50 protein-coding genes and 1 pseudogene (2 of these 51 cut by a window edge) are annotated in these 57,671 nt (G+C 70.5%); 16 read left to right on the top strand and 35 right to left on the bottom strand.

Going from position 1 to position 57,671, the window contains the following annotated elements; genetic code table 11:
- Positions 1–372, bottom strand: the 5' end (the start) of a protein-coding gene (locus EV562_RS16440) for a hypothetical protein (RefSeq protein ID WP_133887569.1). The gene continues 513 nt to the left of window position 1, outside the view; only the first 372 of its 885 coding nucleotides appear in the window; the start codon lies at positions 370–372; its stop codon lies beyond the left edge, outside the window.
- A gap of 18 nt (positions 373–390) precedes the next feature.
- Positions 391–1,110 carry a hypothetical protein gene (locus EV562_RS16435; RefSeq protein WP_133887568.1) on the bottom strand — a complete coding sequence of 240 codons (720 nt, stop codon included), beginning with the start codon at positions 1,108–1,110 and terminating at the stop codon, positions 391–393.
- A 500-nt stretch (positions 1,111–1,610) separates the two neighbouring features.
- Here EV562_RS16435 and EV562_RS16430 point away from each other — a divergent pair, with 500 nt between their 5' ends.
- Both EV562_RS16430 and EV562_RS16425 read left to right on the top strand, forming a co-directional pair.
- A complete protein-coding gene (locus tag EV562_RS16430) occupies positions 1,611–2,495 on the top strand; it encodes a hypothetical protein (protein ID WP_133887567.1) in 885 nt (294 codons plus the stop codon).
- A gap of 41 nt (positions 2,496–2,536) precedes the next feature.
- On the top strand, positions 2,537–3,280 hold the full coding sequence (locus tag EV562_RS16425) for a hypothetical protein (RefSeq protein WP_133887566.1): 744 nt from the start codon (positions 2,537–2,539) through the stop codon (positions 3,278–3,280).
- A 117-nt stretch (positions 3,281–3,397) separates the two neighbouring features.
- On the opposite strand, the pseudogene EV562_RS16420 reads toward EV562_RS16425, so the two are convergent.
- Positions 3,398–3,820: pseudogene (locus tag EV562_RS16420) on the bottom strand (M15 family metallopeptidase); the annotation flags it as partial.
- Positions 3,821–4,468: a hypothetical protein gene (locus EV562_RS16415; RefSeq protein WP_133887564.1), complete on the bottom strand. Its 648-nt coding sequence runs from the start codon at positions 4,466–4,468 to the stop codon at positions 3,821–3,823.
- 373 nt (positions 4,469–4,841) lie between these two features.
- Between EV562_RS16415 and EV562_RS16410 the strand changes: the two genes are divergently transcribed.
- Positions 4,842–5,510, top strand: a complete 669-nt coding sequence (locus EV562_RS16410; protein ID WP_166661829.1) for a hypothetical protein — start codon at positions 4,842–4,844, stop codon at positions 5,508–5,510.
- Positions 5,501–6,586: a hypothetical protein gene (locus EV562_RS16405; RefSeq protein ID WP_133887563.1), complete on the top strand. Its 1,086-nt coding sequence runs from the start codon at positions 5,501–5,503 to the stop codon at positions 6,584–6,586. Before EV562_RS16410 ends, EV562_RS16405 begins: the two co-directional genes overlap by 10 nt.
- An 89-nt stretch (positions 6,587–6,675) precedes the next feature.
- On the opposite strand, the gene EV562_RS16400 is transcribed toward EV562_RS16405, so the two are convergent.
- The 5 genes from EV562_RS16400 to EV562_RS16380 all read right to left on the bottom strand — a co-directional run bounded on the left by EV562_RS16400 (position 6,676) and on the right by EV562_RS16380 (position 10,450).
- Complete coding sequence (locus tag EV562_RS16400; RefSeq protein ID WP_243860070.1) at positions 6,676–7,245, bottom strand: hypothetical protein; 570 nt, start codon at positions 7,243–7,245, stop codon at positions 6,676–6,678.
- 193 nt (positions 7,246–7,438) lie between these two features.
- The gene (locus tag EV562_RS16395) at positions 7,439–8,353 is read right to left on the bottom strand and encodes a hypothetical protein (protein WP_133887561.1); all 915 of its coding nucleotides are present in this window, start codon (positions 8,351–8,353) and stop codon (positions 7,439–7,441) included.
- Positions 8,354–8,407: 54 nt separating this feature from the next.
- Positions 8,408–9,658: an enoyl-CoA hydratase/isomerase family protein gene (locus EV562_RS16390; RefSeq protein ID WP_133887856.1), complete on the bottom strand. Its 1,251-nt coding sequence runs from the start codon at positions 9,656–9,658 to the stop codon at positions 8,408–8,410.
- 2 nt (positions 9,659–9,660) lie between these two features.
- Entirely contained in the window at positions 9,661–9,960 is a 300-nt protein-coding gene (locus EV562_RS16385) for a hypothetical protein (RefSeq protein WP_133887560.1), read from the bottom strand.
- A gap of 187 nt (positions 9,961–10,147) precedes the next feature.
- Positions 10,148–10,450 (bottom strand): WXG100 family type VII secretion target, encoded by a 303-nt coding sequence (locus EV562_RS16380; RefSeq protein ID WP_208298364.1) that lies wholly within the window; start codon positions 10,448–10,450, stop codon positions 10,148–10,150.
- 286 nt (positions 10,451–10,736) lie between these two features.
- Here EV562_RS16380 and EV562_RS16375 point away from each other — a divergent pair, with 286 nt between their 5' ends.
- Positions 10,737–15,314: an FtsK/SpoIIIE domain-containing protein gene (locus EV562_RS16375; protein WP_133887558.1), complete on the top strand. Its 4,578-nt coding sequence runs from the start codon at positions 10,737–10,739 to the stop codon at positions 15,312–15,314.
- Positions 15,315–15,459: 145 nt separating this feature from the next.
- Entirely contained in the window at positions 15,460–15,639 is a 180-nt protein-coding gene (locus tag EV562_RS16370; RefSeq protein ID WP_133887557.1) for a hypothetical protein, read from the top strand.
- Positions 15,640–15,670: 31 nt separating this feature from the next.
- Here EV562_RS16370 and EV562_RS16365 read toward each other — a convergent pair whose 3' ends face one another.
- On the bottom strand, positions 15,671–17,533 hold the full coding sequence (locus EV562_RS16365; protein ID WP_133887556.1) for a serine/threonine-protein kinase: 1,863 nt from the start codon (positions 17,531–17,533) through the stop codon (positions 15,671–15,673).
- Positions 17,534–17,609: 76 nt separating this feature from the next.
- Positions 17,610–18,458 carry a menaquinone biosynthesis protein gene (locus tag EV562_RS16360; protein ID WP_133887555.1) on the bottom strand — a complete coding sequence of 283 codons (849 nt, stop codon included), beginning with the start codon at positions 18,456–18,458 and terminating at the stop codon, positions 17,610–17,612.
- 292 nt (positions 18,459–18,750) lie between these two features.
- Here EV562_RS16360 and EV562_RS16355 point away from each other — a divergent pair, with 292 nt between their 5' ends.
- Positions 18,751–18,954 carry a cold-shock protein gene (locus EV562_RS16355; protein WP_003974443.1) on the top strand — a complete coding sequence of 68 codons (204 nt, stop codon included), beginning with the start codon at positions 18,751–18,753 and terminating at the stop codon, positions 18,952–18,954.
- A 122-nt stretch (positions 18,955–19,076) separates the two neighbouring features.
- Entirely contained in the window at positions 19,077–19,721 is a 645-nt protein-coding gene (locus EV562_RS16350; protein WP_133887554.1) for a class I SAM-dependent methyltransferase, read from the top strand.
- On the opposite strand, the gene EV562_RS16345 is transcribed toward EV562_RS16350, so the two are convergent.
- Positions 19,705–21,663, bottom strand: coding sequence for an AMP-dependent synthetase/ligase (locus EV562_RS16345; RefSeq protein ID WP_133887553.1), 1,959 nt, complete (start codon positions 21,661–21,663; stop codon positions 19,705–19,707). The genes EV562_RS16350 and EV562_RS16345 overlap by 17 nt on opposite strands.
- Before the next feature lie 223 nt (positions 21,664–21,886).
- Positions 21,887–23,173, bottom strand: a complete 1,287-nt coding sequence (locus tag EV562_RS16340; protein ID WP_133887552.1) for an acetyl-CoA C-acetyltransferase — start codon at positions 23,171–23,173, stop codon at positions 21,887–21,889.
- Positions 23,174–23,286: 113 nt separating this feature from the next.
- On the opposite strand from EV562_RS16340, the gene EV562_RS16335 reads away from it, so the two are divergent.
- Positions 23,287–24,579: a 3-oxoacyl-ACP reductase gene (locus EV562_RS16335; protein WP_133887551.1), complete on the top strand. Its 1,293-nt coding sequence runs from the start codon at positions 23,287–23,289 to the stop codon at positions 24,577–24,579.
- Positions 24,579–25,499: a MaoC/PaaZ C-terminal domain-containing protein gene (locus tag EV562_RS16330; protein WP_133887550.1), complete on the top strand. Its 921-nt coding sequence runs from the start codon at positions 24,579–24,581 to the stop codon at positions 25,497–25,499. Before EV562_RS16335 ends, EV562_RS16330 begins: the two co-directional genes overlap by 1 nt.
- On the opposite strand, the gene EV562_RS16325 is transcribed toward EV562_RS16330, so the two are convergent.
- From EV562_RS16325 to EV562_RS16280, 11 genes are all read right to left on the bottom strand, one after another.
- Positions 25,487–26,176: a TetR/AcrR family transcriptional regulator gene (locus EV562_RS16325; RefSeq protein WP_133887549.1), complete on the bottom strand. Its 690-nt coding sequence runs from the start codon at positions 26,174–26,176 to the stop codon at positions 25,487–25,489. The genes EV562_RS16330 and EV562_RS16325 overlap by 13 nt on opposite strands.
- Positions 26,177–26,236: 60 nt before the next feature.
- On the bottom strand, positions 26,237–27,592 hold the full coding sequence (locus EV562_RS16320) for a dicarboxylate/amino acid:cation symporter (RefSeq protein ID WP_133887548.1): 1,356 nt from the start codon (positions 27,590–27,592) through the stop codon (positions 26,237–26,239).
- A gap of 71 nt (positions 27,593–27,663) precedes the next feature.
- Complete coding sequence (locus EV562_RS36010) at positions 27,664–27,765, bottom strand: putative leader peptide (RefSeq protein WP_309546884.1); 102 nt, start codon at positions 27,763–27,765, stop codon at positions 27,664–27,666.
- 140 nt (positions 27,766–27,905) lie between these two features.
- Positions 27,906–28,205, bottom strand: a complete 300-nt coding sequence (locus EV562_RS16315; RefSeq protein ID WP_133887547.1) for a DUF4229 domain-containing protein — start codon at positions 28,203–28,205, stop codon at positions 27,906–27,908.
- A 97-nt stretch (positions 28,206–28,302) separates the two neighbouring features.
- On the bottom strand, positions 28,303–28,827 hold the full coding sequence (locus EV562_RS16310) for a GNAT family N-acetyltransferase (protein WP_133887546.1): 525 nt from the start codon (positions 28,825–28,827) through the stop codon (positions 28,303–28,305).
- 16 nt (positions 28,828–28,843) lie between these two features.
- Entirely contained in the window at positions 28,844–29,482 is a 639-nt protein-coding gene (locus EV562_RS16305) for a UdgX family uracil-DNA binding protein (RefSeq protein WP_133887545.1), read from the bottom strand.
- 196 nt (positions 29,483–29,678) lie between these two features.
- Entirely contained in the window at positions 29,679–30,842 is a 1,164-nt protein-coding gene (gene mqnE / locus EV562_RS16300) for an aminofutalosine synthase MqnE (RefSeq protein ID WP_133887544.1), read from the bottom strand.
- Between the two features lie 44 nt (positions 30,843–30,886).
- Positions 30,887–31,345, bottom strand: a complete 459-nt coding sequence (locus EV562_RS16295; RefSeq protein WP_133887855.1) for an Lrp/AsnC family transcriptional regulator — start codon at positions 31,343–31,345, stop codon at positions 30,887–30,889.
- A gap of 92 nt (positions 31,346–31,437) precedes the next feature.
- The gene (locus EV562_RS16290; protein ID WP_133887854.1) at positions 31,438–32,088 is read right to left on the bottom strand and encodes a UbiX family flavin prenyltransferase; all 651 of its coding nucleotides are present in this window, start codon (positions 32,086–32,088) and stop codon (positions 31,438–31,440) included.
- Positions 32,089–32,143: 55 nt separating this feature from the next.
- Entirely contained in the window at positions 32,144–33,049 is a 906-nt protein-coding gene (gene mqnP / locus EV562_RS16285; RefSeq protein WP_133887543.1) for a menaquinone biosynthesis prenyltransferase MqnP, read from the bottom strand.
- Entirely contained in the window at positions 33,046–34,503 is a 1,458-nt protein-coding gene (locus tag EV562_RS16280) for a menaquinone biosynthesis decarboxylase (protein WP_133887542.1), read from the bottom strand. The genes mqnP and EV562_RS16280 overlap by 4 nt, the downstream gene beginning before the upstream one ends.
- Positions 34,504–34,593: 90 nt before the next feature.
- Here EV562_RS16280 and EV562_RS16275 point away from each other — a divergent pair, with 90 nt between their 5' ends.
- Positions 34,594–34,941 (top strand): PLD nuclease N-terminal domain-containing protein, encoded by a 348-nt coding sequence (locus EV562_RS16275; protein WP_133887541.1) that lies wholly within the window; start codon positions 34,594–34,596, stop codon positions 34,939–34,941.
- 212 nt (positions 34,942–35,153) lie between these two features.
- Here the strand turns inward: EV562_RS16275 and EV562_RS16270 are convergent, their stop codons facing one another.
- Positions 35,154–36,686: a carboxylesterase/lipase family protein gene (locus EV562_RS16270; protein ID WP_243860069.1), complete on the bottom strand. Its 1,533-nt coding sequence runs from the start codon at positions 36,684–36,686 to the stop codon at positions 35,154–35,156.
- Positions 36,687–37,022: 336 nt separating this feature from the next.
- On the opposite strand from EV562_RS16270, the gene EV562_RS16265 reads away from it, so the two are divergent.
- Entirely contained in the window at positions 37,023–38,429 is a 1,407-nt protein-coding gene (locus EV562_RS16265; RefSeq protein WP_133887540.1) for a condensation domain-containing protein, read from the top strand.
- A 13-nt stretch (positions 38,430–38,442) separates the two neighbouring features.
- On the opposite strand, the gene ccsB is transcribed toward EV562_RS16265, so the two are convergent.
- From ccsB to hemL, 7 genes are all read right to left on the bottom strand, one after another.
- Positions 38,443–39,558, bottom strand: a complete 1,116-nt coding sequence (ccsB, locus tag EV562_RS16260) for a c-type cytochrome biogenesis protein CcsB (RefSeq protein ID WP_133887539.1) — start codon at positions 39,556–39,558, stop codon at positions 38,443–38,445.
- A complete protein-coding gene (locus tag EV562_RS16255) occupies positions 39,555–41,309 on the bottom strand; it encodes a cytochrome c biogenesis protein ResB (protein WP_133887538.1) in 1,755 nt (584 codons plus the stop codon). Before EV562_RS16255 ends, ccsB begins: the two co-directional genes overlap by 4 nt.
- 3 nt (positions 41,310–41,312) lie before the next feature.
- Complete coding sequence (locus tag EV562_RS16250; RefSeq protein ID WP_133887537.1) at positions 41,313–42,086, bottom strand: cytochrome c biogenesis protein CcdA; 774 nt, start codon at positions 42,084–42,086, stop codon at positions 41,313–41,315.
- A 1-nt stretch (position 42,087) separates the two neighbouring features.
- A complete protein-coding gene (locus EV562_RS16245) occupies positions 42,088–42,771 on the bottom strand; it encodes a TlpA disulfide reductase family protein (RefSeq protein WP_133887536.1) in 684 nt (227 codons plus the stop codon).
- Between the two features lie 66 nt (positions 42,772–42,837).
- A complete protein-coding gene (locus EV562_RS16240; RefSeq protein ID WP_133887535.1) occupies positions 42,838–44,139 on the bottom strand; it encodes a hypothetical protein in 1,302 nt (433 codons plus the stop codon).
- 137 nt (positions 44,140–44,276) lie between these two features.
- Positions 44,277–44,975, bottom strand: a complete 699-nt coding sequence (locus tag EV562_RS16235) for a histidine phosphatase family protein (RefSeq protein WP_133887534.1) — start codon at positions 44,973–44,975, stop codon at positions 44,277–44,279.
- Positions 44,972–46,288 carry a glutamate-1-semialdehyde 2,1-aminomutase gene (gene hemL, locus EV562_RS16230; protein ID WP_133887533.1) on the bottom strand — a complete coding sequence of 439 codons (1,317 nt, stop codon included), beginning with the start codon at positions 46,286–46,288 and terminating at the stop codon, positions 44,972–44,974. The genes EV562_RS16235 and hemL overlap by 4 nt, the downstream gene beginning before the upstream one ends.
- A gap of 329 nt (positions 46,289–46,617) precedes the next feature.
- On the opposite strand from hemL, the gene EV562_RS16220 reads away from it, so the two are divergent.
- The 3 genes from EV562_RS16220 (at position 46,618) to EV562_RS16210 (ending at position 51,795) form a co-directional block, all read left to right on the top strand.
- Positions 46,618–47,244 carry a hypothetical protein gene (locus tag EV562_RS16220; protein WP_208298363.1) on the top strand — a complete coding sequence of 209 codons (627 nt, stop codon included), beginning with the start codon at positions 46,618–46,620 and terminating at the stop codon, positions 47,242–47,244.
- A gap of 448 nt (positions 47,245–47,692) precedes the next feature.
- Positions 47,693–51,160: a type ISP restriction/modification enzyme gene (locus EV562_RS16215; RefSeq protein WP_166661828.1), complete on the top strand. Its 3,468-nt coding sequence runs from the start codon at positions 47,693–47,695 to the stop codon at positions 51,158–51,160.
- A gap of 116 nt (positions 51,161–51,276) precedes the next feature.
- Positions 51,277–51,795, top strand: coding sequence for a hypothetical protein (locus tag EV562_RS16210; RefSeq protein ID WP_133887530.1), 519 nt, complete (start codon positions 51,277–51,279; stop codon positions 51,793–51,795).
- A 298-nt stretch (positions 51,796–52,093) separates the two neighbouring features.
- On the opposite strand, the gene EV562_RS16205 is transcribed toward EV562_RS16210, so the two are convergent.
- A complete protein-coding gene (locus EV562_RS16205) occupies positions 52,094–52,471 on the bottom strand; it encodes a MerR family transcriptional regulator (protein ID WP_133887529.1) in 378 nt (125 codons plus the stop codon).
- Positions 52,472–52,546: 75 nt separating this feature from the next.
- Here EV562_RS16205 and EV562_RS16200 point away from each other — a divergent pair, with 75 nt between their 5' ends.
- Positions 52,547–53,275 carry an SDR family oxidoreductase gene (locus tag EV562_RS16200; protein ID WP_133887528.1) on the top strand — a complete coding sequence of 243 codons (729 nt, stop codon included), beginning with the start codon at positions 52,547–52,549 and terminating at the stop codon, positions 53,273–53,275.
- A 169-nt stretch (positions 53,276–53,444) separates the two neighbouring features.
- On the opposite strand, the gene EV562_RS16195 is transcribed toward EV562_RS16200, so the two are convergent.
- Positions 53,445–54,086, bottom strand: coding sequence for a superoxide dismutase (locus EV562_RS16195; protein WP_133887527.1), 642 nt, complete (start codon positions 54,084–54,086; stop codon positions 53,445–53,447).
- A gap of 140 nt (positions 54,087–54,226) precedes the next feature.
- Positions 54,227–57,671: the 3' portion of a cobaltochelatase subunit CobN gene (gene cobN / locus EV562_RS16190; RefSeq protein WP_133887526.1), read on the bottom strand. It continues 179 nt past the right edge of the window; only the last 3,445 of its 3,624 coding nucleotides appear in the window; its start codon lies off the right edge, out of view; the stop codon is at positions 54,227–54,229.

Here is a 57,671-nt window from a genome sequence, read left to right as displayed (position 1 = left end):
GGCGGGCGCGTTCGGGGAGTCGGCGAGGGAGGCGAAGGCCCGGCCCAGGGTCGGCCACAGCCCGGCGAGCCCGGCGGCCTGCTCGGAGATGCCGAGCCCGACGAGGACTTCGAGGCCGCCGCTGAGCGGCTGCACGTGGTCCCAGAGCTGGTCGGGCACGAGGCCGCGGCGCGCGGTGGCCGCGATCGACAGCATGCCGGTGTTCGGGTTCAGCGGACCGCCGTGCGCGGCGGCGGACCGGTACACCAGGTCGCCTCCCGCCGGGTCGGTCTCGGCGAGCAGGACACGGCGCGGCCAGACCGCCGCGAGGGCGACGGCCGCGGTGGTGACGCCGGGGGAACCCTTGTCGGCGGCGAGGGCGATGAGGGCCATGGCTTCTTCGGTCGCCTTCTACTTGGCGGGAACGCGCACGACGGCGACCTCGCCGGCGGCCGACGCCGACGCGAGGGCGGCCGCGTCGGCCTCGTCGACGAGGAGAGTGATGGATTTGGTGCCGGTGCTCACGGTGGCGTCGCTCTCCCCCTTGACGCTCTCCACCGAGGCGTTCGCGATGGCACCGTTGCCGGACGAGGAGGAGGACGAAGAGCCCTTGTCGGAGGAGTCCGATCCGCTGGAGCCACGCGTACCGACTCGGTAGGCGGTGACCGTGTCACCACCCTTGATGCCCGTGTAGTACTGGCCCTCCTTGAGAGCCAGTCCGACGGACGCCTTGCCCTCGGGGACCTCTGCCTTGGCGCCGAACATCTGGCCCACGACGACCGTGTCGGCGTAGATCGTGGACTTGGCCTTGAGCTTCTTGAGGGCGTCGACCTTCGTCCACTCGACGTAGTTGATGCTGTCGTCGGCGGCCACCATCACGGAGGTGACATGGTTGCCGACGGAGTCACCCGCCTGGATGTCGGCGGTCACCTTGACGACCTCCACCCGGTCCCCGGCCCGCAGCACCAGCATCGTCGCGCCCAGCGCGCCCACCAGGATCAGCAGCACCGCCAGCGCGGCAAGCGCCGGCTTGCGCTCGCGAGGAGGGCTGGGAAGCCGGTCACCGACCGACGGCTGAGCCGGAGCCGCGGAACGCCCCGCGCCCGCCCCCGTACGCTCCTGGATCTTCACGCAACCGCTCCCCGTACAACCAAGAAATTGTCTGCCTCGAACCCACTCGGACGACGACCGCCCAAGTGCGCAGAATCATCTGCGATTTCGGACACTTCGCCCGCGCCTGCCCGACCGTCGGCGTCCCGGGGCATTCCCTGACGCACCCGCCAGACCTGCGCGAATAACCAGCGGTAGGGCGAGCGTCAAGCCATCGCACCGTATCAGCCGCACATAAGCCCCTCAAGGCATGCCCGACCACTGCCCACCCGCCCCGCCCACCGTTACTCATCTGCAACTTCACGCCGTCACAACCCCGTTGAGCACGGCCCGCCGAGGAGCCCCTCCCACTGTGCTCACGCGAATCCAGAACGACCGGCACCCAGCACCGTCCGCGTGCTGTTCGTCACTGAGCGCCCATGGGTCCTGCACGATTCACTCACGAGGGCCCCGATCGCCCGTGCCATGATCTTCGCTCGGATCAGTGACGGAACGAGTACGCAGAGGGAACGGGGGACACGGTGGGCCTACTGCCAGTGAGCGGTGCCGCGTTGGAGTCCGACGCCCGGGTGCGGGAAGCCGCGCGGGACATCGGCGCCCGGTACGGCGTCGACTACACCGACGACGCGGCCGTGACCGCCATGCTGACGGAGCGCCGCAAGTCCCTGGAGACGGGACACCGACCGGAGGGCTGCCTGGGGCTGCTGACGCTGATGGCAGGCATGTTCCTGCCGTTCGGCCTGTCGATGTCCCCGGCCCTGGACGCCCATCTGTTCGCCGTACTGGGGGCATCGGGCGGCCTCACGGTCGTCGGCGTGGCTCTGCTCGTCCACGTGCGCGTCCAGTGGAGGCGGGCGCTGCGGCAAGGCCCCCTCGCCGGCTACCGCGAGGTCCTCGGCGTCGCCCGCGCCCACGGCATCCCGCTGGCGCACATACCGCCGTGGCTCGAGGGCCGGACGACGGACGGCGGCGGGAAGGGCGCGGCGCCGATCCCGACGTACCCGGCGGTGGAGCCGGCGGGCGAGCCCGCTCCCGCGCCGACGGCGGAACCAGCGGCCCCACCCGCCTCCGTACCCGTGCCGCCGAAGCCCTTGGCCGTCGAGGACTACGAAAACATGGCGGACACGGGCGGCTGGCACGACGAGGTGGGCTGGCTTCTCATGTTCGCCGGTGTGATCGGCGTCGCCTGCGCCTCCACCACCGACGCCCCCCTCGGATACGGCGCGGCCTTCCTCGTCCCCACAGCCGTGTTCGTCTGGCTGGCGGGCCGCCGCCAGGGCCGCGAGAAGGAGAGGCTGCGCGAGGAGGCCCTGAACTACGTGAGAGCCCTGGAGGCCGCCCAGGCGGCGGGCGCGCGCGTACCGGAGCTCTCCCCGCAACTACGCGCCCTCCTCGACGACCACTGACCCCTTTCTCCCCCACCGTCCTACGGAGCAACGGAGTACCCGTGAACCGCCCCACAGCCGCAGCCCTGGCCACCCTGACCCTGCTGTCCCTCACCGCGCTCACCGCGTGTGGCGGCGACTCGGACACCGATGCGGCGACCGACGAACCGAAGGCGAGCGCGTCGGCGGCCAAGACCTCTTCCCCTGCCGAGCAGCTGTCCGCCACGATCGTCACGAAGGCCGACACCGACGGCTTCGAGGTGAACGAGCCGGCCGACGAGTACGCCTTCGCCAAGTCGACGGACGAGGTGACGGTGGACAAGCCCGTCTGCGCACCCCTCGCGTACGCCATGAACCAGCTGCCTCTCGGCTCCCCCCAGGCCGACCTGACCCGGATGACCTCGGGACCGACGGACGCGCCGACGCAGCTGACGACGGGCATCACCTACACGTACGTCACCCTGGCGTCCTACGCCCCCGGGAAGGCGCGGGCCACCCTCGCCGACGCACGCAAGGCCGTGGACGCGTGCGCGGACGGCTTCACGGCCGAGGCGAACGGCAACAAGAGCCCGTACGACTCCGTCAGCCCCGAGAAGGTCGCCCCGGCCGGTGACGAGTCGCTCGGCTACACGTCCACGATGACCTTCCGCGGCGTCCGGCACGTCCTGCACGGCGAGTTCGTCCGCAGCGGTGACGTCCTCGCCGTCTACTTCTCCGTCGACGGCATGGCCATCGCCAACGGCAGGCCGAGCGACGCGAAGCTCTCGCCGACGGTGGTGAAGGCGCAGAACGCCAAGCTGGCCTGAGGTCGTGACGGACCTCGGGTCGCGCGCCGTCGTGCGTGTGGCCGGACGTGACCGAGCGTGGTCCCCTTCGCCTTCGGCCTGGTCAGGTCAGGTCAGGTCAGGTCAGGTCAGGTCAGGTCAGGTTGCCGAGGCCAACTCCTTCGGGCCGTAGAGCGCGGCGGCCTCACCGGTGACCAGTGCCCAGTAGCGGTCACCGAAGGACCAGTGCCACCACTCGGTGGGGTAGTTCACCAGCCCCGCGGCGGTGAGGACGTCACCGAGCAGCTTGCGATGGGTGCGGGCCTCCGTGCTGATGTCGGCGGCGTGGGTGTAGCAGGCGCCCTCGCTCTCCTCGGGGTCCGCGTTCATCCGGGTGCCCAGGTCCAGCTCGCTCCCCGCGGCGTCGGCCAGGGTGAGGTCCACGGCCGCGCCGGCGCTGTGCGGAGCGATGCCGGGCGGTGACACGTACCGGCTCGCCGCCGAGTGGATCTGCTCGGCGGACCAGTCGGCGTGGATGCTCTGCAACCGGCCGGCGTACTCCTCGAAGTACGCGAGCCTCACTCATGACGTGATCATCCCGCAGGACTCACGCGGTGAACCTTCCCGGTCACGGCACTGGCGACGGGCGGCCCGGCTCTTCCCTCCGCCCTTCTTGCGCAGCCTCCGAAGGCGTTCACGCTCCCGCGTCCGGCGCGCTTCACGGGCGGCACGGCGCCGCCGATGGGTGAGCCAGCCGCCCACAGCCACGCACACGACGTACACGAGGAGGGCGGAACCTGTCCCCGGGACGTAGGAACACCCCGCTTCGTACGACCGGCAGTTCTTGCCCTGCAACCCGCTGAGCAGGAAGAACACCGGCGCTATGGCGGCCGCGCAGCAGGCACCGCGGGCCACCGCGCGCATCACCCCGGGCGCCTTCCCCGGGCCCGCCGCATCACGGCTCGCTAACCGCTCCCAAAGCGCACCACTCCAACCGAGCAGAGTGATCAGCCCCAGAACGCCTCCGACGCCCCAGGCACCGCCGGGCAGGCCGTACAGCGCGGGGGCACCCTCGCGGGCGGCCCAGCGCGCACCCCCGAAGCCGAGGACGACGACGACGCCCACGACGGCGACGAACAACACGAGCGCGACCCCGTCCCGCCCCCGGAACCGCAGGCGGCGGTCCCGGTCCTGCCGGTCCGCGTCCCTCCCCCGCTCACGCCCCGTCATACGCCCGGTCCCACTTGCTCTGCCGCACGCAGCCCCAGGTCCGCCTCACGACGGCCGAGAGGAAGAACCAGAATCGCGCTCCGGACCGCCACCGCACGGACCCTGGAACGAAGCGGCACGACCGGTCCCAGCCAGGACAACCCCCACGAACCCCCTGCGCACAACAGGCTCAACGTCAGCCACCGCACCCTCGCGGAACCGACCGCCCGGTTCCGGGATATGACCTCAACCACGCGATTCCTCGCCCCTCGCCTGTCCGCACACGTCCGGAGCACCGTAACGATTCCCGGCGCAGTTCGCTCTGGCGAAACCAGGAACCCCGTGGATACCGTCAGTAGCCTCGACCGCACTTCTGTCTCACGGGGAGTCCACTGTGAAGCGCCGCCCTTTGCCCGTTGCTGCCGCGCTCGCCGCCTCAGCAGCCCTGCTGCTGACGGCCTGCGGGGGCGGGGACGACAAGCCCGACAACGACAAGATCGCCGGGGCCGACCAGGGGTCCGCGACCCCGAAGGAGTCGGCCAAGCCCTCGACGGCACCGGCGGAGAACAAGCCGGACGGCGTGGACCTGTCCCTCCCCAAGGACATGAACCTCGTCTTCGACTGGGACAAGCCGAAGGACAAGAACGAAGCGGCTGCCATGGATGATGCCGCCAACTTCTTCCGAGCCATCTACCGAGGAGTCGACAAGCGCACGGCCAACGACGCCGCTGTAGCGGCGTATGCCACCGGCGGTGGGCTGAAGTACGCGCGCACGCAGATCGAGGCATGGATCGAAGGCGGCTGGACCGCTACCGGCACGCTGCGCCATTACGACGCCACGACTCGGTCAGCCGAAACCGGCACCTCGGTAGAAGTGGCTTTCTGCGCCGACTCGAGCAAGTTTTACGGCAAGGAGGTCGAGACCAACAAGGTTTTGACAACTAAGCCCAGCATCGAAGATTTCGACCATTACAAAATCATTATGGTCAAGTACCCCACGGGTGAGGGACTGTGGCAGGCATCCAAGGTATTCGTCGAGACGAAGGCGGAGAAATGCCAGTGAGGTTGCCGCTTCGCACGACTGCCGGCCTGGTCGGGTTGACTGTCGTCGTCGGCGCGCTCGTGCTCGCCACGCCAGCCTACGCCGGGAAGCCAGTCGGTTCCGGCAAGGGCGCCGAAACCGAACAATCCGGCGGCAGCGACGAAACCGGTATCTACGCCGCCGCCCGCATCAAGTACTCCGGCTCCGTCGCCCCCGGCGGCCGCACCGGGAACGTGACGTCCTCCGACGTGAACTGGTCGCCCCCACCCTGCTGGTACGCCCCCTACCTCGGCGCCAAGGACTTCAAGAAGAAGATGTCCGCCGAAATCAAGGAGGCCGCGAGCGCGCCCGGCATGGCCGGTACACCGGGAGCGGCGATCGGCCAGACGAAGGCGCACTACGAGGACGAGTACGGCTGGGAGGACCACCCGGGGTACAAGGACTACAACGTCGAGAAGGACGGCGACGGGATGTTCTGGGCCGGCGTCGAGAACCCCGACGAACCCGACATCCTCAAGCGCAACTCCTGTACGGAACTCCCCTTCTGGGTCGACAACGGCGAGGCCCCGCCGCCTCGGTACGAGCAGGCCATCAACCCGGAGATACTCGCCGCCCTGGCATACCAGCACATGCAACTCCCCGGCACCGAGGTCACCCTGGCCCCCGACGGGACCACGAAGGTGAACCTGCCGACCTGGGCCTGGCTCGACAAGGCCGACTTCCACGAGGTCCAGGCCACGGCTGCCCTCGACGCCCCCGGCTTCGCCCTCACCGCGACGACCACCGCCAAGCCGGTGTCCCTCAAGCTGGAGCCGGGCACCCCGGACGCCGAGACCTATCCGGCCTCCGGAGAGTGCACGTTCAACGACGACGGCTCCATCGGCGAGCCCTACGCCAAGGGCAAGGCCGACCAGGCGCCGCCTTGCGGCATCAAGTATCTGCGCTCCTCCGGCAGCGGCACCTTCGATCTCCGAGCCACCATCACCTGGGACATCGTCTGGAGCGGCACCGGCGGCGCGGGCGGCGACATGCCGGACGGCACCTTCGAGAACGCACAGGCGGTCACGGTCCAGGAGATCCAGGCAGTCAACCGCTGAGCGACGGGACGAAGTCAGCGGTTGAGGAGATGAAGCATGCCGGCTCCACGCAGATCGGACTCCCACCACGTCCTCAGGTCAGCGACGCGTCAATCGGCGAGTTCCTCGGCCGGGTCCGTGAAGGAAACCGTCTGGAGGATGCCACCCATCATGCCGACGAACTGGTCCCAGTGGTCGACGGACGCCGTGGTCATCGTGAACACTGCGGTGAACGGGCCGGTCGGGAAGGGCACGTGCACCTGGATCTCGGCGGTGACGAATTCTGCAGCTTCACCTACGGCGGCGATCTCCGGGCCGAGTTGGTATTGCCGCCACGTGACGCAGGAGACTGCCGGCCCGCACGGGAGATCCAACCACTGCACCTCGTTGAACGTGTCCCTGGAGAGGACAGCCACAATGCCCTGCGCGACGACCTCGACGTCACCATCCTCTTGGTCGGTGGGAACGGCCGCCAGCGTGAACGCGCACTGGGCGGCTCCCTCGGAGAGGTCGTGCCTGGCAACCTCTCCGGTGAGGGTGTGCTCCGTCTCGGAGGTGGAGAACAACCCCAGAGCCGCGTAAGACACACCAGTGTCCCCGATTCTCTCGGCCAGGGTCGCGTAGACAGGGGCGGCGGGAGACCAGACCTCTTCGTTGCCACGGGAGTAGAGCTGCCGCACGAATGATTCCGCGCGATCGGAACGCTCCGCAGGTGAATCGGCCAGGGGCAGCGCGAAGAATCCCTCGGGCGCGAGGAACCAGACGGGGGGTGGCTCAGCCGGCGAGGCGGAAGGAACGGGGGAGGCGAAGTGACCAGCAGTGGGAGTCATATGAACCGATACAACGAGTAGGTATAGGGGTGAAATGCCGCCCTCAGAAGTCTTCGGGGTGGTAATCCGAGGGGTCGATGTCACATCCCTCTTCGTCCAGGACGAGGCTCGTCTCGGACGCTCCGAAGGCGGACGTCAGTCGGTTGGGCGGAAGGATGTCGACGTTGTAGTGACCGCACGGATTCCGCGTGATGACGGGAGTCACGGAATCCGGCATGCCGCTCTCCCTCGCACAGTCCTGGACGGTCTTCCCCTGCCGCGCGTTCAGGTCGGTCAGGGACAGCAGTTCCGGCACACGCGCGAGATACCGAGTCAGCTGCCTCCGCGATCTGCAGCTCAACCTGCACCAGGAGCCGTCCGAGAAGGTGATCGTGAAGTCTTCACCGTCCCGGTAGTTCTTCAGTTCGACGGCATCGATTCCGGCGCGTGGAATCTGCCAGAGGAGTTCGTCGTCGACTGCCTCCACGTTCTTCTCGTCGTACGGCAGTTCCACGACGAGGGCCCTGCGGTCAGTGACGATGAGATGTGTTCGCCAGTACTTCTGATCCGCACGACCCGGATCCAGCTGCCAGGGAAGCGTCCTGCCGACGGTCCCCGGTGCGGCCCACATGACGGGGAAGTCATCGACCTCGTCGGCGCGGCTGTCGGGCGTGTCCGATCCGGAGTCGCCGGACGAGGGGGTGGCGATGTTTCCCCCTGCGGCGCCGAGGGTCGCCATGACGGCCCCTCCGGCAGCCTTTGCGGCGCCCCTCATGAACCGGCGCGTGACGGCGTTCCCGGCCGATCGAGGAGTGAAGGACGGACCTTCTGGCCACCCCTGAAGCTCGTGCTGGATGTCGTTGCGCTCGGTGTCACGGAACCAACGCATCCCGCGCACTTGCGGCGCGGCACCCGTCGCAAACGTGACGGGCTTACGCACGAGCAGCGTTTCTCCGGCTTCCGGCTGCCAGACGTTCATCAGCGCCCTCTCCCTCCGACGACGGCGGTCAATGAATCCTCTCGCCCCTCAGCCCTAATCACCCGAAACGGCACTGGTGATGTGTGTCGCCACCTTGGGGGCGATCTTCAGCCCTGCGTCGACGGTCCTGCCGAGACCACTGAACGGGTCCATGTTGCCCTTGAAGAAGGTATTGATGCCCTTCGTGCCCAGCCACTGCCCCTCGTGATAGCCCGCACTCACAAGACCACCCATGCGTGACTTCAACCCACTGCTCGCATGTGCGACTTCGTGGACGAATTCGCCCTTTCCACCGATCTTCACCAGGCCAGCCTTGCCGAGCCCGCCGTCGACGATCTTGGAGGTCTTGCCGAAGGCCACCAGGACACGAGAAGTACCGAGGTTCGTGGACTGGAAGCCCTTGCCCAGCGCGCCCACTTTGGCCGCCGCCAGGCCCTTGGCCGCCTTGGCCGACTCTCCGACGACCTTGACACCCTTTCCGAACATGCCGATACCCGGCAGCAATCCGAGTGCGTCCGTGCCCATGGTCACCCAACTCACGTCCGCTCCCGCCGCCATGGCCACTCCGTGGGTTGCCAGCGCGAGGCCGCTGCCGATGAGGGCCGCCGTCCCGAAGATCGCGGCGAGGGGTGGGAACGGCAGCGTGATGATGGCCAGCATGCCGAGCACGGCGGTGATGTCACTCAGCACGTCCCCGATCGCCTTGATCAGATCGGCGTGCTCCTTCAGCCAGTCTCCGGTGGCGTCCCAGGCGTCGGCTAGGCCCTTGCCGAGCTTGTCCCAGAAGCCCGGCTCGTTCGGCGCGAGGTCGGCTGCCTTGTCCAGCTCTTTGCTGATCTGACGGGCTACCGCCTTGTAGCGCTCCTCCAGCTCGTGAACCTTCTGGACCACCCCGTCGACAGCGCCGGAGGCTTCGCCGAGTTCCTCACTGCCCTTGCCTTCGGCCTTCGCTTCGGCTTCGGCCCTGGCGTCGAGTTTCTCGCCGGCGGACTTCTCCAGGCGGTTGGCCTCGTCCTGGAAGTCCTTCAGCTCGTTGGACCAGCGATGCAGGGCGCGCGAGGCCTTGTCGAAGGACTCGTAACTCTTGCGGATGAGAGGAGTGACGTCTTCGCCTATGTACTCGGTGAAGGCGAGCGCGGTCTTCCCCTTCCAGGCGCCGCACTCGATGCGCTCCAGCTCTGTTACCGCGGTCCCCAGTTCACCTGCGAGGCTGCCGAGCTTCTTGGCGAGTTCACGGGTTTCGTCGACGTCCCCCGGAGTCGGATCCCAGCCGATGTGCGGAAAGGCGGGGCGTTTCGCGGCCACGCTCACTTGCCCTTCTTCTTGGCCTTCAGCGACTCGGCCAGGTCCAGGTCGAGTTTGTCGAACGTGTCGCCGATCGTGTTGATCATCTTGACCGCGCCCTGCGTGTGCTTACCGAGTTGCTTGATGCCATAACCCCACTCGTCGGCAAAGTCCTGCACGTCCTCGATCAACTGACTCTCCCCCACCACGGTGGCGTCCGCTCCGCGCAGGCTCCGGCGGGTGGCCTCCATGCGGTCACTGATGGTGGAGAAGGTCGTTTTCAGGTGCTGGAATATGGTGTCGTCAAGGGTGAGGTCACTCATGTGTTCTTCCGGTCTCGACGGTGGGTGGTCGGCAGGCCTTCCGAAACTACATGCCGGGCACGCCGCCTCGAGGATCGAGATCCGTCGACAACAGACCGGCTGAGTCAACTCTTCGCAAAGAGCGGCCCTCGGAACCAGGTTCCCAGAGCCGCTCCGAGCGAGAACCTGCACGCTTACCTGCAAGGAGTCACTTGCTCCGCGCCTGCTTCGCCAGTTCGTCGTCGATCTGCTCGAACTTGTCGGCGGCCATGGTCAGGTAGTCACCCATGCCGTCGAGGCCGTCGAGGGTGTCCTTGGCGCCGCGGGTGAACTCGTCGAAGTTGTCGTCGAAGGCCTTGGAGGAGGACTTCGTGACGTAGCCCGACTCGACGAGGTTCGCGATGTACTTGCGGAGACCGTCGAGCTTCTCGTGGAGCTTTTCCTTCTCCTTCACGACATGCTTGGCGGCATCCCGCATGTCCTGATATGTAATGTCAAGGTCTTTGGGCATGAAGCCGCTTCCTCTCACAATGCCGCAGGGCCAACCCCCGTGGCTCCTCGTTTGCGGACCGAACCGGCGCACCGGTCGCGCCGGTCGTGTGACACGACCGGTGTGATCGTCCGCTCTTGATGCAGCAGCTTACGGCGGAGGCCACTGGTGTCACATCCCTGCGTTGCCAATGGGAACGTCCGGTCACCTCCCTGTTGCGGGACCGCGACAGGCAGCGGATATCGTCGCCTGGACTGTGAGCCGTGTTGTGGAAGCGGCCACGGGGGCTCGCCTGGGGAGGACAAGCGTGCGACTGACCCTGACCGTCGTCGACCCGTACGGCGGGGGCACCGCCGACGTCGTGCTCGACGCGGATCCCGAGTCCACCGTCGGGGACATCGCCGAGGAACTGGCCAAGCAGGTCGGTGTCGCGGGTGCGCAGGTCATTCCCATCGGGCATCAGGGCCACGGCGCAGGCGGCAGTGCGCCTCTGGTGTACGTCGACGGGTACGCCGTCGATCCGTCCGCCACGGTCATCGGGTCGCCGTTGCGCGAGGGTGCGGTCGTCAGTCTGCAGGATCCGTCCGGGTGTCTGCCCGGGGAACCCACCGGACTCGTGGAGTTGCGGATCGTGGGCGGGCCGGGGGCCGGCTTCGTCCACCGCCTCGGAGTGGGGAAGTACGACATCGGAAGCGGACCGGCGGCGTACGTCCGGATCGAGGACCCCGAGGTCGACGCCCGTGCCCTGACCCTGTCCGTCGCCACCGACGGGACGTGCAAGGTCGTCGTGCACAGTGACGAGGACGGCGTCACCCTCGACGGGGAATCCGTCAAGGACCGGGACGGGGACGACTGGCCGCTCGGCGGGCAGATCGCGGTCGGGAACTCGCTCGTCGAGCTGGCCCGGTACTCGCCTCCCAACGCCGCGCTCAAGTGGTCCGAGGACGGAGTGGGCCTGGACTACAACCGGCCGCCGCGGCTGCGTCCGCCCGAGCGGCAGACCAACTTCCGGCTGCCCTCGCCGCCCCGCGAGTACGAGGCCCGGCCCCTGCCCTGGCTGATGGCGCTGACCCCGCTCGTCGGTGCCGTGGTCGCCGTGCTGGTGTTCGGGCGCTGGTACTACCTGATCATGGCGGGGCTCAGCCCGGTTCTGCTGTTCGCCAACTACTTCAACGACAAGAAGCACGGGCGCAAGTCCCACGCCAAGCAGGTCAAGGAGTACGAGGAGCAGAAGGCGCGGATCGAGAAGGACGCGCAGGACGCGCTGGTCGCCGAGCGGGACGACCGGCGACAGGCCATTCCCGACCCGGCGGTCGTCCTGTCCGTCGCCACCGGGCCGCGCACCCGGCTCTGGGAGCGGCGGCGGACCGATCGCGATCACCTGCTGCTACGGGTGGGGACAGGGCGACTGCCCTCCGAGGTCGTGCTCGACGACCCGGAGCAGGACGACCACCGCCGCCAGGTCACCTGGAAGATCGAGGACGCTCCCGTCGCGCTGTCGTTGCGCAACCTCGGCGTCGTCGGCATCGCGGGGCCCGGGGACTCCGCGCGATCGCTGGGGCGTTGGGCCGTCGCGCAGACCGCCGCGCTGCACAGTCCGATGGACGTGCAGTTCTACGTGCTGAGTGAGAACTCCGCGCAGAGCGAATGGGACTGGGTGCGGTGGCTGCCTCATTCGCGGCCCTCCGGAGGCCAGGACGTCAACGTCCTGATCGGTACCGACGCCGAGACCGTCGGCGCACGGATCGGCGAGCTGACGCAGATCCTCGACGCCCGCAAGAAGGCCGCCGAGCAGAAGGGCAGCGGCGCACAGGGCTCCAGTTTCACCGATCCGGACATCGTCGTCGTATGGGACGGGTCGCGGCGGCTGCGGTCGCTGCCGGGCGTCGTACGGCTGTTGCGCGAGGGTCCGGCCGTGTCGATGTTCGCCGTCTGTCTCGACGCCGAGGAGCGGTTCCTGCCGGGTGAGTGCCAGGCGTTCGTCGTCGCAGAGCCCAAGGCGGAGAGCAGTGCACGACCCGGGCGGGACGAGCAGGTGCAGCCCGCGCAGCAGGTCGCGGGGGGCTTCCCGTCCTTCCAGGCCTGGCACACCAACGCCCCGGCCGAGCCCGAGCAGCGGGCCCGCGCCGAGAAGCTGCGGCTGCGCGTCGAGGAGGCGGGTGTCGAACGGATCACGGACGTACGGCCCGACTTCGTCACGCCCGCCTGGTGCCTGCGGCTGGCACGTTCACTGTCGGCGCTGCGCGACATCAGCGGCGAGACGGAGGACTCGGCGCTGCCCGGCGCCAGCCGGCTGCTCGACGTGCTGCAGTTGGAGCCGCCGACGGCCGACGCGATCGGCGCCCGGTGGCGGATGGGCGGCCAGTCGACGATGGCCGTCATCGGTGAGTCGTACGACGGCCCGTTCGGCATCGACATGCGCAAGGACGGGCCACACGGTCTCATCGCCGGTACGACCGGTTCGGGTAAGTCGGAACTGCTGCAGACCATCGTGGCGGCTCTCGCCGTCGCGAACACGCCCGAGAACATGACCTTCGTCCTCGTCGACTACAAGGGCGGATCGGCGTTCAAGGACTGCGTCAAGCTGCCGCACACCGTCGGCATGGTGACCGACCTCGACGCGCACCTGGTCGAGCGCGCCCTGGAGTCGCTGGGCGCCGAGCTGAAGCGGCGCGAGCACATCCTCGCCGCCGCCGACGCCAAGGACATCGAGGACTACCAGGACCTCGTGCGCAGGGACCCCTCGCACGCGCCGGTGCCCCGGCTGCTCATCGTCATCGACGAGTTCGCCTCGATGGTGCGGGACCTGCCCGACTTCGTGACCGGTCTCGTCAACATCGCCCAGCGAGGGCGTTCCCTCGGCATCCATCTGCTGCTCGCCACCCAGCGACCCAGCGGCGTCGTCTCCCCCGAGATCCGCGCCAACACAAACCTGCGGATCGCGCTGCGGGTGACCGACGGCGGCGAGTCGTCCGACGTCATCGACTCACCCGAGGCCGGGCACATCTCCAAGAACACCCCGGGCCGCGCCTACGTACGGCTGGGGCATTCCTCCCTGGTTCCCTTCCAGTCGGGGCGTGTCGGTGGCCGTCGGCCCGGTGCCGCCGACCCCGCCGCGCTCGCGCCCTGGGTGGGGCCGCTGAGCTGGGAGGACCTGGGCCGGGCGGCGCTGACCAAGCCGAAGACCGAGTCCCGTGAGGACGACGAGATCACCGACCTCAAGGTGCTCGTCGACGCGGTGCGCGACGCGAACCGGGCGATGGGCATCCCCGCCCAGCACAGCCCCTGGCTGCCGGCCTTGGACGAGAAGCTGCTGCTGGACGAGATCGAGGTGCCGGCGCTCGCCGGTGCCGCCCCGGGCAAGCTGCGGCCCGCGCCGTACGGCATCGAGGACCTGCCCTCCGACCAGGCTCGCCGTCCGGTCGTCGTCGACTTCGCGAGCTTCGGCCATCTGATGATCGGCGGTGCTCCGCGCAGCGGCCGTTCTCAGGTGCTGCGTACCATCGCGGGTTCGCTGGCCCGCACGCACTCCACCGCCGATGTCCATCTGTACGGCATCGACTGCGGCAACGGTGCCCTGAACGCGTTGACCCGACTGCCGCACTGCGGCGCGGTGGTCGGCCGCAACCAGACCGAGCGGGTCGTTCGGCTCGTCAACCGGCTCAAGGGCGAACTGTCCCGCCGGCAGGACCTGTTGGCCGACTCCGGCTTCGCGGACATCGGGGAGCAGCGGGCCTCGGTGGCGGAGGACGAGCGGCTGCCGCACATCGTGGTGCTGCTCGACCGCTGGGAGGGCTGGGTGCCCACCCTCGGAGAGGTCGACCACGGTTCGCTGACCGAGGAGTTGCAGACGATGATGCGCGAGGGTGCCAGCGTCGGCATCCACCTGGTCCTGACGGGTGACCGCACGCTGCTCGTGGGCCGTATCGCGACCCTCACCGAGGACAAGTACGGCCTGCGGCTGGCCGACCGCAGCGACTTCGCCTCGCTCGGTATCCCCACCCGCAAGGTGCCCGAGGAGATCCCGCCGGGCCGTGCCTTCCGCAACGAGGCCGGTACGGAGACGCAGTTCGCGCTGCTCTCCGAGGACACCACCGGCCAGGGACAGGCGGCGGCGATCACGGCGATCGGCGAGGCCGCCACCGCCCGCGACGCCGACGTCCCGCGGGCCCGGCGTCCCTTCCGTGTGGACAGTCTGCCCAGCCGGATCACCTTCCCGGAGGCCTGGGAGATGCGCGACCCGGAGGCGTCCCGTTCGAAGCTGTGGGCGCTGATCGGCATCGGCGGTGACGAGATCGTCGGCTTCGGTCCCGACCTCGCCGACGGCGTGCCGTCCTTCGTCATCGCCGGGCCGGCCAAGTCGGGCCGCTCCACGGTGCTGATGAACGTCGCCCAGTCCCTCCTCGCCCAGGGCACCCGGCTGGTCGTCGCGGCGCCCCGCCAATCGCCGGTGCGTCAACTGGACGGCGTGCACGGCGTGCTGAAGGTCTTCATCGGTGACGACATCGACGAGGACGAGTTCGAGGAGCTGATCGACGGAGCCAGTCCCGAGGAACCCATCGCGGTCCTCGTCGACGACGGCGAGATCCTCGAGGACTGCGACGCCGAGAGCCAGATGAAGAAGATCGTCTCCCGGGGCGCCGAGCGCGGACTCGCCCTCGTCATCGCGGGTGACGAAGAGGATGTGTGCAGCGGCTTCTCCGGCTGGCAGGTGGACGCCAAGAAGGCCCGGCGAGGCATCCTGCTCTCCCCGCAGGAGTCGTCCAGCGGGGATCTCATCGGCCTGCGCATCTCGCGACAGATGGTCGGCGGCCAGATCACGCCGGGCAAGGGCATGCTGCACCTCGGCGACGGGGAGCTGCGTACCGTCGTCGTGCCCGGATGAGTGGCCGGGGTTCCGCCCGTCCCGGGCGGCGGGAGCAGCGCCCGCCGTCCAGTACGAGCACCGGACTGGCGAGAAGGCGTCCACCCTCGCCTGGGCCGTCACCGGCCTGCCCGGGATCGTGGCCGGATGGCAGGGGCCGGACCTGGTGGTAGCGACCTTGCGGCCCCAGAACCGCCGCAACTGGGACGGTGTCTGCCACCGCGAGGGCGGCGCCTGCTGGGCGCAGGAACAGGCCCCCTGCCTGTGCGCCGTCGGACCGGCGGCTGCCGTTGCCATGGCCGCCGCACTGGTCGCTCTGTTCTGGCGCTACGGTCCGCGGGAATGATCCCCGTCGGCGGACAGCGCTCAGACCCCCGCTACCCGACCTTGGACAACCGAGCCCCCGGCCGTCCCGACTCCTCGCTCCGCGAGGCGTAGTCGAGGTCGTCGCCGACCGGTGTGAACGTGACGGTGGTGGGGGCCGGGTTGCAGCCGTCGTGGTTGCTCTCGGCGCCGACGGACCCGGCGACGATCTGCTTCTCCGTCACCTTCTTCAGGGTGATCACGTCGACGCAGACGCCGCCCAGCTCGTCGGTCTGGCGCAGGCGGCCCATTTCCTCGCCGACGTTCACCCGCTCGATGGTGATGCGGAAGGTGCCCAGCGGCAGCTTGCCGTCCAGGGCGGTGGCCTGCCCCTCCCAGGTGCCGACGTAGCGCTCGGGCAGGACGCCGGCGCCGGCCGTGGCGGAGGCGGTGGCGGCGGGGGGCTCGTGCGCGCCGTCGCTGCCGCCCGCGTGGTTCGTGCCGTTCCCCGAGCCCGGCAGCAGGTCCAGGACGAACACCGACCCGACCGTCACCGCGGCCAGCGCGCCCGCCACCGCGAGCGCCACAGTGCAGCTGAGCCGCCGGCCCCGGCCGCCCGCGCCCTGCGTGGAGGTCGCCGCGACGGAGAGGGCGAGCCGGCCGGGGTGCCGTGCCGGGGCCGGGGACGCGTGCTCGGGTCCGGCACCCCTCGGGCCCGGGACGGACGGACCGGGAACGGACGAGTCGTCGGAGGGGGCGGGAGAGGCGGAGGGGGCGGGGGAGGATGCGGGGGCACGGGAGGGTGCCGTGGGGGTCGGCATCACCGGCGGGGGGCCGAAGACACCGGAGGCCAGAGGCGTCACCCACACCTCGGCTCCCGTCCCCGCCTCGCCAGCCGCCCCCGCCCCGGCCTCACCCCCGGCCGTGACCGACGGCCGGCTGAAACCGACCGGGCCCGACGCCTCCGCCGCACGCTCCCCGGGCCCTGTCTCCCACGGCCCTGTCTCCCGCGACCCGGTCTCCCCCGGCCCGGACTCCGCCGCCTCCAGGTTCAGGAGCTGTACGGCGCTGCGGCTGACCCGCTCCACCAGCGCCCCCGGGAGCCAGCCGCCGGTCATCAGGCGGGCCGCGCCCCGGGGTGCCAGGCGCCGGGCCACCTCCGCGGGGGCCGGGCGGGCGGCCGGGTCCTTGGCGAGGCAGGAGGCGACCAGCTCGCGCAGCTCCCCCTCGGTCAGGCCGTCGAGCCGCGGCTGTTCGTGGACGACCTTGTAGAGCAGCGCGGCCGAGGAGTCACCGGGGAAGGGCGGCAGGCCCGTCGCCGCGTACGCCAGTACGGCGCCCAGTGAGAAGACGTCCGCGGCCCCGGTGACGCCCTTGCCGAGGATCTGCTCGGGCGACATGTAGCCGGGCGAGCCGACGGACACGCCGGTCGAGGTCAGGGACGCGGTTCCCCCGCTGGCCCGGGCGATGCCGAAGTCGATCAGGAGGGGGCCGTCGAGGGTGAGCAGGACGTTGGACGGCTTCACGTCGCGGTGGACGAGGCCCAGCTCGTGCACCGCCGCCAGCGCCTCGCCGAGGCCCGCGCCGAGCGCCCGTACCGAGTGGGCGGGCAGCGGGCCGCCGTCGGCGACGGCCGCCGTCAGGGAGGGCCCGGCGGCGTAGGCCGTCGCGACCCACGGCACCCGCGCCTCGGGGTCGGCGTCCAGGACGGGCGCGGTCCAGGCCCCGCCGACCCGGCGTGCGGCATCGACCTCGCGGCGGAAGCGGGCCCGGAACTCCTCGTCCAGCGCGAAGTGCGGGTGCACGATCTTCACCGCGACCGTGCGGCCCCCGGCGCTGCGGCCCAGGTAGACCCGGCCCATGCCGCCGGAGCCCAGCCGGCCGAGCAGCCGGTAGGGCCCCACGACGGTGGGTTCGTCGACATCGAGCGGCCGCATGGCGTCCACCCCTCCCCCGTACGCCGATACCTCTCAGCAGGGTAGTGGGCAGCCGGCGACCGGATCCCGGTGCGGATCAGGGCTGCAGCAGTTCGACCTTCACGTCCGCCGGGAAGCCGGTGGTGGGGCCGACGCGGCGGGCGAACTCGGCGACCGCCTCCAGCTGCGGGCCGCCGAAGCGGAAGTCGAGCGTGGTGAAGTACTTCGCGAGGGTCTCCTCGTCGAAGGCCTCCCAGCGGGCCGCCTGCTCGGCGACCTTGCCCACCTCCTCGAGGGAGAGGTCCCGGGAGGCGAGGAAGGCCTCGTGCACCTTGCGGGTGATGACCGGCTCGCGCTCCGCGTAGTCCCGGCGGGCGGCCCAGACCGCGAAGACGAACGGCAGGCCCGTCCACTCCTTCCACAGGGCGCCCAGGTCGTGCACGTCGAGGCCGTAGCGCGGGCCGTCGATCATGTTGGCGCGCAGGGCCGCGTCGCCGATGAGGACGGCCGCGTCGGCCTCCTGCATCATCAGGCTCAGGTCCGGCGGGCAGGTGTAGTAGTCCGGCTGGACGCCGAACCGTTCCGCCAGCAGGAGCTGGGCGAGCCGTACGGAGGTGCGCGAGGTCGACCCGAGGGCGACGCGGGCGCCGTCCAGGCGGTCCAGCGGCACCTGGGAGACGATCACGCACGACATCACCGGGCCGTCGCAGCCGACGGCGATGTCGGGGAAGGCGACGAGGTCGTCGGCGTTCTTCAGGAATTCGACCAGGGTGACGGGGGCGACGTCGAGATCACCGCGCACCAGCTGCTCGCTGAGCTTCTCCGGGGTGTCCTTCGCCAGCTCGAAGTCGAGGAGCGTTCCCGTTCTCGCGAGGCCCCAGTACAGGGGGAGGCAGTTCAGGAACTGGATGTGGCCGACGCGCGGCCGGGTGCGAGAATTGTCCACATCGCGAGGCTAGCCCTCCCCCTTCGCCCTTCCGTCGCCGCCCCCCGGCGTCAGCCGAACGGCGCAGGTGTTCAAACGTCCGGGTGAAGTGATCTTGACCTCTGTTGCGCTCGGGTCCCTGCGTGCTAGGCTCACAGCAAGTTGCAGTTTGGTTTCCCTTGCAGTACAGAGCCTGCGGAGCATGTGACCGCGGGCTCTCGTCGTTCTCAGACGTATGCAGTTGTGCGACATTCAAAGTCTTCACATTTGCTGGTTCTGGAGCAGGGCAACCCTTTGGGCCCAAGGAGGGCTTATGGCTACCGGAACCGTGAAGTGGTTCAACGCCGAAAAGGGCTTTGGTTTCATCGCCCAGGAAGGCGGCGGCCCGGACGTCTTCGTCCACTACTCCGCGATCAACGCTCAGGGATTCCGTTCCCTCGAGGAGAACCAGCAGGTGTCCTTCGACGTCACGCAGGGCCCCAAGGGTCCGCAGGCGGAGAACGTCACTCCTGTCTGATTGACAGCAGTACCCAAGGAGCCCCGCGCCGGTTTCGGCGACGGGGCTCCTGCCTTTCGTGAATCCTTGTTGAACTTCCCGCCGCCGGTCCCGTTGTCAGTGGCTGCCACTAGGGTCCGCGCATGACCACCGACCCCGCCTTCGTGACCACCACCCGGGCCTTCTACGACGCCGTCGCCGAGGACTACCACGCCCGCTTCCGCACCGTGCTCGACGACGCCCCGCTGGACCGGGCGCTGATGGGCGCCTTCGCCGAGCTGGTGGGGCCCCGGGGGGAGGTGGCCGACCTGGGCTGCGGCCCCGGGCTGGTCACCGCGCACCTCGCCTCGCTGGGCCTGCGGGTCTTCGGTGTCGACCTGTCCGCCTCGATGCTCGCGATCGCGCGCCGGGAGAACCCGGGGCTGCGGTTCGAGCAGGGGTCCATGCTGGACCTCGACCTGCCCGACGGCGCCCTCGCGGGGGCCGTCTCCTGGTACTCGTCGATCCACACGCCGTGGGAGCGGCTGCCGGACCTCTTCGGGGAGGTGCGGCGGGTCCTGGCCCCGGGCGGGCATCTGCTGCTCGGTTTCCAGGTCGGCGACGAGCCGCGCCACCACGACCGGCCGTGGGGTCACCCGGTCGCCCTGGACTTCGAGCGGCGGCGGCCCGAGCCGATGGCCGGGCTGCTCGAGAAGGCCGGGTTCACCGTGCTGTCCCGGACGGTGCGGATCCAGGAAGGGGACGCGTCGGCTCAGGTCCCGCAGGCCTGCCTCATCGCCCGCCGCTGAGCCCCGCGCTCTCGTGCCCCTCGTACAGCCCCTCCACGGCCGCGGCGAAGTCCCGCATGATCGCGTCGCGGCGGAGCTTCATGGAGGGGGTCAGGTGGCCCTCCCACTCGGTGAAGTCCCTGGGCAGGACGGCGAAGCGGCGGATGGACTCGGGACGGGAGACCAGCTTGTTGGCCTCGTCGACCGCGCGCTGGAGCACCGCGCGGACCTCCTCGTCGTCGGTCAGCAGCTCCGGCGGCACCGGGTGCTTGCCGTTCATGCGGCGCCAGTGGGTGAGGCCGTCGGGGTCGAGGGTGAACAGGGCGGAGACGTAGGGGCGGCGGTCGCCCAGCACGATGCACTGGGAGATCAGGGGGTGGGAGCGCAGCCAGTTCTCCAGCGGGGCGGGGGCGACGCTCTTGCCGCCGGCGGTGATCAGCAGTTCCTTCTTGCGGCCGGTGATCGTCAGGTAGCCCTCGTCGTCCAGGCTGCCGAGGTCGCCGGTGGCGAACCAGCCGTCGGGTGCCGCCTGGACGACGCCGCCGGCCTGCGGGTCCCAGTAGCCGGGCAGGACCTGTTCGCCGGCGACGAGGATCTCGCCGTCGGCGGCGATGCGGATGCGGGTGCCGGGCAGCGGCCAGCCGACCGTGCCCAGACGCGGCTTGAGCGGCGGCGTGACGGTGGCTGCGGCGGTGGTCTCGGTCAGGCCGTAGCCCTCGAAGATGTCGATGCCGGCACCGGCGTAGAAGGCGGCCAGGCGGCGGCCGAGCGGGGAGCCGCCGCAGATGGCGTACCTGACCCGGCCGCCCATGGCGTTGCGTATCTTGCGGTAGACCAGCGGGTCGTAGAAGGAGCGGGCGGTCTTCAGGCCGCGGCCGGGGCCGCCGCCGGTGCCGGTCTGGCGGGCCTCCTTGGCCTCGCCGTAGCGCACCGCGACCGAGACCGCGCGGTCGAAGGCGGCGGCACGGCCGCCGGACTCGGCCTTGGCTCGGGCGCTGTTGAAGATCTTCTCTAGCATGTACGGGATGGTCAGCAGGCAGGTCGGGCGGAAGGCCGCCAGGTCGGGCAGCAGGTCCTTCGGCTTCAGGCTCGGCGCGTGCCCGAGGCGGACCCGGGCGCGGACGGCGGCCACGGCGACCATGCGGCCGAAGACGTGGGACATCGGCAGGAAGAGCAGGATGGAGGGCTCCTCGCCGGTCTCCGCCTTGAAGACCGGGTAGAGCAGCTCGATCGCGTTGTCGACCTCGGCGAAGAAGTTGCCGTGGCTGAGCACGCAGCCCTTGGGGCGTCCGGTCGTGCCGGAGGTGTAGATCAGGGTGGCCAGCGTGCTCGGGCCGAGCATGCCGCGACGCACCTCCACCTCCGCGTCCGGTACCCGCGCGCCCAGCTCCGCGAGCCGCTCCACGTGCCCCTTGTCCATGACCCACAGGTGCTTGAGGTCGGGCATGCGGTCCAGCTCGGGTCCGAGGGCGGCGGCCTGCGCGGTGGTCTCGGTGACCAGGGTGACGGCGCCGGAGTCCTGGAGGATCCAGCGGGTCTGGAAGAGGGAGGAGGTCGGGTAGACGGGCACGGTGACCAGCCCGGCCGCCCACGCGGCGAAGTCCAGCAGGGTCCACTCGTACGTCGTCCGCGCCATGATCGCGATGCGGTCGCCCGGCATGAGGCCCTCGGAGATCATGCCCTTGGCCACCGCCAGCACCTGCCCGGCGAACTGGGCCGCCGTCACCTCGGACCAGTCGCCGTCCGGTGAGCGGCGGCTGAGGACGACCTGGTCGGGGACGGCCGCCGCGTTGTCGAAGGGCAGGTCGGCGAGGGACCCCCGGCGCACCGGCGGCGCGAACGGCGGTACGTACGCCTCCCGTACGGCTCCGTCCAGCATCCGCGTCTCGGGCGCCACCAGGGCGGGGCCGGGCGAGTCGGCGTAGGCGGCGGATGCGGCGAAGGAGGGAAGCGGGGTGGACACGGGCGGCTCCTGGGACGTGCAGCAAAGACACTGCTTCTGCTGTCGCTGCTCTGCTGCATGACGTACGTGCCTCGCGCGCCGAGGCGTTCATCGCCGGCCCCGCGGACAGGGGTTACCGGCGGTCAGTGACCGGATCGTACGGTGTTCGCGTGGGGACTTGGTGCGCGTTCCGGGATCTTCCCGCGCCGGAGGCGTGCAGTGTTGGGGGTTACCTGAGGGTAAGTCACGTTCGTTCCAGTATGGCGGTGACGCCCTGACCACCCGCCGCGCACACGGAGATCAGACCGCGCCCGGGTCCTTCCCGCTCGGCGAGCAGGGTGGCCAGCGTGGCCACGATGCGGGCGCCGGTGGCGGCGAAGGGGTGGCCGGTGGCGAGGGAGGAGCCCGCCACGTTCAGACGGGCGCGGTCCACCGGGTCCAGGCCGCGCTTCTCCCAGGCGGCCAGCGTGGCCAGCACCTGGGAGGCGAACGCCTCGTGGATCTCGACGAGGTCGAAGTCCCCGATGCCGAGCCCGGCCCGCTCCAGCATCCGCGGCACCGCGTACGCCGGGGCCATCAGCAGCCCGTCCTCGCCACCGGCCACGTCCCCGCCGACGAAGTCCACGGCCGCCGTCTCGTACGCCGTGAGGTAGGCGAGGGGCCGGATGCCCCGGGCCTCGGCCCACTCCTCGCTCGCCAGCAGCACGGTCGCCGCACCGTCCGTCAGGGGCGTGGAGTTGCCCGCCGTCATCGTGGGACCGGGGTTGTCGAGCCCGAACACCGGCTTGAGCGCGGCCAGTTTCTCCACCGTCGAGCCGGGACGCAGGTTCTGGTCCCGGGCCAGGCCCCGGAAGGGGATGACCAGGTCCTGGAAGAGGCCGCGTTCGTACGCCGCCGCCAGTCGCTGGTGGCTCGCGGCGGCCAACGCGTCCTGGTCCGCACGGGAGATGTCCCAGGCGCGCGCCGTCACCGCGGCGTGCTCGCCCATCGACAGGCCGGTGCGCGGTTCGGCGTTGCGCGGGATGTCGGGGACCAGGTGTGCCGGGCGGACCTTGGCCAGCGCCCTGAGCCTGCCTCCGGCGGTCTTCGCCCGGCGGGCCTCCAGCAGGATGCGGCGCAGCCGGTCGTTGACGCCGAGCGGGGCGTCGCTCGCGGTGTCGGCGCCGCCCGCGATCGCCGACTCGGTCTGGCCGAGGGCGATCTTGTTGGCGGCGGCGATCACGGCCTGGAGACCGGTGCCGCAGGCCTGCTGGATGTCGTAGGCGGGGGTGCGCGCGTCGAGGGCCGAGCCGAGCACCGTCTCGCGGGCGAGGTTGAAGTCGCGGCTGTGCTTGAGGACCGCGCCGGCCACGAACTCGCCGACCGCGCCCGGCTCCTGGAGGCCGTGGCGCCCGACCAGCCCGTCGAGGGCGGCGGTGAGCATCTCCTGGTTGGACGCGGTGGCGTACGGACCGTCGGAGCGCGCGAAGGGGATACGCGCGCCGTCGAGGACCGCGACGCGGCGCGTGGGCCGCGGTGCCAGAGGGCTCATCTCGACCTGCTCCTCACCCGTGACATAGGCTTACCTCCGGTAACCTTACTCCAGAGTAAGCAATTGTGGGCAGGACCGTCTCTGGAGACGCCGCAGCCGCCTGGGAGACAGACATGGCCGACCGCTATCTCAGCTTCACCGGCACCGCGCCCGGACGTTTCCTCACCCGCAGGCTCGGCCTGCCGCAACCCGCCGCGCTGCGGCGGGACGCGCTCGACGGGGGCCTGCTGCACCTCACGGCCGGCAGGACGGACCTCGACCCGGCACCCGTCCTGGCCCGCACGGGCCTGCGCCGGGACGAGGACGGGCGGCCGGCCGCCGTCGTCCTGGACGCCACCGGCGTACGGGACGTCGAGGCGCTCGCCCAGGTGCACGGCGCACTGCACCCCGTCGTCCGCTCCGTCGCCGCGAGCGGCCGCGTGGTGGTGCTCGGCGCCCCGCCCGACCCGGACGACCACCACCAGGCCGCCGCCCAGCAGGCGTTGGAGGGCTTCACCCGCTCGCTCGGCAAGGAGATCGGCCGGGGCAGGACCGTCAACCTCGTCCGGCTCACCGACGCCGCGCCCGCCGAGTCCACCCTCCGCTTCCTCCTCTCCCCCGCCTCCGCCTACGTCAGCGGCCAGGTGATCGAGGTCGGCAGGGCGGGCGGGGACACCGCACCCGACGACTGGGCACTGCCGCTCGCCGGGCGCACCGCCCTGGTCACCGGCGCCGCGCGGGGCATCGGCGCGGCGGTCGCCGAGACGCTGGCCGGGCAGGGCGCCCACGTCGTCGTTCTGGACGTGCCGCAGGCCGAGGACGCCGCACGCCGGGCCGCCGAACGCCTCGGCGGCACCGCCCTCGCACTCGACATCACCGCCGCCGACGCGGGCGAGCGCATCGCCGCCGCACTGCCCGGCGGACTCGACGTCCTCATCCACAACGCCGGCGTCACCCGCGACCGGCGCCTGGTCAACATGCCCGCCGACCGCTGGAGTTCCGTCCTCGACGTCAACCTCGCGAGCGTCCTGCGCACCACGGACGCGCTGCTCGCGGCGGGCACGGTCAACCGGGACGGCCGGATCGTGGCGACGGCCTCCATCGCCGGACTCGCGGGCAACGCGGGGCAGACCAACTACGGCGCGAGCAAGGCCGGCATCGTCGGCCTGGTCCGCTCGCTGGCTCCGCGCGCCCTCGCGGAGCACGGGGTGACGGTGAACGCGGTGGCACCGGGATTCATCGAGACGAAGATGACGGCGGCGGTCCCCCTCTTCATCCGCGAGGCCGGGCGCCGCATGAACTCCCTCGCCCAGGGCGGGCTGCCGGTGGACGTCGCCGAGACGACCGCCTGGCTCGCGCACCCGGCCTCCGGCGCGGTCAACGGCCAGGTCGTACGGGTCTGCGGCCAGAGCCTGCTGGGGGCGTGATGACCGCCACGAGCCCCTCCACCCCCTCCGCCGCCGCGACCACCACGCTGTCCGGCGTCCCCGCCCTCGCACCGCTGCTCGCCCGCGGCGCGCTGCTGTCACCCCTCAAGCGCCCCCGCCCCGACGCGGACTTCCCCCGCACCCGCCTCGTCGTGCCCGGCCTGCGCGTGGACCTCGCGCGGCTGGCGGCCTACGAGCGGGTGTGCGGCTTCCCGACCGGCGCGGACGCGCTTCCGCCGACCTACCCCCACGTGCTGGGCTTCCCGCTGGCCATGCGCCTGATGAGCGCCCGGGCCTTCCCGCTGCCCCTGCTCGGACTGGTCCACACGTCCATCGACATCACCCGGCGGGCGGCCGTGCCCGCGACCGCCGCGTACGAACTCTCCGTGCACGTCGAGGGGCTGGCCCCGCACCGGCGCGGCACCGAGGCGTCGATGGTCACACAGCTGCGTACCGGCGCGGACCTGGTGTGGGAGTCCCGCAGCACCTACCTGGCCCGCCACCGCACCACCGCCAACCCGCAGGGCACCACCGCCACCCCGCAGGGCGCGGACGCCACTGCGACCGGCCCCCTCCCCGTCCGCGCCCGGTGGCGCCTCGCCGGGGACGTGGGCCGGCGCTACGGCGCCGCCTCCGGGGACCGCAACCCGATCCACCTGCACCCGCTCACCGCCCGCCTCTTCGGCTTCCCGCGGGCCATCGCGCACGGCATGTGGACCGTCGCCCGGTGCCTCGCCGAGCACGGGACACCGGACGCGGCCGTGGTGCGGGCACGGTTCCTGGCACCGGTGCTGCTGCCGGGCACGGTGACGTACGGCGCCGGCACCGACGACGCGGGCGGGAGCGGACGGTTCGAGCTGCGCGGCGACGAGGGGCGGCGGCTGCACCTGTCCGGCGAGGTCCGGCCCTACCCGGCCTGAACCGGCAGCACCTGGTCCGCCGCTCCCGCCCCGGGCTCCTCCGGCGGCGACCACGGCCGCCCCGCCATCAGGTCGCCCAGGCCGGCCCAGGCGAAGTTCATCAGGGTCGCCGCCGCCTGCTTGGCGGTGACGCCCTCGGTGGCACCCGCCCAGTCGGCGAGCGACTCCGCGGCCCCGACCAGCGCCTCGGCCAGCCCGGCGACCTCGCCCTCGGGCAGGTGCGGGTCCCGGTGCGCGGCGCGCGCCGCGGCGGCGATCAGCTGCGTCACGAACGCGACGATCTCCTCGCGCATCGCCGCCACCTCGGCCGCGAACCGCTCGCCGTGGGTACGGGCGTGCAGGTGCAGCACCCGCCAGGCGTCCGGGTGCCGCGCGGTGTGGGTGAAGAACGCCCGCAGCCCCGACCAGAGTTGCCCGTCGGCGGAGAGCCCCGGACGCACGCCGGCCCGCACCGCCTCGGTGAGGGCGCGGGCCTCGCGGTGGATGCAGGCGCTGAAGAGGTCGTCCTTCGAGTTCAGGTACAGGTACACCAGCGGCTTGGACACGCCCGCCAGTTCGGCGATCTCGTCCATCGACGCCGCCATGTACCCACGCCGTCCGAAGACGCTCACGGCGGCGTCCAGCATCTGCTGCTCACGGACCGCACGCGGCATCCGCTTGGTCTTCCCTGCACCCATGCGAATCAGCGTACGGTCCGTGCGGAGATGTTCGGGACGTCAGCGCCCAGGACCGGACGGTCAGGCGGCGGCCGCAACCGGCTCCGCGTCTCGCTTCTCCCGCTCCGGCTCGTCGATCGGCGAGGCGTGCGCCTCGTCGTACGCCTTGCGGTCGAGCAGCCCCTCGCGGGCCGAGACGATGACCGGGACGAGGGCTTGGCCCGCGACGTTCGTCGCCGTCCGCATCATGTCCAGGATCGGGTCGATGGCGAGGAGGAGACCGACGCCCTCCATGGGGAGTCCCAGGGTGGAGAGGGTCAGGGTCAGCATGACCGTGGCGCCGGTGAGGCCGGCCGTGGCGGCGGAGCCGACCACCGAGACGAAGGCGATCAGCAGGTAGTCGCCGACACCCAGGTCGATGTTGAAGATCTGCGCGACGAAGATCGCGGCGATCGCCGGGTAGATCGCGGCGCAGCCGTCCATCTTGGTCGTCGCGCCGAACGGCACGGCGAAGGACGCGTACTCCTTCGGGACGCCGAGGCGCTCGGTGACCTTCTGGGTCAGCGGCATGGTGCCGACCGAGGAGCGGGAGACGAAGGCCAGCTGGATGGCGGGCCAGGCGCCCTTGAAGAACTGCAGCGGGCTGGCCTTGGCGACGGTGGCGAGCAGCGTCGGGTAGACCACGAACATCACCAGGGCGCAGCCGACGTAGATGTCGGCGGTGAAGGTGGCGTACTTGCCGATCAGGTCCCAGCCGTAGGTGGCGATGGCGTTGCCGATGAGGCCGACGGTGCCGAGCGGGGCGAGGCGGATGACCCACCACAGGGCCTTCTGGAGGAGTTCGAGGATCGACTCGCTCAGGTTCAGGATCGGCTGGGCCTTCTCGCCGAGCTGGAGGGCGGCGATGCCGGCGACGGCGGCCATGAAGACGATCTGCAGGACGTTCAGCTCGGTGAACGGCGTGATGACGTCGGTCGGCACGATGCCGGTCAGGAAGTCGATCCAGGAACCGGTGTGCTCGGGCTTGGCGCCGTCGGCCGGGGTGAGGCCGGTGCCGGCGCCGGGGTTGGTGACCAGGCCGATGACGAGGCCGATGGCCACCGCGATCAGCGACGTGATCATGAACCAGAGGAGGGTGCGGGACGCGAGGCGGGCCGCGTTGTTGACCTTCCGCAGGTTGGTGATCGAGACGAGGATCGCGAAGAAGACCAGGGGCGCGACGGCCAGCTTCAGCAGGCCGATGAACGTGTCACCGACCTTCTCCAGGGTGGTGACCAGCCACGATATGTCCTGGCTGCGGGCCAGCCAGCCCAGCAGGACGCCGAGGACGAGGCCGGCGAGTATCTGGGCCCAGAAGGGCACCTTGAGGTACTTCGCGAAGGACGGCGACGACGCCGACGAGGACGTCGACTCCGGGGACGGTGAAGACACGGACATGCTCCGTAAGGGGACGGGACGCGGGATGGGACGCGCTGAGCTGACGTGGGGACGACTGGCGAGGGGGAACGTCAGGGGCGACAGTTCGCGGACGCGCACCGGCAGAGGTCCACGTGCAGGCGCGCCACGAGCGCGAGGCGCTGTGGTGTGGTGGGCGCGGCTGCTTGCTTCATGCACACGACTTTAACACCCATGCTTTGAGACACTCAAAGCCATACTTTGAGAGGCGGGAGCGCGCTCCTGCCCGCAAAACGCAAAGCGCCCCGGTTTCCGGTGAATTCGGAAGCCGGGGCGTGCGGGTGCGTGACGGACGTTACGAGGTCTGGCCCTGCGCCCGTGCGGTGTCGTCGGCGGTGTCCTCCTGGCCGCGGCTGGCCTCCAGGTTGGCCTTCATGCGGGTGACGCGGCCCGCGACCTGCACCGAGGCGCGGTCCCGCTCCTTGCGCAGCGCGATGAAGCTGATGGGGGCGGAGATCAGCAGGGAGAGCAGGAGGATCCACATGCCGTTGGAGTCGCCGAGGCCGCGCGGGAACACTCCGGCGTAGACGAGGCCCCAGACGACCACGAGGCAGCCTGCGAAGATGCCGAGGCGCATCAGCGTGTAGCGGAGCATCTCAATCCACTCTTCCGTTTCTGGCACAAAGAGGCACTGTCCAGTGAAACATGCCGGACCGGCGATCTTGCAGGGGGGGTCGGGCCGGGCGAGGGTGTCAGGCCAGCGGGAGGAGCATGAAGACGTCGTCCCGGTCGTCGCCGGGGGCGACGCGGATGGCGCCGGGGACCCGGCCGACCTCCTTGTATCCGCAGGAGGCGTAGAACCGCTCCAGGCCGAGCCCGCCCCGGCAGGTGAGCCTGACCGCCTCGATGCCTTCCACGGTGCGGGCGGCGTCCGCGGCGGCGGCCATCAGGTCCCGTCCGTAGCCCCGGCCCTGGTGGCGCGGGTGGACCATGACCGTGTAGAGCCACAGCCAGTGCCGCATCAGCCGGTGGGTGTTGAGGGCGAGGAACGCGGTGGCGGCCACCTGTCCGTCCTCGTCGTGGCCGACGAGCAGGCGGGTCCGGCCCTCGGCCATGCCGACCAGGTGTTTGACCAGCTCGGGGCGGATGTCCTCGCGCGTCACCGGCGGCACGAAGCCCACGGAGCCGCCGGCGTTGGTGACGTCGGTCCACAGGTCGAGGACGCCGTCGCGGAGGTCGGGGGTGACGGCCGGATCGAAGGTGAAAGTAAGGGACACTCGACCATGGTAATCATTACCCGAGTGCGCGTGCGGCGACTTCCAGGTCGGAGACCAGTCCCCGGTAGGCCCCCTCCCGGTCGTCGGCCCGCAGCACCGCCGAGGGGTGGACGGTCGGCACCAGGCTCCGCGGGTGCCCGTGGATCTCCTCCTCCAGCACCGTGCCGCGCACCCGCGTGACGCGGAACGACGAGCCGAGCAGCGCCTTGCCGGCCGTGGCGCCCAGCACCACGATCAGCTCGGGCTCCACCCGGTCCAGCTCGGCGGCCAGCCAGGGGCCGCAGGCGGCCGCCTCGCGCAGGGTGGGCGCCTTGTGGATACGGCGCTTGCCGGGTTCGGCCCGGGTGAACTTGAAGTGCTTGACGGCGTTGGTCACGTACGCGTCCGCCGGGTCCAGGCCGGCTTCCGCCAGCGCCCGGTCGAGGAGGTGCCCGGCGGGGCCGACGAACGGCTTGCCCTGCCGGTCCTCCTGGTCGCCGGGCTGCTCGCCGACGAGCATGACGCGGGCGGACGCCTTGCCGGCGCCGAAGACCGTCTGCGTGGCGTCCCGGTGCAGGGGGCAGCCCCTGCACTCGGCCGCCGCCCGGCGCAGGGCGGGAAGGCCGCCGCGGTCGGGCACGAAGGGTTGTGCGGTGCAGTCGTCCTCGGTGGCCATGGGGTGCGGGTACCCGCGGCGGGCTGTGCGGACCCATGCGGGGTGCGGCTGAGCGGGGGTCGGTCGCGCAGTTCCCCGCGCCCCCGGGTCGGTACAGTCACGGCGCCTGTCAGCAGGCGTCGGGGCATGCCCTGAGGGGCGCGGGGAACTGCGCGACCAGCCATGAACCACCCGCACCTGGAGAACAGCCGGAGACTCAGACCCGCATCGGCTGCGGCGACTCCCGGCGCGCCGGGTCGGGACCGTCGTACTCGCGCAGGATCTCGTAGCGCGTGTTGCGCTCCACCGGCCGGAACCCGGCGTCGCGGATCAGGTCCAGCAGGTCCTCGCGCGTCAGCTTGTTCGGCGTGCCGAAGTCGTCCGCGTCGTGCGTGATCTTGTACTCGACGACCGAGCCGTCCATGTCGTCCGCGCCGTGCTGGAGGGCGAGCTGCGCGGTCTGGACGCCGTGCATCACCCAGAACACCTTCACGTGCGGCACGTTGTCGAACAGCAGCCGCGAGACCGCGAACGTCTTCAGCGCCTCCGCGCCGGTCGCCATCTGCGTGCGCGCCTGGAGCCGGTTGCGGACCTTGCCGTCCTTCATGTCCACGAAGTCGTGCTGGTAGCGCAGCGGGATGAAGACCTGGAAGCCGTTCGTCTCGTCCTGCAGCTCACGCAGGCGCAGCACGTGGTCCACGCGGTGGCGGGGTTCCTCGATATGGCCGTAGAGCATGGTGCACGGGGTCTTCAGGCCCTTCTCGTGCGCCAGGCGGTGGATGCGCGACCAGTCCTCCCAGTGGGTGCGGTGGTCGACGATGTGCTGCCGCACCTCCCAGTCGAAGATCTCGGCGCCACCGCCGGTGAGGGACTCCAGGCCGGCGTCGATCAGCTCGTCCAGGATGTCGCTCGCGGACATCCCGGAGATCGTCTCGAAGTGGTGGATCTCCGTGGCGGTGAACGCCTTCAGCGACACCTCGGGCAGCGCCGCCTTCAGCTCCCGCAGCGAGCGCGGGTAGTAGCGCCAGGGCAGGTTGGGGTGCAGGCCGTTGACGATGTGCAGCTCGGTGAGGTTCTCCCCCTCCATCGCCTTGGCGAGCTTCACCGCCTCCTCGATCCGCATCGTGTACGCGTCCTTCTCCCCCGGCTTGCGCTGGAAGGAGCAGTAGGCGCACGACGCCGTGCACACGTTGGTCATGTTCAGGTGACGGTTGACGTTGAAGTGGACGACGTCACCGTTCTTCCGCGTCCGCACCTCGTGCGCGAGGCCGCCGAGCCAGGCGAGATCGTCCGACTCGTACAGCGCGATGCCGTCCTCACGAGTCAGCCGCTCACCGGAACGGACCTTCTCCTCCAGCTCGCGCTTGAGCCCGGCGTCCATGCGATACCTCTTTCTCAGACGAACTCGACAACCGTACGCCCCGGCTACTGTTCCTCTTCCGGCAGCTCGCCCACCCGGTTCTCCCACTTGGTGGAGAGGACGATGGTGGTACGGGTCCTGGACACGCCCTTGGTGCCCGACAGCCGCCGGATGATGCTCTCCAGGCCGTCCACGTCGGCGGCGCGCACCTTGAGCATGTAGGAGTCGTCGCCGGCGATGAACCAGCAGTCCTCGATCTCCCGCAGCTCCTTGAGGCGCTGAGCGACGTCCTCGTGGTCGGCGGCGTCGGAGAGCTGGACGCCGATGAGGGCGGTGACGCCGAGACCGAGCGAGGCGGCGTCGACGGTGGCCCGGTAGCCCGTGATGACGCCGGCCGCCTCCAGCCGGTTGATGCGGTCGGTGACGCTGGGTCCGGAGAGTCCGACCAGGCGCCCCAGCTCCGCGTAGGAGGCCCGGCCGTTCTCCCTCAGGGCCTGGATGAGCTGCCTGTCCACCGCGTCCATGCGATCGAAGCCTTCCACTGAGGAATTCTGAAGATGTGGGTAACAACCGTGGGGGTCACAAACATGTGGGGGAGGTGCTGCTCCGGCGCCGCTCAGCCGGTGGGGCGGGCCCCGCCGAGGTCGCCGTGCCAGCGGCGGTAGAGGTCGTGCCCGACACCCGCCGCGTCGAGGACGCGGCCCGCGACGAAGTCCACCAGGTCCTGGATGTGCGTCGCCCCCGCGTAGAACGCCGGGGAGGCGGGCACCACGGCCGCGCCCGCGTCGTCCAGGGTCACCAGGTGCCGCAGTGTCCGGCCGTCCAGCGGGGTCTCCCGTACGGCCACGACGAGCCGGCGGCGCTCCTTGAGGGTCACGCTCGCGGTGCGCTGCAGCAGGTCCTTCGAGAGCCCGAGCGCGACACCGGCCACGCAGGCGGTGGACGCGGGCACGATCAGCATGCCCTTCGTCGGGTACGACCCAGAGGACGGCCCGGCGGCGAGGTCGCCCGCGCTCCAGTGCCGTACGGCGGAGACGTCCGCGTCGAACGTGCCGGGCTTTCCGTCGGCTCCGCGGGCCAGCCAGGCACGCAGGTCGTGCTGCCAGTGGGCGTCGCGGAAGGGGATGCCGGTCTCGTCGAGCAGGGTGAGCCGCGAGGCCCGGCTGACCACCAGGTCGACGCTCTCGCCGGCGGCGAGCAGCGCACGCAGCACGGCGGCGGCGTACGGGGTGCCGGACGCCCCGGACACCCCCACGATCCAAGGCACGCGCTGCGTCTGTCCTGGCTTCATGATGCCGAGCCTAGTCGCAGGGTCAGGGTTTTCAGACGGTGAGGCCCCGTACGAGCAGATCCAGCAGCGCGCACACGAACAAGGCGATGCCGATGAAGCCGTTGACGCTGAAGAACGCCCTGTTGAGACGGGACAGGTCGGTGGGGCGCACGATGCTGTGCTCGTAGAGGAAGGCGCCCGCGACGATCACCAGGCCGAACCAGAAGAACGCGCCGGCGTCGGTGGCGAGGGCGTACCAGACGAACAGGGCCGTGGTCACCGTGTGGCAGGCGCGGGCGCCCCGGATCGCGGCCGGGACGCCGAAGCGGGCGGGGACCGAGCGGACGCCGACCTCACGGTCGGTCTCGACGTCCTGGCAGGCGTAGATCAGGTCGAAGCCGCCGATCCAGATGCCCACCGCGAGGCCGAGGATCACGGCCTCCCAGGACCACTCGCCGCTGATCGCCAGCCAGCCGCCGATCGGGCCCATCGCCTGGGCGAGACCGAGGATCGCCTGCGGGAAGTTCGTGAACCGCTTGCCGTACGGGTAGACCACCATCGGGATCACCGCGACGGGAGCCAGGGCCAGGCAGAGCGGGTTGAGCAGGGCCGCCGCACCGAGGAAGACGACGAGGGCGACCAGGGCGCCGGTCCAGGCGTGCCTGACCGACATGGCGCCGGTGACCAGTTCGCGGTGGGCGGTGCGCGGGTTGCGGGCGTCGATCTCGCGGTCGATGATCCGGTTGACCGCCATCGCGAAGGTGCGCAGACCGACCATGGCGACGGTGACCAGCAGGAGCCGGCCCCAGTGGATGTTCTCGTCCCACCTGTACATCGCGGTCAGCGCGGCGATGTAGGCGAAGGGCAGCGCGAACACCGAGTGCTCGATCATCACCAGGCGCAGGAACGCCTTGGTGCGCCCCGGCTGCTGGGGCAGGGCGGCGGAAGCCGAGGTCACAGTCCGTACTCCTTCCAGCGGCGGTCGACCTTCGCCGCCGTATCCGGGTCGGACAGCACCATGTCCGGCCAGCCCCCGTCGCGCGTGTAGCCCTCCTCGGGCAGCTTCTTCGTGGCGTCGATGCCCGCCTTGCCGCCCCAGAACTGCTGGTACGAGGCGTGGTCGAGGTGGTCGACCGGGCCTTCGACGACGGTGAGGTCGCGGGCGTAGTCGGTGTTGCCGAGCGCCCGCCAGGCGACCTCGTGCAGGTCGTGGACGTCGCAGTCGGAGTCGACGACCACGATCAGCTTGGTCAGGGACATCATGTGCGCGCCCCAGACGGCGTGCATGACCTTCTGGGCGTGCTTGGGGTACTTCTTGTCGATCGAGACGATCGCGCAGTTGTGGAAACCGCCGGCCTCGGGCAGGTGGTAGTCCACGATGTCCGGGACGATGATCTTGAGGAGCGGGAGGAAGAAGCGCTCCGTGGCCCTCCCCAGGGGGCCGTCCTCCGTCGGGGGCCGGCCGACCACGATCGACTGGAGCAGCGGGCGCTTCCGCATCGTCACGCAGTCGATCTTCAGGGCGGGGAAGGGCTCCTGCGGGGTGTAGAAGCCGGTGTGGTCGCCGAAGGGGCCCTCGGGGAGCATCTCGCCGGGCTCCAGCCAGCCCTCGATCACCACCTCGGCCTGCGCGGGGACCTGGAGCGGGACCGTCCTGCAGTCGACCATCTCGATCCGCTTGCCCTGGAGGAAGCCCGCGAAGAGGTACTCGTCGATGTCGCCGGGGAGCGGCGCGGTGGAGGCGTAGGTCACGGCCGGCGGGCAGCCGAAGGCGATCGCGACCGGCAGGCGCTCGCCGCGGCGGGCGGCGACCTGGTAGTGGTTGCGGCTGTCCTTGTGGATCTGCCAGTGCATGCCGATGGTGCGCCGGTCGTGGCGCTGGAGCCGGTACAGGCCGAGGTTGCGGATGCCGGTCTCGGGGTCCTTGGTGTGGGTGAGGCCCAGGTTGAAGAAGGAGCCGCCGTCGTCCGGCCAGGTGAAGAGCGCGGGGAGCCGGTCCAGGTCCACGTCGTCGCCGGTGAGGACGACCTCCTGGACGGGCGCGCTGCCCGCCTTGACCTTCTTCGGCGGTACGTGCGTCATCGCGCCGAGCTTGCCGAAGGCCTCGCGCACGCCGACGAAGCCCTGGGGCAGCTCGGGGCGGAGCAGTCCGCCGATCTTGTCCGAGATGTCGGAGTACGACGTGAGTCCGAGGGCCTTGAGGAGGCGCCGGTCGGTGCCGAAGACGTTCATCGCGAGGGGCAGGTCGGAGCCCTTCACGTTCTCGAAGAGCAGCGCCGGGCCGCCCGCCTTGTTCACCCGGTCGACGATCTCCCCGACCTCCAGGTACGGGTCCACCTCGGCCTTGATGCGCTTGAGGTCGCCCTCGCGCTCCAGCGCCCTGAGCAGGGAGCGAAGATCGTCGTAAGCCATGCCGTCCAGTATCCCCGAGCGGCTACCCTGGCCCTGTACCTGGGGGCCCTGACGCGTCCCCACCCCCTAGCTTCCCGCTGGAGAGGCCCCATGCTCCGGGTGCTGATGTTCCTCGTGCCACTGGCGTTGAGCGTCTACGCGTTCATCGACTGCATCAGCACGAAGGACGCCGACATCCGCCACATGCCCAAGCCGCTGTGGGCGATCCTCGTGCTGCTCTTCCCGCTGGTCGGCTCGATCTCGTGGATCATCGCCGGCAAGAAGCGGCAGCCGGCCGGCGCGTCGTCCTGGCAGGGCGGCGGACGCCGGCAGTGGGTGGCGCCGGACGACAACCCGGAGTTCCTGAAGTCGCTGGGCAAGGACGACGAGCAGGACCGGGGCGAGGGCGGCCCCGAGGACGACGAGGACCGCAGGGGCGGCAGGCGCGACGACGCCTGAGGCTCCTCGCCGTCAGGTCCTTGTCCGGCGCCGGATGCGCCGCCGGTGCGCGTCGTGGTGGTCGGGCCGATCACCGGCGAGGGCGACCGCGGTGCCTCCCCCGGGCCGCGTGGGACCCGGAGGAGGCGGAGGAAGGCGGCGCGGGCCCACCCGGGAGACCCGGCACCCGCGCCGACGGTGCTGCTTCGCGGTCCCCGGGGTGCCGGGGCCGGTCAGGCGCCCGTCCGGTCCGCGTGGTCCGACGGCAGCCACAGGTCGCACTCGTGGTCCTGCGGGAAGGTCGTCGACGCCGTGATCGCTTCGGGGGCGAGCACCTGCACCTTCGGGTACTGGTGCCAGCGCGGGGCGCCCACCGCGTACGGGACTCCGGTGTGCGCGAAGTTGGTCCAGTAGGCGAGCATCCTGTCCGCCAGGGCGTTCTGGGCGGGGGTGCCCGAGACACCGCCGAAGACGTACCGGATCTCCGATCCGTGCGGGGCGCCGAGCGGGAAGCCGACCGGCAGGTTCAGATGGTCCATGGCACCGCGGTCGGCGAACTCGTACTGGTAGGAGCGGGTGTGGTCGGCCATCAGCTCGGCCGTGCGGGACTGCGGGCAGGCGAACTGGGAGTCGGTGAGGATCGCCCCCAGGGCTTCGGCGGGGCTGCCGTGGTCCGACAGCGGGTAGCGGGCGAGGATCGCGTCGGCACGGTCGCCGTACAGGGCGCGGACGGCCACCGGGTATCCGGCCGGGGTGAGCCGGCGGCCGGCCAGGTCGTAGGTGGAGGCCACGGTGAGGCGGCCCTCGTCGGCGGTGGTTCCCTGGAGGACGGGGACGTGGTGGAAGCGGCCCTGTTCCAGCGCGTCGGTGATCTGGAGGGGCAGGATGCGGCCGTCGACGTTGGGGACCCAGCGTGCGGTGGGGCTCTGCGCGGCGGAGAGCAGTTCACCGGCGGGCTTCGCACGCAGGCAGGCCACGTCGGCGCAGCCCAGGGAGTCGGCCCAGGAGGCTCCGGTGCGCTGCTGCGACTCCTGGGTGGGCAAGGGGAAGCCGCAGCCCGACTGGGCGACGGCGCGGTCGAAGAGGCCGGTCGCGCGCGGGGAGACGAGGTGCTGGCAGACGCTGCCGCCGCCCGCGGACTCGCCGAAGACCGTGACGTTCCCAGGGTCGCCGCCGAACGCCGCGATGTTCTGCCGTACCCAGCGCAGAGCCGCCTGCTGGTCGAGCAGGCCGTAGTTACCGGAGACGCCCTCCGGCGATTCCCCGGCAAGGCCGGGGTGGGCGAGGTAACCGAAGGCACCGAGCCGGTAGTTGAGGGTGACGACGACCACGTCGCCCCGGGCGGCCAGCTTGCCGCCGTCGTAGAAGGTGCCGGAGCCGATGGTGAATCCGCCGCCGTGGAGCCAGACCATGACGGGCCGGTCGCGCAGCGAGCGCTCGGCGGGCGTGTGGACGTTGAGGTAGAGGCAGTCCTCGCTGGGGGTGCCGGGGCCGGCCAGGTCGCCCCAGGGGGTGGAGGAGCCCGTCTGCATGCAGGGGTTTCCGGGGCGCGTGGCGTCACGGACGCCGGACCAGTGGCCGGGTGCCGCGGGCGGCTTCCAGCGCAGGCCGCCCACGGGCGGAGCGGCGTACGGGATGCCGAGGTAGTCGTCGGCGGTCTGGCCGGCGGTGCCCCGCAGCTGCCCGTAGCGGGTGGTGACGGTCGGCGTGTCGGCAGCCGCGGCGGGCGTGACCGGCGTCACCGCCAGGCCCGCGGCCGACAGCATGAGGGCGCCTGAGAGCACACCTCGTAAGCGGCGCGTCCATGGTGGGCGCCGGCGGCGCGGCGTGCGCGCGGCACGTTTCGTGAGCGGACCGGACATCGGTACCTCCGACAGCGGATCGAGCGACGGCTGGGTCACCCGCAGTGTCGGCGCCCGGCCGCGTCCGCCGCATCGCGTGAATCACCAGTCCCGGCCCGGAGCCGGGAGCCGACCGCGGCCACCGCACCACCGTTCGAGAGGCCATCCGTTCCGTTGAAGAGTGTCCACACACCAGGTACGGGGCCGCCGCGACGGCATTGTCTTGGTCGGGTCTGTACACCTGCGAACGGAGACCCCCTCGTGCGAATGACCGACATCCAGCGCTGCGAGATCCGGCCCGGGCGCCTCGTCGAGTGGACGCTCAGCCCCAGGACGCTCGACATCGCGGCCGCGCTGCCCGAGGACACGCGGCCGCCCGCGTACATCCAGGAGTCGCACATCCGCACGGCCCGGTCGGTGCGCGAGGACGGCCTGTTCGTGCCGACCTGGCTCGGCGCGGCCTTCGACATCCCGGGCCCGGTCGACCTCGGCGTGCTCCAGGAGGCGCTGCGGGCCTGGACCCTGCGGCACGAGACGCTGCGCAGCGGCTTCCGGTGGAGCGGTGAGCGCGGCGAGGTGATGCGGCGGTTCACGCTCGACGCGGACGCCGTGACCCTGCACCGCGAGGACGTCGGCGACTTCCCGGACGCCGAACGGCTGGCCCGCCACCTCCAGGACCGCTTCGACCGCGTCGCGGACGCGCTGCGCTGGCCCAACCTCATCTACACGGCGGTCGTCCGCGACGACGGCGTCAGCGTCTACATGGCCTTCGACCACAGCAACGTCGACGCCTACTCCCTCTACCGCATCCCCGCCGAGGTCGGCGAGCTGTACGCGGCCGGCGTCGCGGGGCGGACCGTGCCGCCGCCGCGGGTCGGCTCCTACGTCGACTTCTGCGAGGCCGAGCGGGCGGACGCGGACCGGATCGACGGCGGCCACGACATCGTCGCCCGCTGGCGGGAGTTCATCCGGCGGTGCGACGGACGGCTGCCGTCCTTCCCCGTCGACCTCGGTGTCCGGCCCGGCGGCGCGCTGCCCGAACAGCGGCTGCTGCGCGAGCCGTTGGTGGACGCCGCCGACGCCGCCGCGTTCGAGGCGTACTGCCGTCCGTACGGCGGCAGCCTCGTCGGTGTGCTGGCCGCGACCGCGCTGATCGTCCACGAGATCGGCGGCGAGCCCGTCTACCGCACCGTGGTGCCCTTCCACACCCGGTCGCGGTCCCAGTGGGCGGAGTCCGTCGGCTGGTACGTGGGCGGCGCGCCGATCGAGGTCCCGGCGGACCGGGCCCGCGACTTCCCCGGTGCGCTGCGCACCGTCCGCGCCGAACTCCAGGCCAACCGGCGGCTGTCCCGGATGCCGATCGACCGCGTGCTGCGCCTGCTCGGCACCGACTTCCGGCCGACCTCGCCCGACCTGTACTCGATCGTGTCGTACGTCGACGCCCGCGGCGTCCCCGGCGCCGACAGCTGGCCGGACCTGACGGCGTACGCGCTGCTGCGGGTCTCCTACGGCGACCAGGTGTGCGCCTGGGTCACCCGGCTCCCGGAGGGCCTGTGGTTCGCCAGCCGCTACCCCGACACCGACGTCGCCCACAAGAACCTGCGGCTGTACGTCGAACGGCTGCGGGACGTCGTCACGGGCGTCGCCCGCGGTGACGTCCCGCAGTAGGGGGCGGGCCGGTTCAGAAGCCGACCGACTGGAGGGCGCCCAGGCCCACGTCCGCGTAGGAGTGCTTGCCGGAGACGAAGATGTTGACGCCGTAGTAGTTGAACAGCCAGCAGGCGAAGGCGATGAGGGCCAGGTAGGCGGCCTTGCGTCCCTTCCAGCCCGCGGTGGCGCGGGCGTGCAGGTAGCCGGCGTAGGCGACCCAGGTGATGAAGGACCAGGTCTCCTTGGGGTCCCAGCCCCAGTACCGGCCCCAGGCGTCGCCCGCCCAGATCGCGCCCGCGATGATCGTGAACGTCCACAGCGGGAAGACGGCGGCGTTGACGCGGTAGGCGAACTTGTCGAGGGAGGCGGCGGAGGGCAGCCGGTCCAGGACGGAGCTGGCGAAGCGCCCGGGGCTGCCGCCGGAGGCGAGCTTGCTCTCGAAGTTGTCCTTGAAGAGGTACAGGAGCGTGCCGACCGCGCCGACGTAGAAGACCGCGCCGCAGAAGATGGCGGTCGAGACGTGGATGTACAGCCAGTACGAGTGGAGGGCGGGCACCAGCTGGTCGCTGGCCGTGTAGAGGACCGTGACGGCGAGGCCGAGGTCGAGCAGGACGGTGGTGGCCAGCGGCAGGCCGAGCCAGCGGATGTTCTTCCGCAGGGCGAGCAGCACGAGGTACACGGCGACGGCGACCGTCGTGAGGGTGAGGTTGAACTCGTACATGTTGCCCCACGGCGCCCGCCGCACCGACAGGGCGCGGGCGACCACGCCGCCCGCCTCGATGGCGAAGGCGAGGACGGTGAGGGAGACGGCGATCCGTCCGTAGAGGTCGCCCTTCTCCGTGCCGCCGTGCGCGCCGGGCCCGTCGGGCACGTCGCGTGAGCCGGCGGCGGAGCGCACCACGACCTGCGGCCGTTCCAGTACGGCGGTGCCGCCGGCCTTCTTCACGGTGACGGCCGGACCGGACGCGGCCTTGGTGGCGGCGTCGGCCGTGAGCGCGGCGGCGGTACGGCCGACCTTGCTGCGGCTGCCGAAGAGCCACTCGGCGATGTACGCGAAGAAGGCCAGGGTGTAGACGGCCATCGCGGAGTAGATCAGCGTGTTGCTGACGTTCGCGAGATGCTCGTTGGTCGCGGCGGCGAGATTCACTTCTTCTCAGCCCCTTCGGCAGTGACGGCGTGGGTGTCGGAGGATTCGGAGGTGGCGGGGTTCTCGGGGTTCTCGGGCGCGGCGGGCGCCCGGTCGTACAGGACCCCGGCGAGGTCGCCGAGCTCCGCGGGGACCTTCGCGGACTCGCTGCGGCCGAGGCCGGCCATCTCCACGACGGTGACGCCGTCGGCGCCCCGCACGGCCCGCAACCAGACGCGGCGGCGCTGGATGAACAGGGACCCGGCCAGGCCGAAGATGGCGACGACGGCGCCGCCGAGCGCCCAGCCGCTGCCGGGCTGCTGCGTGACCTGGAAGCCGGCCCACTCCTGGACGCCGTTGAAGGTGACGGAGCCGGCGCCGTTCGGGAGGTTCATGGTGTCGCCGACCTTGAGCTGCTGCTTGAACAGCTTGCCGTCGGAGCCCTTGAACTCGTCCAGGTTGCTCTTGTCGAGCTGGTAGATGCTCTGCGGGATGCCCGAGTCCACGCCGAGGTCGCCGTGGTAGGCGGAGAGCGCGAGCATCGGGTTGACCAGGGCGGGGAAGGTGGACTGCATGCCGCTGCCCTTGCCGCCGTAGGTCGGCAGGAAGAACGCGTTGAAGCCGAGCTGTTCCTTCTCCCCCTCGGCGTTGCGGTAGCCGTCCATGACCTTGACGGCGCCGGAGGAGGTGACGTTGCCGTCCAGCGGCAGCAGGGCCACCGCCTGCTTGTCCATCACCACGTCGCCCTTGGCGTCCTTGACGGTGAGGATGGGGGCGTAGCCGTGGCTGACGAGGTACACCTTGGAGCCGTCGACGTTCAGCGGCTCGTTGACCTTGATGGTCTTCGACTGCTCGGCGCCGTCGGCACCCTCGCTGTAGGTGACCTTGGCCTCGTAGATCCGCGGGGTGCCGCGGTTGGGGCCGGTGGCCTCGTAGGTGCCGTGGAAGTCCTTCAGGTTGAAGCTGAAGGGGGACAGGTCGTCGTCCGGGTCGAAGAGGTTCCCGGACTTGAAGTCGTCGTACTGGGTGAGGGTGTTGGCGAAGCCGTCGCCCTCCAGGATCAGCTTGTTGCCCTCGTACTTGAAGAGCTGGCCCCAGGCGAAGGCGATCAGCAGCACGATCAGCGCGATATGGAAGGCGAGGTTGCCGACCTCCCGCAGGTAGCCCTTCTCGGCCGCGACGGCGTCACCGGCGGCGTCGGCGCGGAAGCGGCGCTTCTTCAGCAGCTTCAGCGCGGCCTCGCGGACCTCCTCGGGCTCGGCTGCGGTGCGCCAGGTGGTGTACGCGGGCAGCCGGTCCAGGCGCCGGGGGGCGCGGGGCGGACGGCCGCGGAGCTGGCCGACGAACTGCCAGGTGCGCGGGACGATGCAGCCGATGAGGGAGACGAACAGCAGGATGTAGATCGCGGAGAACCACACCGAGCTGTAGACGTGGAAGAGCCCGAGCTTGTCGTAGACCGGGGCGAGGAGGTCGTGGTCGGTACGGAACTCCTCGACCTTCATGGCGTCGACGCCGTCCTGCGGGATCAGCGACCCGGGGATCGCGCCCAGGGACAGCAGCAGGAGCAGGAGCAGCGCGACGCGCATCGAGGTGAGCTGGCGCCAGAACCAGCGGGCCCAGCCGGTCACGCCGAGCGAGGGGAGGTTCGGGGCCTCCTCCGCGGGGGCGGTGGAGAGCTGGGAGCCCGCGGCGCCGAGGTCCTGGTCGCCGCCGTCGGCCTTCGGCCGCTCGCCGGGGTCGGTACCGGGGGTGGTTTTCGAAGTGGTGCTCATCGGTCAGATCCCCACAGTGAAGCCGTTGGACCAGGTCTGCATGTCCTGCACGATGCCGTCCCACGCGCCGGTCAGCAGCAGCAGGCCGGTGGCGATCATCATGACGCCGCCGACCCGCATCACCCAGACATAGTGCCGCTTGACCCAGCCGAAGGCGCCGAGCGCCTTGCGGAAGGCGACGGCGGCGAGGACGAAGGGGACGCCGAGACCGAGGCAGTAGGCGACGGTCAGTATCGCGCCGCGGCCCGCGGTGCCCTGGTCGGCGGAGAGCGCCAGCACGGAGGCGAGGGTCGGGCCGATGCACGGCGTCCAACCGATGCCGAACAGGGCGCCGAGTATCGGGGCGCCGACCAGGCCGTTCACCGGCTTGCGGTGGAAGCGGAACTCGCGCTGGGTCAGCCAGGGCATCAGGCCCATGAAGAAGACGCCCATGAGGATCATGAACGCGCCCAGGATGTCGGTCAGCACGCTCCGGTTCTCCTGGAGCGTCTGGCCGAAGTAGCCGAAGAGCGCGCCGCTGGAGACGAAGACGGCGGTGAAGCCGAGGACGAAGAGGGAAGCGCCGGCCACCATGCGTCCGCGCCGGGCCTCACCGAGGTCGGTGCCGGTGACCCCGGTCACGTAGGAGAGGTAGCCGGGGACCAGGGGCAGGACGCAGGGGGAGAAGAAGGAGACGAGGCCGCCGAGCAGGGCGATGGGGAGGGCCACCAGGAGCGCGCCGTTGAGCACGGTGCCGTTGTAGCCCGCCGTCTCGGCGAGGGTGATCGCTGCGGACACGTCACTTCTCCGACGCGGCGGAGTCGGCGGATCCGTCGGCGAGGTACGGGGCGAGCATCTTGCGCAGCTTCTCCTCGCTGAGCGCCTGGAGCGTGCGCGCGGCGACCTTGCCGTCCTTGTCGATGACGAGCGTGGAGGGCACGGCCTGGGGGTTGAGGGTGCCCTTCTCGAAGCGGAGCATCAGCTTGCCGGTCGGGTCGTACAGGCTCGGGTAGGTGACGCCGTAGTCCTTCTCGAAGGCGCGGGCCGGGCCGGTGGAGGTGTCGCGGGTGTTGATGCCGACGAACTGCACGCCCTGGTCCTTGACGTCCTGGTAGACCTTCTCGAAGTTCTTGGCCTCGGCGCGGCAGGGCGGGCACCACGAGCCCCAGACGTTGAGGACGACGACCTTGCCCCGGTAGTCGGCGACGTCGACCCGGCCCCCGTCGACGGTCTTGCCGGACAGCTCGGGGGCGTCGGCGCGCTCGCCCTGCTTCGCGGTGGCGATGCCGTCGGAGCCGGTGACGAAGCCCGTCTGGCCGCCGCCGCCCGAGGTGCCGCCGGAGCTGCACGCGGACACGAGCAGTGCCGCGGCGGCTGCGCCGACGGCGAGGGCGGCCCGGCTACGGACACGGGGCCGGCCGCGGTCGGACACGCGGTCGGCGGTGCGGTTCGAGCGCAGGGGGGCGCGGCTGGCGGCACTCATGTGAAAAGTTTCGCATGTCCGTTCCGAGGATCTTGCGCACCCCCCTCCCGGGCGGAAACCCGCATTTCAGGCGGCGTTCCCGGTGGGTGTCCCGGATGCGGAGGCGCCGTCCCCGAGGAAGGCGTTCCAGCCGCCGGCGGGCCGCTGCCCCACCTCGACGGTCCGCAGCTTGGCCAGCACCTCCGGTTTCTGCACGTCCAGCCAGTCGGTGAACTGCCGGAAGGAGACCAGCCGGATGTCCGCGCCCTTCTCCTTCTCCCGCGCGATGTGCTTCAGGGCGTTCTCGACGGCGTCCATGTAGATGCCGCCGTTCCACTCCTCGAAGTGGTTGCCGATGAAGAAGGGTGCCCGGTTCGTCTCGTAAGCCCGCTCGAAGCCGGATATGTACGCCTTCGTGGCCTGTTCACGCCAGCGCGGGTAGTGGTACGCGGGTGCGTTGGTCGAGTTCACCGACTGGTTGGCGAGGATGTTGTAGTCCATCGAGAGGACCTCGAAGGAATGGCCGGGGAAAGGTATCTGCTGCAGCGGCAGGTCCCAGATCCCGTCCTTCTTCACCGGCCACACCTGGCGGCCGCCGGGCGAGGAGGCGTCGTAGCGCCAGCCCAGCTCACGGGCGGTGGGCAGCAGGTTGTCCTGGCCGAGCAGGCAGGGCGTGCGGCCGCCGACGAGTTCCTTGTCGTAGTCGAAGGGCAGGGCGGGCAGGTCGGTCCAGCCGCTGTTGGTCTTCCACTCCTTGACGAAGGACTTGGCCTGGTCGATCTCGCTGCGCCACTGCGCGGACGTCCAGTTGCCGACGCTGCCGCCGCCCCCGCAGAAGTGGCCGTTGAAGTGCGTGCCGATCTCGTGCCCGTCGAGCCAGGCGCGGCGGACGTTGGTGAGCGTCGCCTTGATGTGCTCGTCGGTGAGGTAGCCGATGTCGGAGGCGCCGCGCGGGTTGTTCGGCGGGTCGTACAGGCGCTTCTTCGACTCGGGCAGCAGGTACAGGCCGGAGAGGAAGAAGGTCATGTGGGCGCCGTGCTCCCGGGCGAGGTCCAGGAAGCGCGGGAAGAGCCCGTTGCCGACCTCTCCCGCCCCGTCCCACGAGAAGACGACGAACTGCGGCGGCGTCTGGCCGGGCTCCAGCGGCACGGGGGCGTCCGGCTGGTGCGGCTGCTTGCCGGTGTACGACGTGGAGCCGTCGCCGATGGGCTTCGCCGGGGCCTTGCTGCTGCCGGAGGGCGAGGGTGTCCCGCCGTCCCCGGCCTGGTGCGAGCCGCCCGACGCGGAGTGGGAACCGGTGCCGCAGCCGGCGAGCCCGGCGGCCGCGGCGGCCCCCGCGCCGAGCCCGAGTATCCCCCTGCGGGTGAGAGTGCGGTTGGTAGTGCGCATCGCAACCTCGTTCGTCGCGTCCTTGGTGGTCACTCGGTGAGAGGACGCGACGAACGAGCGGGTTCCGGAAATATGTGCGGATCGGGTAACAGCGGGTCCACAGGAACGACCCGCTCACCACGACGCGCTTGCGGCCCTCAGGCGCCGTACGCCTTGCCCTGTCCCTTCACCGGCTTGGCCCCCGCGCGGAGGTGGGCCGGGACCAGGTCGCGGGCGGGCTCGGTGTACCCGACGGAGACGATCCGGTCGCCCCGGTACGTGAACGTCGTCAGGGACGCCAGCGTGCACTGGCGCTTGCGCGGGTCGTGCCACAGCCGCCGGCGCTCGACGTAGGACCGCAGGATCCAGATCGGCAGCTGGTGGCTGACGATCACGGCCTCGTGCCCGCGCGCCCGGTCGCGGGCGGCGTCCAGCGCGCCCTTCATCCGCACCACCTGGTCGACGTACGGCTCGCCCCAGGACGGCTTGAAGGGGTTGACCACGTGCTTCCAGTTGGCGGGCCGGCGCAGCGCGCCGTCGCCGATGCCGAAGGTCTTGCCCTGGAAGACGTTCTCCGCCTCGATGAGGCGCCCGTCGGTGTCGAGGGCGAGCCCGTGCGTCTTGGCGATCGGCGTCGCGGTCTCCTGCGCCCGCTCCAGCGGGGAGGCGACGACGTACGTCACGTCGCGGGGCGCGAGGTGCTCGGCGACCCGCTCGGCCATCCGCCGGCCCAGCTCGGACAGGTGGTAGCCGGGGAGCCGCCCGTACAGGACACCGGTGGGGTTCTCGACCTCGCCGTGCCGCATCACGTGGACGACGGTCAGCTCGTCGTCGCGCTCGTGGGTGCCGTTGCTCATGCCGTCGCCTCCGCGGCAGCTCGGGCCGCCGCCGGGAGGGCGTCGGCGATGCGCTGGACGGCCCGCTCGTCGTGGGCCGTGGACACGAACCAGGACTCGAAGGAGGACGGCGGCAGGTAGACGCCGTTCGAGAGGAGCGAGTGGAAGAACGCGGTGTAGCGGAAGGACTCCTGCGCCTTGGCGTCCTCGTAGTCGCGGACCGGCCGGTCGGTGAAGAACACCGAGAACATGTTGGAGGCGGTCTGCAGCGTGTGCGCGACGCCCTCCTTGGCGAGGGCCTCGGTGACGAGCCCCTGGATCCGCGCGGACACGGCGTTGACGGTGTCGTACGCGGCGTCGTCGAGGAGCCGCAGCTGGGCGAGGCCGGCGGCGGTGGCGACCGGGTTCCCGGAGAGGGTGCCGGCCTGGTAGACGGGCCCGGCCGGGGCGAGGTGCGCCATGACGTCGGCGCGCCCGCCGAACGCGGCGGCGGGGAACCCGCCTCCCATCACCTTGCCGAAGGTCATGAGGTCGGGCACGACGCCCTCCACCCCGAACCACCCGGCGCGGCTGGTCCGGAACCCGGTCATGACCTCGTCGGAGACGAACAGCGCGCCGTTCGCGGCGCAGGCGTCCTTGAGCCCCTGGTTGAACCCGGGCAGCGGCGGCACGACGCCCATGTTGCCGGGCGAGGCCTCCGTGATCACGCAGGCGATCTCACCGGGGTGGGCGGCGAAGGCGGCGTGCACGGCCTCCAGGTCGTTGTACGGCAGCACGATCGTGTCGCTCGCCTGGGCGCCGGTGACGCCGGGGGTGTCGGGCAGCGCGAAGGTGGCGACGCCGGAGCCCGCGGCGGCGAGCAGCGAGTCGACGTGACCGTGGTAACACCCGGCGAACTTGACGACCTTGGTGCGCCGCGTGAAGCCGCGGGCCAGCCGGATCGCGGACATGGTGGCCTCGGTCCCGCTCGACACGAGCCGGACCTCCTCCAGCGGCGCGACCCGCTCGACCATCGCCTCGGCGAGCGCGACCTCGCCCTCGGCGGGCGTGCCGAACGACGTCCCGCGCGCCACCGCCTCCTGCACGGCGGCGATCACCTCGGGGTGCGCGTGCCCGAGGATCATCGGCCCCCAGGAGCAGACCAGGTCGACGTACTCCCGCCCGTCGGCGTCGGTCAGGTAGGGCCCGGTGCCGGACACCATGAACCGGGGTGTCCCGCCGACGGCGCGGAAGGCGCGCACCGGCGAGTTCACCCCGCCGGGCGTGACGGCCGCCGCGCGGTCGAACAGAGCCTGCGAGGCCGGTGCTTCGTATGGATATGCCAGTTCGCTCATGACCTGCGACTTCTCCGACCTTCTCGACCTTCTCCGACGTATCGGACCCTGCCCGGGTCCTGCTCGGCCCGCACTCGGCCTCCGGTTGCCCAGGGTGACCTCGACAAGGGTAGACAACCGCCCCGAACGCCGTGCCGTCTGCCAGACTGGAGCCCATCCACGCAGCTCACCGAGGAGGCGCGGACGGGGCTGCCGACCGTCCGGCGGGCATATGGCGGACATATGTTTCACCGCACGTTTCGGCGGGCGGCCGTGGGGGAGGTCACTGACACGATGATCGGGTTGCGCGGCGGGGGCCACGCGTCCTAGAAAAGCAGTCGGGTGGAGATATGCATCGCGGTGGCGGACTGGGCGAGGGGACCGACGACCTGGGTCCTCGACGTGCCCGGCGGGGAAGGCACCGGCGCGAGGCGGAGGAAGCGTCCGAAGCACGTCAGGCACACGGCACCCCGGGTGAGTCCGAGCGGCTCGACCGGCGGGCCGACCGGCTGGGGGCGGGGAGCAGGAATGGTGGTCGGGTGGGGGTGACCTACAAGTACTTCGGCGCGCCCGACGGCGCGACGGCGGCCCGCGTCCCGATCTCGATGCGCCCCGAGGAACTGGGCGGCGACGAGCTCGGGATGAACGGCATGTTCACCAAGATCAAGCCGGAGACGATGGCCGCCATGGTCCTCACCGGCATCGAGGGCGTCCCCCTGCACAAGGTCCCCCCGCTGGAGCTGGTCGTCCTGCACCCCGACTACGCGGTCGTGAAGCTCCCGATGACCGTCGTCGACCCCCTGCGCGGCATCGGCGAGGAAGCGGTCGGCGCGGCGGCCTTCATCTGGTCCACGGTCCCGGACCGGGGCGGCCCACGCGACGCGTTCAACGTGTACCAGCTGCTGCACGAGTGGCAGGACTTCAGCCACCGGCTGCATGAGGCGGGGCATCAGCCTTACTGCCTGGTGTGGCCCTGAGCTGGTTGGTCGTGACGGACGGGCGGGGCTTTCGGGTCCCGCCTTTTTGCTTGTCGGGGGGCGTCAGGCGGCCACCGGCCCTCCGGAAAGGGTCGGCCTGAAGGTCATTCCTACATTCGTTGCAGCCTGGCTGCCCCGGCGGTCACCTACAGTCACCGACCCGTCCACGAGGGGCCTCCGGCGCACGATTCCGGCGGTCCCAGACGCATCCTTCTCCGTCAGCATCAACGGCCTGGTCAGCGCACAGCGCCAGGAGCGATGGCGCCCCATGAGCGACACCAGTAGCCGCGCCTGTGAACACAGCCCGCAGCGCCAGCGCTTCGACCTAGTCACCTCCGACCGCGAGACCACTCAACGCGACATCTTGGGAGGCACTCTCGACGGGGGGTCACATTGTGTTTACTGTAAGTTGAGGAAAGGTGGGGGTTGTGCTGGCCTTGGGGGGCGGATGCAGCGCAAGGACCGGTTTCGGAGGCTCGTCAGCGAATTCGGCGCGACGTGTAAGCAGGCGTTGCTGCACGGGCAGAAGGAAGCCGCGATCCGCCGAGCGGTAGAAACCCTTCTCGTCGACGCAGCAGGGGTGTTAGGGCTGCAAGCGGTCCTACACGCTGAGGTGGCCATCGCCGCGCATCGGATACGGCCTGACCTTGCGGTGCGGATCGGAAAGTTGCCGCGCAACATCGTCGGCTATGTCGAGCTGAAGAGCCCCGACAAGAGCGTGATCCATCCCGGCAGCCTGAAGCAGCGTGACCGTCGTCAATGGGAGGGCATGGCGAAACTGCCCAATCTGATCTACACGAACGGTCAGACATGGATCATGTACCGCTCCGGTCGGCAGCACGGCGACACCATCCACTTCGAGGGCGATCTGCGCAGCGCCGGCTCCCGCCTAAGGTTGCCGACCGCCAGTGAGACCGCCTTCGAGGCCATGCTCGTCGCGTTCTTCGGCTGGCAGCCCAAGCCGCTCACGTCAATGCGGGAGGTGGTCGCCCATGTCGCCCCGCTGTGCGCGCTTCTGCGTGATGCTGTTCATGACCGCCTCGATGCAGAAGCGGGACTCCCACGCCACCAGCGTCCATTCACCGATCTGGCTTCCACGCTTGAGGTCGACCTCTTCCCGACCACCGATGACCGGGACAAACGGGCGACCTTCGCTGACCGCTACGCACAGTCCGTCACCTTCGCTCTCCTGCTGGCCGGTTCCGACAACTCTGGCAGCAACGAAGAGGCATTGGTCGGTATGAGCCTGCACGAGGTAGGCCGACGCCTCGGGGCTGAGCATTCCGTCATGGGCCGCGCCTTGCAGATCCTCACCGACCAGGTCGAGGGAGAATTCCGCGACAGCCTGGACATGCTCGTCCGCGTCATTGACGCCATCGACTGGAGAAGTTCCCTCGCCGGTGAACCCGGATTCCACATCCATCTCTACGAGCACTTCTTGCAGGAGTACGACGCCAATTTACGCAAGGACTCCGGCACCTACTACACCCCGGCCCCGCTGGTGACGGAGATGATCCGCCTCGTTGACGAGGTGCTCACCAATACATTGGATTGTCCGGATGGCTTCGCCGACCCCGGCGTATCCATCATCGACCCGTCGATGGGAACCGGCACCTTCCTCACCGGCATCATCGACCTCGTCGCCCGCAAACAGTCCGAGGACGGCAACGAAGGTTTCCGCGCCGAATCCGTGCAAGAACTCGCCAGCCGGTTGATCGGGTTCGAAAAGCAGATGGGTGCCTTTGCCGTCGCTCAGATGCGCGTGGGGCAGATGCTGCGGCACCTCAACGCCCGGGTCCGGTTACGTGATATGCGCCTGCACCTGGCCGACACTCTCGCCGATCCATGGCGTCCCAGCGAACTCTTCGATCGATACGGCGCCTTGTGGGGGCCCTTACGTGACGACGCCGAGGCGGCCAGCACCATCCAGCGCAACGAGCGCATCACCGTCGTCATAGGCAACCCTCCCCACCGCGAGCAGGCAGAAGGCCAGGGCGGATGGATCGAGAAGGGTTCGCCGGGCCGCGGTTCCCCGCCCCTGGACGACTTCCGGCTGCGCGGTGCAGCAGGCGTGTACGAACACAAACTGAAGAGCCTATGCACCTACTTCTGGCGATGGGCCACTCACAAAGTCTTCGACCAACATGGCGATCACCGCCACGGGGTCGTCTGCTTCGTCAGCACCGGCGGATTCATCCGCGGCGCCGGATTCCAGGGCATGCGCTCCTACCTGCGGCGTACCTGCACCGAGGGCTGGGTCATCGACCTCACACCCGAGACCAAGAGACCGCCGCTCAACAGCCGCTTCTTCCCCGGAGTCCAGCAGGAGTTAGCCGTCGCCATCTTCGTCCGTCGACAAGGCGCGCGACAAGACGCACTGGCCCCCGTCCACTACACGGCCGTTCATGGCACACGCCAGAGCAAAGAGCAGCAGCTGCACAACCTGCACATCAACGGCCCCGGCTGGCGCAGCTCCCGGCCTGTTGCACCCGTCCCTTTCACACCCGCCTCCCAGAGCGGGTGGGACACCTTCCCCGCCCTCACCGAGCTAATACCCTGGCGCAAGCCCGGCATCAAACCCAACCGAAACTGGGTCATCAGCCCATCCAAAGCCATCCTGCACCGACGCTGGAACCGCCTTGTCCAAGAGCGCGATCCCGCCCGGAAACAGGAACTGTTCAAAGAGACCCGCGACCGCACCCTGGACAAGGAAGCCCTCCAGGTCCCGGGACACCCCCACCCGTCGACCCTCCTGCGCGCCGAGCAAGGCCCCTGTCCCACTCCGATACGTATCGCCCGTAGAGCCCTGGACCGCCAATGGCTCATACCCGACGGCCGCGTCATCGACTTCTCCCGCCCCGAGCTGTGGCATGCCGACATCGATGGCCAAATTTTCGTAGTCGAACAGCACACTCAGCGCCTACAGACTGGTCCGGCACTGCTATTCACAGCCCTCGTTCCTGACAACGACTACTTCAAGGGAAATGGTGGCCGCGTCCTGCCGCTCATGCATGCCGACCGTACCCCCAACATCACCCCCGGGCTATTACCCCACCTCGCCAACTCCTACGGTCTCCCGCAAGTCGACCCCGAGGACTTGCTCGCCTACATCGCCGCCGTCACTGCTCACCCCGCCTTCACCGAGCTCTACGCTGACGACCTCAACTCCCTAGGCGTACGTATCCCTCTGACCGCCGATCGTGACCTCTGGCACGAGGCCATCAGGCTCGGACGCCACGTCTTATGGGCCTCAACGTTCGGCGCACGCTGCATCAACGCCGAAGACGGCCGCCCGGCAGGCAAATCGAACTGGTGGCGGCGCCTGCACCCCGAGATCATGTACGCCCAAGAAGTCACGCCCGAAACGCTCCCATCGGCCATCAGCTACGACGTCGAACGCCAGCACCTTGTCATCGAGGGCGGCATCTTCACCGGTGTCACTCCACGCATGCGCAACTACGCCACGGGCGGGCGCAACGTACTCGACAGCTGGCTCGCTTACCGAAGCGAACGCACCACCGGCAAGGTAAGCAGTGATCTCGACCGGGAGCGCCCCGAGCGCTGGGAGCCCGATTGGAGCCGGGAACTCGTCGAAATCCTTGCCGTACTCCAGCATCTGACTGCCTTGGAACCTGCACAGGAAGAACTCCTCAACCGCATCGTCGCCGCCCCCTTGATCGACGTCGCAGAACTCACGCGCCGACGCATCCTCCCAGTACCCGAGCGCGCCCAGCAGGCTCACACCGGCCCCGACCACGCGGTTCTTCCTGGCATGGAGACAGTCGATGTCCAACCGCCAGGCCCCGTCGATCCCCTGTCTCTCCCGAACGACCCCGCGGACACCACGCAGCCCAAGCCGCACTCACCCGTGAACCCCGGGCCACGCGCTCGACGGCGTCGCGGCCAGCCTGATTGATTGCGCCAGTAGCCAGTACCACAACGGCTCCGTCGCTAGAAGCTGCATCGCGCTCTTCGATCGGCCTCAGCGCGACACGGATAGGGACTGGAAATAGGACAGCTGTTAACGGAGGCATGTTGGAGATCGCAGCCCTCGTGGTGTCGCTGGTAGCGCTCGCAGTGACCGGAGCCGTCTCGTTACGACAACTGCGGCTGACCGAGCATGTCAACACCCTGCCCGTACTTGTGGATCTCTTTCGCGAACATCGAAGCGTGCGGCTGGCACAGGCACGGCAGGTCGTGCACGAACAGCTGTCTGCCTATGATCTGTCAGCCGGACTGGCTGGGCTACCCGAGGACGATCGGGATCTGGTCCGTGAACTGGCTTGGTTCTACGACAATCTCGGGGCTCTGGTCGCCCACGGGGTGGTGGACATCGAACCCGTCTCCGGATACCTCGGTGGGTCGGTGATCTCGGTCTGGGAGGGGTTGCAACCGCTGGTGCAGGCCGAGCGTGCGAAGCGGGCGCAGAACGCCATGCCGGATCCGAACCGCTGGCAGGAATACTTCGAGAACCTGTACCACCTCGTCCGCGAGACTCCTGCGGACCGAGCCCGGGCGGGAACGCATCTGTGGCGGCTCCCGCAGCACTGACCATCGACGAATGCACGGGTGATGGCTGGCTGAACGCTCCACCCCGCCAGGGCACATGAGCCCGGGAAACGGCGTTGACCCGTGAGAACTACCGAGGGGGAGTTCCCGCAGGTCAACGTACATTGCGCCAAGAAACCCCAGGTCAGCCACCCGCCCCTCCCACTCGCTGCACGAGTGGCAGGACTTCAGCCACCGGCTGCATGAGGCGGGGCATCAGCCGTACTGCCTGGTGTGGCCCTGAGCCGGAGTCTCACGGTGTGGCCGGGTCTTCGGGTTCCGTCGCGTCGGCCGGCGGTGTCTAGGGGTGCGTGTCCGTGATCGCGATGACCTCGTCGAGGTGGTCCAGGGTGGTCTGAAGATCGTCGATCCTGGCCCGGATGCGCTCGCGTTCGGCTCGCAGCATGGCTCGTTGCCCGGCGTCGGTGTGCCCGGAGTCCCAGCACGGCAGGAGTTCGCTGATCCTTCGGCTGGTGAGGCCGGCGGCGAACATCTGCTGGAAGAAGCGGACCATGGTGATGGCGTTCTGCCGGTACAGGCGCTGGCCGGACGGGCTGCGCTCCGCGATGAGCAGCCCTTGCTGTTCGTAGTAGCGCACGGCGCGCACGGAGACGCCGGCTCCTCGTGCCACCTCGCCGATGCGGATCATCCGCTCGGCCGCGGCCCCTGTGGCAGTCACGGTGATTCCTCTCACCCCGGCCCTGGCGATCGGCACTTGCCTCTGACGTCAACGTCAGGTTTTAGCGTACCGGCCATGGACATCGACAACACCGTCGCCCTTGTCACCGGGGCCAACCGCGGCCTGGGCCGCGCCTTCGCCCAGCGCCTGCTCGAGCGGGGCGCCCGCAAGGTCTACGCGACTGCCCGCCGGCCCGAGACCGTGGACCTGCCCGGGGTCGAGGTGCTGCCCCTCGACATCACCGATCCCGCATCCGTGAGAGCCGCTGCCGAGGCCGCCACGGACGTCTCGCTGCTCGTCAACAACGCGGGAATCAGTACGGGGACCGACCTGGTGACCGGCTCGCTGGACGCGGTACGGGGCGAGTTGGAGACCAACATGTTCGGCCACCTGGTGATGATCCGGGAGTTCGCGCCGACGCTGGCCGGGAACGGCGGGGGCGCGATCGTCAACGTCCTCTCCGCCATGTCCTGGTTCGCGGGCAAGGGCGCCGGCGCCTACCACCTGACCAAGGCCGCCGCCTGGGCCATGACCAACGGCGTCCGCCTGGAACTGGCCGAGCAGGGCACGCTCGTGACGGCGGTGCACCTCGGCCTGGCCGACACCGACATGGCGGCGGGCTGGCCCGTGGACAAGCTCGCTCCGCGCGACCTGGCCGACGCGGCGCTCGACGGTGTCGAGGCGGGCTCCGCCGAGGTCCTCGCCGACCAGTGGAGCCGGGACGTCAAGTCCCGTCTGCCGCTGGCGCCGGAGGAGTTCGACGCCGCGATGGACCGCGCCCTCGCGGCGCTGATGGCGGCCTGAGGGGCTCTGTCCCCGTCCGAGGGGCGGGCGCCGCCCGGTTCCGCTCCCCCGGGGCGGACGAACGGCGGAAGGCCCCCCGGAGGCACGAGCCGCCGGGGGGGCCTTCCGTGGTGCCGCCTGCCCGGTGAAGGGTGAGAAGGCGATCACGAGGCAGGACGCGTCAGACGGTTCAGGGGGCCAGCAGCAGGGCGTTGGTGCGGGACTTGGCGGCCTCGTAGCGCTTGGCGACGTCCTGCCAGTTGACGACGGCCCACATGGCGTCGATGAAGTCGACCTTCTGGTTCTTGTACTGCAGGTAGAACGCGTGCTCCCAGGCGTCGAAGACCAGGATCGGAGTGGAGCCCTGGCCGACGTTGCCCTGGTGGTCGTAGACCTGCTCGACGATCAGGCGGCCGCTCAGGGGCTCGTAGGCCAGCACGCCCCAGCCCGAACCCTGGGTGGTCGCGGCGGCCTTGGTCAGCTGCGCCTTGAAGCCGGCGAAGGAGCCGAAGGACTCGGTGATCGCGTCGGCCAGGTCTCCCACGCCGTCGGCGGCCAGGGGCTCCCCGCCGCCGTCGCCGGTCATGTTGTGCCAGTAGATCGAGTGCAGGATGTGGCCGGAGAGGTGGAAGGCCAGGTTCTTCTCCAGGCCGTTGACGGAGCCCCACTGCTCCTTGTCCCGCGCCTCGGCGAGCTGCTCCAGCGTGTCGTTGGCGCCCTTCACGTACGCGGCGTGGTGCTTGTCGTGGTGCAGCTCGATGATCTGCGGGTTGATGACCGGTTCGAGCTCCGAGTAGTCGTAGGGAAGCTCAGGGAGCGTGTACACCGCCATGTCCAACATCCTCCGACGTTATTGCCAATGATGTGCAACTGCACGCTAACAGCAGATGCCGGAGTGAAAGATCAGGCGTTGGTCCTAGGACCCGTGTCGCCCGGGGTGCGGGCGGCACGGGTCCGTCGGGCCCGCCGTGCTCAGTCCTCGCCCTCCAGGTCGCCCTCGGTCTCCAGGTACGCCTGGCGCAGCGCGGCCAGGATCTCCGGGTCGGGCTTCTCCCACATGCCCCGGGACTCCGCCTCCAGCAGCCGCTCGGCGATGCCGTGCAGCGCCCAGGGGTTGGCCTGCTGGAGGAACTCGCGGTTGGCCGGGTCCAGGACGTAGGTCTCGGTGAGCTTGTCGTACATCCAGTCGGCCATGACGCCCGTGGTGGCGTCGTAGCCGAAGAGGTAGTCGACGGTGGCGGCGAGTTCGAAGGCGCCCTTGTAGCCGTGGCGGCGCATCGCCTCGATCCACTTGGGGTTGACCACGCGGGCACGGAAGACGCGGGAGGTCTCCTCGACCAGCGTGCGGGTGCGGACGGTCTCGGGCCGGGTGGAGTCGCCGATGTACGCCTCGGGGGCGGTGCCGCGCAGGGCGCGGACGGCCGCCACCATGCCGCCGTGGTACTGGAAGTAGTCGTCCGAGTCGGCGATGTCGTGTTCGCGGGTGTCGGTGTTCTTCGCGGCCACCGCGATGCGCCTGTACGCCGTCTCCATCTCGTCGCGGGCCGGGCGGCCGTCGAGGTCGCGGCCGTAGGCGTAGCCGCCCCAGACGGTGTAGACCTCGGCGAGGTCGGCGTCGGTGCGCCAGTCGCGGGAGTCGATGAGCTGGAGCAGTCCGGCGCCGTAGGTGCCGGGGCGGGAGCCGAAGATGCGGGTGGTGGCCCGGCGTTCGTCGCCGTGGTCGGCGAGGTCGGCCTGGACGTGGGCGCGGACCCGGTTGACTTCGGCGGGCTCCTCGAGGGACGCGGCGAGCCGTACGGCGTCGTCGAGCAGGCCGACGGTGTGCGGGAACGCGTCGCGGAAGAAGCCCGAGATGCGCAGGGTGACGTCGATGCGGGGACGGCCCAGCTCCTCGTACGGGACGGGTTCGAGGCCGGTGACGCGGCGGGAGGCGTCGTCCCAGACGGGGCGGACGCCGAGCAGGGCGAGGGCCTCGGCGACGTCGTCGCCCGCGGTGCGCATGGCGCTGGTGCCCCACAGGGAGAGGCCGACGGAGGTGGGCCAGTCGCCGTGGTCGGTGCGGTACCGCTCCAGGAGGCTGTCGGCGAGGGCCTGGCCGGTCTCCCAGGCCAGGCGGGAGGGGACGGCCTTGGGGTCGACCGAGTAGAAGTTGCGGCCGGTCGGCAGGACGTTGACCAGGCCGCGCAGCGGCGATCCGGAGGGTCCGGCGGGGACGAAGCCGCCGTTCAGGGCGTGCACGGCGTGGTCGATCTCGGCGGTGGTGGCGGCGAGGCGCGGGACGACCTCGCGAGCCGCGAACTCCAGGATCGCGGCGACCTGTTCGCCGTGCCCGGCGGGTACGGCGGCCGGGTCCCAGTCCGCGTCCTCCATCGCCTGGACGAGCGCGCGGGCCCGTTCCTCGGCGGCGTCGGCCGTGGTGCGGGTGGCGGCGGACTCGTCCAGGCCCAGGGCCTCGCGCAGACCGGGCAGGGCGGTGGCGCCGCCCCATATCTGGCGGGCGCGCAGGATGGCGAGGACGAGGTTGACGCGGTCGGCGCCGGCGGGCGGGGTGCCGAGGACGTGCAGGCCGTCGCGGATCTGGGCGTCCTTGACCTCGCAGAGCCAGCCGTCGACATGGAGGATCATGTCGTCGAAGCCCTCGTCGTCGGGCCGGTCGTCGAGGCCGAGGTCGTGGTCGAGCTTCGCGGCCTGGATGAGGGTCCAGATCTGGGCGCGGATCGCCGGGAGCTTGGCCGGGTCCATGGCCGCGATCTGGGCGTACTCGTCGAGGAGTTGTTCCAGGCGGGCGATGTCGCCGTAGGAGTCGGCGCGGGCCATCGGCGGGACGAGGTGGTCGATGAGCGTGGCGTGGACGCGGCGCTTGGCCTGGGTGCCCTCGCCGGGGTCGTTGACGAGGAACGGGTAGATCAGCGGGAGGTCGCCGAGGGCCGCGTCGGGGCCGCAGGCGGCGGACAGGCCGGCGTTCTTGCCGGGCAGCCACTCCAGGTTGCCGTGCTTGCCCAAGTGGATCATGGCGTCCGCGCCGAAGCCGCCGTCCTCGGTGCTCGCGGCGATCCAGCGGTAGGCGGCGAGGTAGTGGTGGGAGGGCGGCAGGTCCGGGTCGTGGTAGATGGCGATGGGGTTCTCGCCGAAGCCGCGCGGGGGCTGGATGAGGATCAGCAGGTTGCCGTGGCGCAGGGCGGCCAGGACGATGTCGCCCTCGGGGTTGCGGCTGCGGTCGACGAACATCTCACCCGGAGGCGGGCCCCAGTGCTGCTCGACGGAGGTGCGCAGCTCCTCGGGGAGGGTCGCGTACCAGCGCCGGTAGTCGGCGGCCGGGACGCGGACCGGGTTGCGGGCGAGCTGCTCCTCGGTCAGCCAGTCCTGGTCGTGGCCGCCCGCCTCGATCAGCGCGCGGATCAGCTCGTCGCCGTCGCCGGAGACCAGGCCGGGGACCTCGCCGGTGCCGAAGTCGTACCCCTCCTCGCGCAGCCTGCGCAGCAGGGCGACGGCGCTGGCGGGGGTGTCGAGGCCGACCGCGTTGCCGATGCGGGAGTGCTTGGTCGGGTAGGCGGAGAGCACGAGGGCCAGGCGCTTGCCGGCGGCCGGGATGTGCCGCAGACGGGCGTGGCGTACGGCGATGCCGGCGACGCGGGCGGCGCGTTCGGGGTCGGCGACGTACGCCGGGAGGCCGTCGGCGTCGATCTCCTTGAAGGAGAACGGGACGGTGATCAGGCGGCCGTCGAACTCCGGCACGGCGATCTGGCTGGCCGCGTCCAGGGGCGACACCCCCTCGTCGTTCTCCTCCCAGGCGGTGCGCGACCCGGTCAAGCACAGGGCCTGGAGGATGGGCACGTCCAGCGCGGTGAGCGCGCCCGCGTCCCAGGACTCGTCGTCGCCGCCCGCGGAGGCTTCGGCGGGCCTGGTGCCGCCCGCCGCGAGGACCGTGGTGACGATCGCGTCCGCGGCGCGCAGCTCGGCGATCAGCTCGGGCTCGGGGGCGCGCAGGGAGGCGACGTAGAGGGGCAGGGGTCGGCCGCCGGCGGCCTGCACGGCGTCGCACAGGGCGTGTACGAAGGCGGTGTTGCCGCTCATGTGGTGGGCGCGGTAGTAGAGCACGGCCACGGTCGGGCCCTCGCCGCGGGCCGGTTCGCGCTCCAGCGGACCCCAGGTGGGCGCGGGCGCGGGGGCGTCGAAACCGTGGCCGGTGAGCAGGACGGTGTCGGACAGGAAGCGGGCGAGCTGCTCGAGGTTGGCCGGTCCGCCGTGGGCGAGGTACGCGTGCGCCTCGGCGGCGATGCCGACGGGCACGGTGGAGGCGGCCATCAGCTGGGCGTCGGGCGCCTGTTCACCGGTGAGGACGACGACCGGGCGGCCGTCGGCGAGCAGCAGGTCCAGGCCCTCCTCCCAGGCGCGCACTCCGCCGAGGAGGCGGACG

This window comes from Streptomyces sp. BK208 (assembly GCF_004364245.1).
In the GTDB taxonomy this organism is placed as follows: Bacteria; Actinomycetota; Actinomycetes; order Streptomycetales; family Streptomycetaceae; genus Streptomyces.
The sequence above is the reverse complement of the archived record's forward strand: the minus strand, read 5'-3'. Positions and strand labels throughout refer to the sequence as shown.

Bases quoted from the DNA above. Each gene is read 5' to 3' on its own strand.
- EV562_RS16415 (WP_133887564.1), bottom strand. From the start codon at position 4,468: ATGACGGGGCGTGAGCGGGGGAGGGACGCGGACCGGCAGGACCGGGAC.
- EV562_RS16405 (WP_133887563.1), top strand. From the start codon at position 5,501: ATGCCAGTGAGGTTGCCGCTTCGCACGACTGCCGGCCTGGTCGGGTTG.
- EV562_RS16395 (WP_133887561.1), bottom strand. From the start codon at position 8,353: ATGAACGTCTGGCAGCCGGAAGCCGGAGAAACGCTGCTCGTGCGTAAG.
- EV562_RS16385 (WP_133887560.1), bottom strand. From the start codon at position 9,960: ATGAGTGACCTCACCCTTGACGACACCATATTCCAGCACCTGAAAACG.
- EV562_RS16380 (WP_208298364.1), bottom strand. From the start codon at position 10,450: ATGCCCAAAGACCTTGACATTACATATCAGGACATGCGGGATGCCGCC.
- EV562_RS16365 (WP_133887556.1), bottom strand. From the start codon at position 17,533: ATGCGGCCGCTCGATGTCGACGAACCCACCGTCGTGGGGCCCTACCGG.
- EV562_RS16355 (WP_003974443.1), top strand. From the start codon at position 18,751: ATGGCTACCGGAACCGTGAAGTGGTTCAACGCCGAAAAGGGCTTTGGT.
- EV562_RS16350 (WP_133887554.1), top strand. From the start codon at position 19,077: ATGACCACCGACCCCGCCTTCGTGACCACCACCCGGGCCTTCTACGAC.
- EV562_RS16340 (WP_133887552.1), bottom strand. From the start codon at position 23,173: ATGAGCCCTCTGGCACCGCGGCCCACGCGCCGCGTCGCGGTCCTCGAC.
- EV562_RS16335 (WP_133887551.1), top strand. From the start codon at position 23,287: ATGGCCGACCGCTATCTCAGCTTCACCGGCACCGCGCCCGGACGTTTC.
- EV562_RS16330 (WP_133887550.1), top strand. From the start codon at position 24,579: ATGACCGCCACGAGCCCCTCCACCCCCTCCGCCGCCGCGACCACCACG.
- EV562_RS16325 (WP_133887549.1), bottom strand. From the start codon at position 26,176: ATGGGTGCAGGGAAGACCAAGCGGATGCCGCGTGCGGTCCGTGAGCAG.
- EV562_RS16320 (WP_133887548.1), bottom strand. From the start codon at position 27,592: ATGTCCGTGTCTTCACCGTCCCCGGAGTCGACGTCCTCGTCGGCGTCG.
- EV562_RS36010 (WP_309546884.1), bottom strand. From the start codon at position 27,765: ATGAAGCAAGCAGCCGCGCCCACCACACCACAGCGCCTCGCGCTCGTG.
- EV562_RS16315 (WP_133887547.1), bottom strand. From the start codon at position 28,205: ATGCTCCGCTACACGCTGATGCGCCTCGGCATCTTCGCAGGCTGCCTC.
- EV562_RS16305 (WP_133887545.1), bottom strand. From the start codon at position 29,482: ATGGCCACCGAGGACGACTGCACCGCACAACCCTTCGTGCCCGACCGC.
- mqnE (WP_133887544.1), bottom strand. From the start codon at position 30,842: ATGGACGCCGGGCTCAAGCGCGAGCTGGAGGAGAAGGTCCGTTCCGGT.
- EV562_RS16295 (WP_133887855.1), bottom strand. From the start codon at position 31,345: ATGGACGCGGTGGACAGGCAGCTCATCCAGGCCCTGAGGGAGAACGGC.
- EV562_RS16280 (WP_133887542.1), bottom strand. From the start codon at position 34,503: ATGGCTTACGACGATCTTCGCTCCCTGCTCAGGGCGCTGGAGCGCGAG.
- EV562_RS16275 (WP_133887541.1), top strand. From the start codon at position 34,594: ATGCTCCGGGTGCTGATGTTCCTCGTGCCACTGGCGTTGAGCGTCTAC.
- EV562_RS16270 (WP_243860069.1), bottom strand. From the start codon at position 36,686: ATGCTGTCGGCCGCGGGCCTGGCGGTGACGCCGGTCACGCCCGCCGCG.
- EV562_RS16255 (WP_133887538.1), bottom strand. From the start codon at position 41,309: ATGAGCACCACTTCGAAAACCACCCCCGGTACCGACCCCGGCGAGCGG.
- EV562_RS16245 (WP_133887536.1), bottom strand. From the start codon at position 42,771: ATGAGTGCCGCCAGCCGCGCCCCCCTGCGCTCGAACCGCACCGCCGAC.
- EV562_RS16240 (WP_133887535.1), bottom strand. From the start codon at position 44,139: ATGCGCACTACCAACCGCACTCTCACCCGCAGGGGGATACTCGGGCTC.
- EV562_RS16235 (WP_133887534.1), bottom strand. From the start codon at position 44,975: ATGAGCAACGGCACCCACGAGCGCGACGACGAGCTGACCGTCGTCCAC.
- hemL (WP_133887533.1), bottom strand. From the start codon at position 46,288: ATGAGCGAACTGGCATATCCATACGAAGCACCGGCCTCGCAGGCTCTG.
- EV562_RS16220 (WP_208298363.1), top strand. From the start codon at position 46,618: ATGCATCGCGGTGGCGGACTGGGCGAGGGGACCGACGACCTGGGTCCT.
- EV562_RS16215 (WP_166661828.1), top strand. From the start codon at position 47,693: ATGCAGCGCAAGGACCGGTTTCGGAGGCTCGTCAGCGAATTCGGCGCG.
- EV562_RS16210 (WP_133887530.1), top strand. From the start codon at position 51,277: ATGTTGGAGATCGCAGCCCTCGTGGTGTCGCTGGTAGCGCTCGCAGTG.
- EV562_RS16200 (WP_133887528.1), top strand. From the start codon at position 52,547: ATGGACATCGACAACACCGTCGCCCTTGTCACCGGGGCCAACCGCGGC.
- EV562_RS16195 (WP_133887527.1), bottom strand. From the start codon at position 54,086: ATGGCGGTGTACACGCTCCCTGAGCTTCCCTACGACTACTCGGAGCTC.